A 55,887-nucleotide genomic window follows, 5' to 3' on the forward strand; every position below is an offset into this window, starting at 1 on the left:
TCCACCGACCCGGGCCCGGCCGGGTCCACCGGCTCCACCGGCGCGACGTCCCCGGGCACCGCGGGATCGGCGGCCTCGACCGGCGTGATCCGCTCGACCAGCCACGGTGCGCCGGCGCCCTCGCGCACGAGGAGGACGGCGTACTGGCCCGCGTCGGTCGGCACGCGCACGGTCGCGAGGTAGGGGCTGACCGCCGGCGTCGGCAGCGGGGCCCCGGTCACCGCGGACACCGGGACCAGCGCGGGGTCGGTGCCCTCGTAGGCGACCGTGGCCGACGGGCTCAGGAACGGGGAGAACTCCGTCCACCAGGTGCCGGCGTCGAGGTCGGGCCGGGCGAAGGCGGTCATCGCGGCCGTGGCCGCGTCGAGGGCGGACTGCTGGGAGTCGGCGTCGTCGGTGGGGGAGGGCAGCGCGGCCGGGAGGGCGGCGTCGGCGTCACCGGGCCCGTCCTCCGCCGCGGCGGTGGGCTCGGGGCGCGGCTCGGGTCGATCCGGGGCGCCGCCGCAGCCGCCGAGCAGGAGCGCCACGACCAGTGCGGCGGTTCCCGCGAGCCACCGTCGCGAGCTGGACATGCCCGAGCCCTCCTGTCAACCCCGGCGGGACCCCCGCCACACCGGTGCAGCAAGGAGTAGAGCCGGTCGGAGGACCCCGACGGCACCCCCAATGTCGGGCATTGCCGCTGGTGCGGCCCGCACTGCACCGTGGTCATGCCACTCACGACATCCAGGGACGGAACCGATGAGCTCGCTCGCACCTCTCGCGCAGGCCGTGGTCGACCCCGGCCAGGGCATCGCCCCGCCCGGGTCGGAGGGCATCGTCACCATCGTCCAGTGGGTCGCGTGGACCGTGCTGGCCGTCTGCGTCGTCGGCGTCCTGATGGTCGGGGCGCGGATGGCGCTTGCCCACCGGCGCGGTGAGGGCGCCGAGCACGCGGTGAGCCTGGCCTACGTCCTGGGTGGAGCGGTCCTCGTCGGTTCGGCCTCCGGGCTGATCGCGGCCCTGGTCTGACGGGCGCTCGGGGGCGAGGTCAGGCATGGCAGCGGAGACGACGACGGCGGAGGCGACGGCCACCTCGGCCGCGCCCACGTCTGCGTCGACGTCCGTGCCCGAGCCGTCCCCGGAACCCGCGGTGACCGCCACCGCAGCCCCCTCGCCGGAGCCGGAGCCGCCGGCCCCGGCTCCCGAGCCGAGCCCTGAGCCGACCACCCCGGCTCCCGAGCCGAGCCCTGAGCCGACCACCCCGGCTCCCGAGCCGAGCCCCGAGCCGACGACGCCGGCTCCCGAGCCGACGACGGACCCGGCGACGCCGACCACGGACCCGACGACGGACCCGGCGACGGCGACCACGGACCCGACGACCGACCCGGCCACCCCGACGACGGACCCGGCGACGCCGACCACGGACCCGACGACCGACCCGGCCACCCCGACCACGGACCCGACGACCGACCCGGCCACCCCGACCACGGACCCGACGACGCCGACCACGGACCCGGCGCCGCCCACGCCGGAGGAGACCGCGGTCGAGACCGACCGCATCCCGGCCGGCGTGGTGGACAACGCCCCACCCCCGCCGGCGCCGCCCACGCCGCAGGAGACCGCGGTCGAGACCGACCGCATCCCCGCCGCGATCGTGCCGCCGGCCGCGGACCCGGGCGACGGCCGCTCCGGCGGCGGCGACTTCGGTGGCGGCGGGTCGGGCGGCTCGGGGCTCGACGGTCCCGACGGCGCCGGCCTCGACGGAACGGGCCTCGACGGCTCGGGGCTCGACGGCTCCGGCCTCGACGCCCTCGGCATCGGCGACACGCTCTCCGGCAGTGCCGACATCAGCAGCACCGACCCCACCGCCGCCGACTTCGGCGAGGCGTTCCTCGACCCGGCCATCCCGGCCGCGGGCGTCGGCGTGGTGGACCAGACTGGAGGAAGTGACCCCTTGGGCGACTTGGCGCGGGAGATCGTCGAGGCGGCCGGCGACGCGCTGGCCGCCGTGGCGCGACTGTGGGCGGACCCGCCGTCCCCCGGCATCGGCACCATCGGCGCCGACGGCATCGCGACGCCGTCCGAGGCGACCGGGCTGCTGACCGGGTCGCTGGCCTGGTACACCGGCGCGATCGCCGTCCTGGCCGTGCTGGTCGCGGCCGGCCGGATGGTCTGGATGCGCCGCACCCAGCCGCTGGCCGAGCTGCTGCGCGGCCTCGGCACGCTGGTGCTGGTCTCCGGCGCCGGCCTGACCGGCGTGATCCTGCTGGTGAGCGCGTCCGACGCGTTCTCCGGCTGGATCCTCGAACAGGCCACCGGCGACGTGGAGGCCGGACTGACCGACCTGCTCGCGCTCCAGCGCACCGAGGAGCTCTCCGTCGTCCTCAGCGTGCTCGTCGGCACGGCCACGCTCCTGGCCGCCGTCGTGCAGGTCGTGCTGCTGGTCGCGCGGGGCGTGGTGCTGGTGGTCCTCGCCGGCGTGCTGCCGCTCACCGCGTCGGCGACCAACACCGACACCGGGCGCGCCGTCTTCGTCCGGACCCTCACCTGGACCGTCGCGTTCGCGCTCTACCAGCCGGCCGCCGCGCTCGTGTACGCCGCCGCCTTCCTCACCCCGCTGCCCGAGGACTCGCCCCTGGTCGCCGCGCTGACCGGGACCACGTTCCTCCTGCTGGCCATCGCCGCCCTGCCGGTGATGCTCCGGGTGCTGCGGCCGATGGTGCGGACCGTCGCCGCCAGCAGCCGGGTCCGCGCCGCCGGCGCACACGGGCTGCCGACCGGTGCCCGTGCGGTCGCCCCCGTCACCGTGGCCACCGGCGCCGGCGGCGGTGCCGCGTCGGTGCGGGTGCCCTCGGCCCGCGGCGCTGCCCCGCGCCACGCGGCCGGCACCCTGCCCCGGGACGCCCGCGTCGGCGCCGCCCGGCTGGGCGTGGCCGGCCCGGTCGTCGACGCCTTCCCCGGGCTGGGCCGCAAGCCCGAGCGTGAGGCCATCCGTGCCCGGGTCGCCAGGGCCGGCGCCGCCACCGAGATCGCCCCGATCCCCACCCAGCGCCCGGATCGAGAGGACTCCGACTCGTGACCGCGCCGTCCGACTCCCCCCGCACCTACGGGAACTGGCGCCGGCCGGGCAGCGCCGGCCTGGGCAGCCTGGGCGCCCTCGGGACGGCGCTCCTGCTGCTCGGTCTGATCGGCGTCATCGCCGCCCTGATGCTCGCCGGTCTGCTGTGGGCGATCGCCGTCGCCGTGGTCCTCGGCCTGCTGCTGACCCTGCTGGTGGTCCGTGACCGGCACCACCGGTCGGGGGTGCAGCGGCTGTCGACCCGGCTCGGCTGGGCGCGGGCCCGGCGCAGCGGGGCGAACGTGTACCGCTCGGGCCCCCTCGGCCGCGTCCCGACCGGGACGAACCAGCTGCCCGGGCTGGCCGCGGCGTCCGAGCTGTCGGAGTGGCAGGACTCGCACGGCCGCCCGTTCGCGATGGTCACCGTCCCGGCCACCCGGCACGCCACGGTGGTCCTGGTCACCGAGCCCGACGGCGCCTCGCTGGTCGACGAGGAGCAGATCGACACCTGGGTGGCGCACTGGGGTGCCTGGCTGAGCGCGCTCGGCAACGAGCCGGGTCTGGTGGCCGCGTCGGTCACGGTGGAGACCGCGCCGGACTCCGGCACCCGGCTGCGCCGCGAGGTCGACACCCACCTCGACCCCCGCGGCCCCTCGGTCGCCCTCGAGATGCTGCGCGAGGTGGTCGACACCTACCCGGCCGGCTCGGCGACGGTCACCGCGTACGTCTCCCTCACCTTCACCGCCGCGGGCCGCGCCGGCGGCCGCAAGCGGGAGCCCGCCGACGTCGCCCGCGACATCGGCACCCGGCTGCCCGGCCTCACCGCCGGCCTCAGCGCCACCGGCGCGGGCGTCGTCCGCCCGGCGACCGCGCAGGAGCTGTGCGAGGTGGTCCGGGTGGCCTACGACCCGTCCGCCGCGCGGGTGCTCGACGAGGCGCACGCCACCGGGGCCGCTCCCGAGCTGCAGTGGTCCGACGTCGGCCCGACCGCCGCCCAGGCCGCCTGGGGTCACTACCGCCACGACGGGGCGCTGTCGGTCACCTGGTCCATGACGGAGGCGCCGCGCGGCGAGGTGTACTCCTCCGTGCTGGCCGACCTCATCGCCCCGCACCCCGACATCGACCGCAAGCGGGTCACCCTGCTCTACCGGCCGCTGGACGCCGGCCGCGCCGCCCGCGCCGTCGAGCAGGACCGGCGCACCGCCGACTTCCGCGCCTCGTCCTCCTCGCGGCCCACCGCCCGGACGCTGCAGGAGCAGCGCGCCGCGGCGCTCACCGCGGAGGAGGAGGCCCGGGGCGCCGGCCTGATCGACTTCGGCATGCTCGTGACGGCGACCGTCACCGACGCCGACCTGCTCGACGACCCGCACGCCGCGCTCGACGTCGTCCGCGCCGCCGTCGACAGCCTGTCCGCGACCGCCCGGATCCAGCTGCGCCCGGTCTACGGGTCGCAGGACTCGGCCTTCGCCGCCGCGCTGCCCCTGGGTATCGTGCCCTCGGCCCACCTGAACGTCCCGAGCGAGCTCCGGGAGGCGCTGTGACGCGCAAGCGGGCGAGCCGGCCGGCCCCGGGGCCCGGGTCCCGCGGCTGGCCCGGCCGCGGCGGGGGAGCGGCGACGTACGTGCAGGCCCCCGACGAGTGGCGGGCCACCACGGTGCAGGCGTGCGGCCTGTGGCCGTTCGCCGCCGGCGCGGGGACGCCGATGACCGGCGTGCCGCTGGGCCGCAACCTGCTCTCCGGCGCGACCCTGTGCTGCGACCCGATCAGCTGGTTCCAGCGGGCCAACCTCATCAGCAACCCGTCGGCCTTCGTGCTGGGCAAACCCGGCCTCGGCAAGTCGACGGTCGTCCGCCGGATGGCCCTCGGCCTGGCCGGCTACGGCGTGCTGCCGATGGTCCTCGGCGACCTCAAGCCCGACTACGTCGACCTGGTGGAGGCCATCGGCGGCCAGGTCATCCGCCTGGGCCGCGGCCGCGGTCACCTCAACGTGCTCGACCCGGGCGAGGCGCTCGCCGCCGCCCGGCGGCTGACCGGCGACGCCCGCACCCAGGTGCTGGCCGACGCCCACGGACGCCGGCACGCCATCGTCTCCGCGCTCATCACCGTCATGCGCGGTACCCCGCCCACCGACCGCGAGGAGACGGTGCTCGACCGGGCGCTGCGCGTGCTCGACGACACCCACGACGCCGAGCGGCTGGGAGCGCCGACGCTGCACCACCTGCTCGAGGTGCTGCGGGCCGCGCCCGAGGACGTCCGCGCCGCGGCGCTGGACCGCGGGGACCGTGCCCGCTACGACGACGTGACCGAGGAGCTCGAGGCGACCCTGATCGGCCTCACCGGCGGTGGGCGGCTGGGCCGCATCTTCGCCGAGCCGACGACGACGCCGATCCGCCGCGACCGCCCGGTCGTCTTCGACGTGTCCAGCGTCGACGACGCCCAGAACGACCTGCAGGCCGCGGTGCTGCTCGCCTGCTGGTCGGCCGGCTTCGGCTCGATCAGCGTCGCGCACGCCCTGGCCGACGCCGGCCTGGAGCCGCGCCGGCACCACTTCGTCGTCCTCGACGAGCTGTGGCGGGCGCTGCGCGCCGGCCGCGGCATGGTCGACCGGGTCGACGCGCTCACCCGGCTCAACCGGCAGCGCGGCGTCGGCATGGCGATGGTCAGCCACACGATGAGCGACCTCCTGGCCCTCCCCACCGAGGAGGACCGGATGAAGGCCCGTGGCTTCGTGGAGCGCTCCGGCATGGTGATCTGCGGCGGGCTGCCGTCGGCCGAGATGCCGATGCTGACCTCCGCCGTCCCGCTCACCCAGGCCGAGCAGGACCTGCTGGTCGGCTGGCAGGACCCGCCGGCCTGGAACCCGGGCACCGGCGCGGAGGCCGAGCCCCCCGGCCGCGGACACTTCCTCGTCAAGGTCGGCGGCCGCCCCGGCATCCCGGTGCACGTGGCGCTCACCGCCGTCGAGCGCGAGCTCAACGACACCAACAAGCTCTGGCACGAGCTGTCGCGGTCCGCCGACGACCTCGCGTTCCCCTCGGCCGGTTCGCCGGCCACCGACGGCCCCGTCCGCGGCTGAGCCGTCCCGGTCGCCGCTGAGTGGCGACCGGGACTCCTCCTCCCGAGGCATCCCGCACCGCAGCGAGCTCCGGTGGCCGGACCGGCCACCGGAGCTCGCGGGCGTGCGGGGAGGGCCTCAGCAGCCCGCGTACGGGTCGGGGAGGGTGCCCGGGGACGGCCAGAGCCGCAGGGACACCGTGCCCACCATCGAGCTGGTCGGCACCGGGCCGAACGTGCGGGAGTCGATCGAGCGGTCGCGGTTGTCGCTCAGCAGGAAGAGCGTGCCCTCGGGGACGTCCACCGGCCCGTGGAAGACGCCGTCCAGCCGGGACCGGTCGATGGCCGGCTCGCAGACCTCCACGCCGTTGACCAGCAGGACCCCGTCCTCGATGGCGACCACGTCGCCGCCGACGCCGACCACCCGCTTGACCAGCATCCCCTCGGCGTCCTGGGGGTCCTCGACGGCGACGACGGTGCCGTGCTCGACCGGGCCCGAGCCACGGTCGACGACGAGGAGGTCCCCGATGTCGATCGTCGGCTGCATGCTGTCCGAGTCGACCCGCATGACCTGCCAGGGCAGGAGCCCGGACATCGACGCGATGAGCACCAGCACCGTGCCGATCGCGAGCCAGGGGCCGAGCTGCAGCAGCCGGCGCCACAGGGCACCGCCGCGGACGCCGGTGCGGGGGTCACCGGCGTCCGCGGCGGTCGTCCGGGGGGAGGTGCCGCCGTGGTCACCGGTGCGGGGGTCACCGGTGACCACGGCGGCAGACCGGGCGGCCGTCCCCGGGCGGGGACGACGGTGCCGGCCACCGCCACGGTCACCGGTGCGGGGGTCACCGGTGACCGTGACGGTTGATCGGGGGGCGGTCCTCATCCGAGGACGCCGGCGAACCAGAGGATCCAGGCCAGCCCGCCGAGGGCGAACAGGCCGTTCACCGCGGTCCGTCGCCAGGACGACGGCAGGAGCGCGGTGAGCCCCAGGACGGTGAGCAGCTCGACCGCGACCGTCGCCGTGCCGACCGCCTCGGGCCCGTGCCGGGTGGCGACCGGGTCGCCGGCCATGGCGACGGGACCGTCGGCCTGGGACATGCCCGCGAAGTAGTCGACGCCGGTCACCGGGTCGTAGCGCAGCATGCGCTCCATGTTGTCGCTGTGCGCGTGGGCGCCGGTGGCGTGGTCGGCCACCGCGAACGCGTCGAGCAGGTTCGTCGCGTGGGCCACCAGGTACAGCGCCAGCAGGCCGACCGTGCCCAGCAGGGCCAGCGCCACCAGGCGACGGTCCGGCGTCGACCTCGTCATGCTGGTGAGGAGCAGCCAGCCGGCGAAGCCGACCTGGACGAGCGCGGTGAGCAGGAAGAACCCGACCGCGAGCTCACCGGCACCCAGGTGGTCGACCGCGGCGGCCACGTGCAGCGCGCCCGCCGCGGCCGCGCCGAGGGCCGTGATCCGCAGCCACCAGGCGGACCGGTCGCGGCGTCCGTCGGTGGGTGCCGCGACCGGCTCGGCGACGGCGGTGCTCACTGCCCGCCGCCCTCGGTCGTCGTGGTGCCGGTCGTCGTGGTGCCGGTCGTCGTGCTGCCGGTGGCCGGGGTGGTGGACCCGGTCGAGGTGGTCTCCGACGAGCCGGACGTGCTCGACGTGCTCGACGTGCTGGAGGTGCTGGACGAGTCACCCGAGGACGAGTCGTCGACCGGCTCGGCCGGGGCCGCGGCCGCCGGCGGCTGCGCGGGAACCAGGTCGGGTGCCGGCAGCGGCTTGGGCGGGCAGGAGTTGATCGCGTCGCAGTCGATGTCGTGGTGCCCCACCTGGTACTGGAGCATCATGTCGTGGTCCTCGTGCGACAGGTTGTGGCAGTGGATCATGTACCGCCCGTCCTCGTGCTCGAACTTCATGAGCAGTCGCACGGTCTCGCCCTCGGCGATGTAGACGACGTCCTTCGGGCCACGTTCCTCGGGCGCCGGCGGCAGGCCGTTCCGGGTGAGGACCTTGAAGTCGATCAGGTGGATGTGCAGCGGGTGGAACCAGCCGCCGCCGTTGTTCGTGACCTCCCAGATCTCGATGTCGTCACGCTGGGGGTTGGCGAACAGGCGGGTGTAGTTGGACCGCACGACGTCGTCCCACGTCTGGTCGTTGATCTTCCACAGGCCGTTGCTGCGGTGCAGCTCCATCGTCCGGACGGTCTTCCGGTCGGCGGCCTTCAGCGCCATCGCCGGGTGCGGCGCGCCCAGCTGGCCGGGGGCCTTGTTGTTCGCGGTGCTGGTCACCTTGGTGCCGACCTCGAACTGCATGATCTTGCCGGTGTTGTCGTAGTCGATCGCGTTGGCCACGCCGTCGTTGAGCAGCTGGACCTTCTGCCCCTTGAGGTCCTTGAAGTCGAGGATGAACTCGTAGCGCTCGGCCATGCCGATCCGGAACGTGGTCACGTCCTGGGCGAACTGCATGAACCCGCCGTCGGTGGCGATCAGCTTGAACGACATGCCGTTGCTCATCCGGAGCTGGTAGCCGCGGGCGAGGGAGCCGTTGAGCATGCGGAACCGGTACTTGCGCGGCTCGACCTTCATGTTCGGCCACGGCACGCCGTTGACCAGGATGATGTCGCCGTAGAGGCCGTCGTCGCCGGAGTCGTCGAACACCAGCTGACCGTCGGCGCTGAGGATGACGTCGCTGAGGATCAGCGGCGCCTCGTACTGGCCGGGGGCGACCGGCGGCAGGTTCGGGTCGTACTGCGGGATCTCGAGCGCCTGCTCCAGCTCCCGGTCGACCAGGTGGTACTGGGCGGCCAGGCCCATGTAGACGTTCTCGGCGGTGTGGTGCACGCCGTGGTCGTGGTACCAGAGCGTCCGGGGGGTGCAGCTGTTCGGGTACTCGTAGTTCTTCCACTCGCCCGGGTTCGTCAGGTCGCCGGCGTAGCCGTCGAACTGCGGCTTGGAGGGGGACCCGTGCAGGTGCAGGGAGGTCCACGGCACGTAGCCGGCGGTGGGGTGCTTGACCGGCAGGTCGTTGATGACCTGCATGACGGTGCGGCGGGGGGCCTTGTTGCCGTTCGCGTCCCTGCCGATGTAGGACCGGATGGTCGGGCCCGGCACCGAGCGGATCGTCGAGCCGTCCTTCGCCTTGCCGGAGTAGCACCAGAACTTCGTCCACATGCCGGGCGCGATCTGCGCCTGGACGTTGGTCTCGGTGATCCGGTAGTAGTCCGTTCCGGCGTAGGCGCTGCCCGTGATCGGCTGGCCGGGGAAGTGCGAGTTGCCCGGGACCGGGACGTAGTCGTCCGGGACCTTGCCGTAGCTGTTGCCGGGGACGTCGTCCCGGGCGACCGGCTCGAGCACCGCCGGTGCCTTGAAGGCCGCGAGGAAGGGCTTCGGCATCTTGGTCTCGGCGAGGGTCGACGCCGTCGCCGCCTTCAGGACAGCCTGGAAGGGCAGGGCCGCTGCGGCGGTGCCGGCGAGCGAGACCTTGAGAACGTCGCGTCGGTTCAGGCTGGGCGTGTCCATCGGGGAAGCTCCTTCTACTGCCGCCTCGTGCGGTAGTGGAACTCTCCCGTTCGGGACCCTCTCGTCACAGCCGTCACAGGGGGTGGACGGCATCCCGTATTTGGGGGGTCTGTGCAGGTCAGACGCCGTATTGGGTCACTGACCGTCACTCAGTGGTACCACTGTGGTCAGCATCGCCCCTCCACCGGGCCGCTCACTGAGCGTCACGGTGCCACCGAGGTCGACCACGCGGTCCCGGAGGAGTGACATGCCCAGGTGGCCCTCCTGCCGGCGGTCGGTCCCCGTCGCCGGGAAACCCACCCCGTCGTCGGCGATCTCCAGGCGCACCGCGGGACAGTCGGCCACCTCGGTCTCCTCCAGGGTCACCCACGCGTGCTGGGCCTGGGCGTGCTTGGCCACGTTGGCCAGAGCCTCCTTGGCGGTGCGGTAGAGCACCGCCGCGGCGTCCGGCGTCATCTCCGGCAGCGGGCCGGCGTCCACGAGGACCTCGACCCCCTCGGCCCGCAACGGTTCGGCCATGTCCTTGATCGCCTCGCCCAGACCCGGGCCGCTGAGGTCGGGCGGGTAGATGTCGACCATGAGCCGGCGCAGCGACTGGACGGCGTGCCGCACGGCACCCACCAGCCGGTCGACCGTCGGTTGGCGCTCCGGTGGCAGGCTGCCGCGCAGCGCGGAGAGGGCGTAGCTCACCCCGGCGAGGTCCTGGACCGGCCCGTCGTGCACGTCGGCAGCGATGGCGCGGCGCTCGCGGTCGGAGGCGTCCATGGTGCGCTGCATGAGGGCGGTGCGCTCGGCCTCCTGCCGGCTCACCCGGCGGGCCAGGGACGTGGCGATGGGGATCTGCACCAGCTGCAGGAGCACCAGCGCGCCGATGGCCATGGGGATGATCTGCCCGCGCAGCCGTGCGGCCTGCCGGTCGATGGTCTCGTAGGAGAAGTACGCCTCGAAGGCGAAGTCCTCGCCGGCCGCGGAGAGCGGGGCGTAGACCTCGAGCAGCGCCTCGGCGCCGTTCGTGGAGGTCTCGGGCGACTCGTCGACGTCGGAGACGGTCTCGCCCCCGACGGCCCGCAGCATCTCCTCCGAGGGCTCCAGCGTGCGGCCCATGAGGTTGGGGTCGCTGGAGTAGACGATCTCGCCGGTGGCGCGCCAGACCACCATCTTGGTGACCGAACCGTCGCTCATCCGGTTCTGGACGGCACGGTCGAGCACCTCCCGCCGGCCGGGCAGCCCCAGCAGCAGCTCCTCGAGGTCCGGTGCGACGAGGAGCGCACCCAGACGCTCGGCGGAGCGCTCGGCCTCGGCGAGGGCGTTGGCGCGAGCGATCCGCTCGCTGATCCACACCGTCCCCGCCGACACGACCAGCAGGACCAGCAGGGCGGTCAGGCAGAAGGCCAGCAGCTCGCGACGTGGGCCGCCGCCCCGGGCGGGACGGCGGCCCTTCGTGGACCTGGTGATGACGGAGGGGATTGGCGCAGGGGCCTCAGTGCTCATCAACCGAGCTGATCAGGCCCAGCTGCTGGGCCTTGACGACCGCCTCCAGCTGCGAGCGGACGCCGAGCTTCGCGTGCAGCGACTTCACGTAGCCGCGGCAGGTCTCCAGGGTGATGCCGAGGACCCGCGCGATCGCCTTGACCTGCATGCCGCGGCCGAGGCAGTCGAGGACCTCCTGCTCGCGGCGGGTCAGCTGGGGCACCGTGCCCCGGTCGCCGGTCGACGCCGGCGCGCAGGTGGGGCCGCCGGCGAAGGTCGAGGGCGCGACGAGCATCTGGCCGGGCTGCACCCGGGAGAGCACGTCGATCATCTCGGCGAGGGAACCGTCCTTGGGGATGAAGGCCGAGGCGCCGGCCTGCGCCGCGCGGACCACCCAGTCGGGGTCGCGGTGCGCGGTCACGACGGCGACGACGGCCTGCGGCGCGACCTCGCGGATGCGGCGGGTCGCGGCCAGCCCGTCCTGGCGCGGCATCTCGATGTCCATGACGACGATGTCGGGCTGCAGGTCCTGGGCCATGGCGATCGCCTGGGCGGCCGAGTTCGCGGTCCCCACGGCGTCCATGCCCGCGAACGCCAGCGCTCCCGACAGCAGCTCGGCGAACGTGCGGTGGTCGTCGACGACCAGCACACGCGTCGTGGCTGTGTCTGCCGGCCGGTCCATCTGTGCAAGCGCCATGGGATCCCCCCCGTTGGTCAGCGAGTGCTCCCGCCCGACTCAGCGGGGGGAGCGCGCTTATGTGACCTGAGCGGGGCTCTTCTCACCAAGGGCTTCGCGCCCATTCGGGTCGAAGGTCCCTGCCGTCACCCACATCACATCAGCGAGTCGACACGCAGCGTAAGTGAGACGGTGGGGTTCCGTGCCCTGACCCGAGGGGACCCGTCACCCGTTCGGGGCACCTGCCGATGCGGCCGCATCACTCCACGCCGTCCGTCCGGCCGCCACCGCACGGACGTGGCCCGGGAGCGCGCCGGGGTCGTCGTCCTTGAGCAGGTAGCCGGCGACGCCGATCTCCTGCGCCTCCTTCACCAGCGCGGGGGTGAGCTGGCCGGTGAGCAGCACGATCTTCGCGTCGGGGTGTGCCGACAGCAGCTGTCGGGCCGCCTCCAGCCCCGTGACGCGGGGCATCCCGACGTCGAGCAGCACGACGTCGGGCTGGGTGCGCTGCGCGGCGTCGAGCACCTGTGCGCCGTCCTCGCAGGCGGCGACGACCTCGACGTCGCCGCTGGAACCGAGAAGCTCGACCAGGGAGTCCCGGACGAACGCGTGGTCGTCGGCGAGCAGCACCCTGATCACGCGTCACCTCCTCCTTCGGCACCTGCGCCCCACCCCGGTGGGCGGAGCGCACCGTACCCACGGTCCGTCACGACGATGCGAGGGACCTTGGTCGGCAGGGACGAGTCTCGCAACCGGTGGACCCCCCGGCGACAGCCGAACGGCGGGGGTGTCCGACCCCCAATCGAAGGGATGGCGCGCAGCCGACCCGTGACCCACGGTGAACGCGGCGAGCTCAAACGGGTGGCCGCTCCGCCGGGTCGTCGACGTCCGCGCGGAGGTGGGCCGGGTCCACCCGGCCGTGCACCACGTCCTCGGCCAGCTCGTCGACCGACCGGTCCGACGACCAGGCCGCGGCGCGGAGCAGGTCGAGCGCCGTCGGGGCGTCGACGTCGCGCGCCATGCTCGTGTGGCCCATCGCCTCCCAGACCAGCGCCCGGCGCTGCGCGGTCGGCCCGTGCAGCCACGCCGGCCCGCCCTGGGGCGACCAGGACGACCACACGGCGGCGTCCCCGAGCGCGGCGGTGACGAGGTCGCCGACCACCATCGCCTCGAAGACGTCGAGGTCGGTCACCGTCGCCTCGTCGGTGAAGAACAGGTCGAGGGCGCCCTTCCCGGCCAGGGTCTCGCCGAGGGGGAGGGCGACGACCGCGCGGTACCCGGTCCGCTCGACCAGCAGCTCGGCGAAGGTGGGCCACCGGCGGCGGAGGTCGGACAGGGCGGCGAAGACCGGCTCCCGGTGCTCCTGCGCGGTCTCGCACGGCCCGCTGCCGGCGGTGAACTGCAGGCGCTCGGCGACGGCGGCCTCGGCCGAGCTGGCCCCCAGTGGGATCCGTCGTCCAGCGGCGTCGTGCACGCTCAGACCGGCCCCGTCGACGCCGAGCATCCGGGCGCAGGCCCGGGACAACCGCACCGGCAGTAGTTCGGGAGCGGCGAGGTCGGGGTCGTCCTCGAGGTCCAGCGCGGCCGTGAAGCGCGCGGCGATAGACACACCTCATGATGCGGCACGCCGACGTTCCGCACCGGGTGAATCGGGACGTCAGCGGGCCGGGTGCCGGGACCCCGGCGACGACTCACGCCCCGTCGTCCCCCGGGGCGCGGAGCGGGAGGACGGCGGGGCCGAACGGGCCGGGGACGACCTCGGCGCGGGCTCCGTAGTGCCGCTGCAGCGCCTCGGCGGTCAGGACCTCGGCCGGCCGGCCCTCGGCCACCACCCGTCCCTCCGACAGCAGGGCCAGCCGGTCGGCGTACTGCCCGGCGAGGCTGAGGTCGTGCAGCGTGCTCAGCACGGTGAGCCCGTCCTGCCGGCGGAGCCGGTCGACCAGGTCCAGCACCTGCTGGGCGTGGCCGAGGTCGAGCGCGGCGGTCGGCTCGTCGAGCAGCAGGACCCGCGGCTGCTGCGCCAGCGCCCGGGCCAGCACGGCGCGCTGCTGCTCGCCTCCGGAGAGGGTGGACAGCAGCCGGTCGGCCAACCCGGAGAGCTCCAGCCGCTCCATCACGTCGGCGACGACCTGCCGGTCCACGTGGCGGGGCGCCGCCAGCAGCGCGCGGTGGGGGGTGCGGCCCAGGGTCACGTAGTCCCCGGTCGTGACGCCCTCCGGGACGATCGGGCGCTGGGGGGCGTAGGCCAGCTGCCGGGCGCGCTCCCGGCGGGGCATCCCGCCCGTGGGGACGCCGTCGACCCGCACCATCCCCTCGTGCGGGTGGAAGCGGAGCACCGCGCGCAGCAGGGTGGACTTGCCCGAGCCGTTGGGGCCGATGACCGCCGTCCACCCGCCGGGCTCCACCGCGAGCCGGACGTCGGACAGCACGCGCGTGCGCCCATAGGCCGCCGACAGCCCGACGACCTCGACGCTGGCCCCGCCGCGGGGCGTCACCGGTGCCGCGCCCCGACCCAGAGCAGCCCGGCGAAGAAGGGCGCCCCGACGAAGGCGGTCACCACGCCGATGGGCAGTTCGGCCGGGGCCAGGGCCACCCGCGCGACCAGGTCGGCCAGCACGAGGAAGGCCCCGCCGGTGAGCAGCGCCGTGGGCAGCACCCGCGCGTTGGACCCGCCGACCAGGCGGCGGGCGATGTGCGGGACGACCAGCCCGACGAACCCGATCAGCCCGCTCACCGCCACGGCCGAGGCGGTGGCCAGCGACGCGGCGACGATGACCAGCAGCCGCAGCCGCCCGGGGTGGACGCCGAGGGACCGCGCCTCGTCGTCGCCGACGGCGAGCACGTCGAGGGCCCGCCCGCACAGCAGCAGCACGAGGCAGGCCGCGCCCAGGTAGGGCAGGACGAGCACGACGTCGGTCCACTGCGCCCGGCCCAGCTGGCCGAGCAGCCAGCCGTAGACCTCCCGCAGGTCGTCGGTGTTCTGCTGCTGCACCAGCGTCTGCGCCGCGGCGAGGAAGGAGGCGACCGCGATCCCCGCGAGCAGCAGGGTGGCGCTGTGCGACCCGCCGGCCGCCGTGCCGAGCACCAACGCGGCCCCGACGCCGACCAGCGCCCCCGCGAAGGCGGCCAGCGGGACCACGCCGAACGGCCCCAGGGACGTGCCGGGCGCGTACGCGATCACCAGGGTCGCGCCCAGCCCGGCCCCGGCGGCCGCGCCGAGCAGGTACGGGTCGGCCAGCGGGTTGCGGAAGACGCCCTGGTAGGCCGCACCCGACACGGCCAGCCCCGCGCCGACGAGCGCGGCCAGCACGACGCGGGGCAGCCGGAGCTGCAGCAGCACCGCCGCGCCGGTGCCCTCGAGGCCGCCGGGCACCTCCACGCCCAGCGGCGCGAGGGCGCGGTCGGCGAGGGTGGCGACGACCGCGCCGGGAGGGAGCGGCAGCGCCCCCACCCAGACGCCGGCCAGCATGGCCAGCACGAGCGCCGCAGCCGAGCCCCACAGCACCAGTGCGGCCCGGTGCCGGCGGCGGGCGGGCGCGGGTGCTGCGGGGCTGCGGGTGCCGCCCGTGGTGGCCGTCATCGCCGTGCCGGTCAGCCCTGCAGGACCCCGGCGACGTCCTCGGCGAAGTCCGCGACCCGCGGCCCCCACCGGGAGGCGATGTCGTCGTCGGCCTCGAGCACCCGGCCCTCCTGCACCGCGGGCACCGTGTCGAACGCGGGGCGCTGGGCGAGCGCGGCCGCGTCCTGCGCGCAGCACACCGTGTCGGCGAGCACGACGACGTCGGGCGCCTGGCCGACGACGTACTCGGCGGACAGCTGCGGGTACCCGCCGGCGGTGTCGGCGGCGCCGTCGGCGATGTTCTCCAGGCCGAAGAGCGAGTAGATCCCGCCGATGAACGTCTCGCTGGTCGCGGAGAAGAAACTCGGGTCGAGCTCGTGGTAGACCCGCATGCCCTGCGCCTCGGCCGGGACCGAGGCGACGGCGGCCTGGATCCGCTCCTGCACGTCGGCGACGACCTCGGTGGCCTCGTCGGCGTGGCCGGTCGCGTCGCCGAGGGTCTGCAGCTGGGCGTAGCTGTCGTCGAGGCTGCCGGCGGCGCCCAGGAGGAGGGTGGGCACCTCGAGGGCGTCGAGGGCGGCGACGATGCCGTTGAGGTCGTCGCTGAGCACGACCAGGTCGGGGGAGTACGCGGCGATCGCCTCGGCGTTGGGCGTGAAGCTCGACAGGTCGGTCACCGGCGCCTCGGCCGGGAAGTTCGACGTGCTGTCCACGGCCTCCACCTGCTCGCCGGCGCCCACGGCGAAGAGCATCTCGGTCGCGGTGGCCGACATCGACACGATGTTCTCCGGCCGCTGGTCCAGGGTGAGCTCGCCGTCGTCGCCGGTCACGGTGACCGGGAAGTCCTCGGCGGCACTCGGGGAGGCGCCGGCGGTGTCGCCAGCGGCGTCGTCGCCGGCGCACGCCGACGTGACGAGGAGCAGGGGGAGCAGCAGCGCGGCGGGGGCGAGCCGGCGGGAGACGGTGCTGGGCAACGGAGGCCTCTCGGGAGGCGGCAGGCGCCGCCCACAGGGCGCCCGACGCCCGATGCGCGACCCTTGCCGCGAGGGTCGGAACAGGGCGCACGGCAGGCGATCTGGCTCAGGTCGACGGGCGACCATCACAGTTGCGGGACAGCACCGGGTTCGCACCGGACTTCGCTGATCGTGCGCCGCCGGCTCGGTGGCCGGCGGGGGAACGGTACCAGCGGCGCGGCGGATCAGCCGCGCGTGGACAGCACGGCGGAGTAGACCCCCACGGTCTGCTGCGCGATCGCCGGCCAGCCGAACTCCGCGAGCACCCGCTCCCGCCCCGCGGCGCCCATGGTCGCGGCCCGGGCCGGGTCGGCCAGCAGCTCGGCGATCCGGGCGGCCAGACCCGCTTCGAACGTCGCCTCGTCCTCGGGGGTGTAGGGCACCAGCAGCCCGGTGCGGCCGTCGTCGACCACCTCCGGGATGCCGCCGACCGCGCTGGCGACGACGGCGGTGCCGCAGGCGGCGGCCTCGAGGTTGACGATGCCCAGCGGCTCGTACACCGACGGGACGACGAAGACGGTCGCCGCGGTGATCAGCGGGACGAGCTGCTCGCGCGGCAGCATCGCCTCGATCCACACGACGCCGTCCCGCCGGGCCTGCAGCGCGGCCACCGCGTCGGCGACCTGCTGCCGCTCGGCGGGGGTGTCGGCCGCGCCGGCGCAGAGCACCAGGCCGGCGCCGGCCGGCAGCTGCTCGGCGGCGGCGAGCAGGTGCATCACCCCCTTCTGCCGGGTGATCCGCCCGACGAACAGCGCGTAGGGGCGGTCGGGGTCCACGCCCAGGGACCGGACGACGCCGGGGTCCTGCACCGGCCGGTAGGCGTCGGCGTCCACGCCGTTGCCGACGACGTGCACCCGCTCGGGGTCGAGGTCGGGATAGGCGTCGAGCACGTCGGCCCGCATGCCGTTGCTGACGGCGACCACCGCGTCGGCGGCCAGGTAGGCCGTGCGCTCCACCCACGAGGAGAGCCGGTACCCGCCGCCGAGCTGGTCGGCCTTCCACGGCCGGCGCGGCTCCAGGGAGTGGGCGGTCACCACGTGCGGCACGCCGTGCACCAGGCCGGCGAACAGCCCGGCGGCGTTGGCGTACCAGGTGTGGCTGTGCACGAGGTCGACCCCGGCCAGGGCGCCGGCGATCTCGACGTCCACCCCGAGCGCCTGCAGCGCGCCGTTGGCCGCCTGCAGCCCCGCCGGGACGGCGTGACCGGTCGCGTCCGCGCGCGGATCGCCGAAACAGTGGACGTCGAGTTCGGGGCCGGCAGGGAGCGCCCGGAGCGCCGCCACGAGGTGCTCGACGTGCACCCCCGCCCCTCCGTAGACGTCCGGCGGCCACTCGCGGGTCACGATCCCGATGCGCACCGGCTCACCCTAGGGGGCACCGCCGCGCACCGTGGTGCGGCGACGACCCCGTTCAGCAGCTACGTTGCGTCACATGCGTGGCGGTCCTCGGGTTCTCGGCATCGTCCTGGCCGGCGGTGAGGGCAAGCGGTTGGCCCCGCTCACCGCGGACCGGGCCAAACCGGCGGTGCCCTTCGGTGGCAACTACCGGCTCATCGACTTCGTGCTGTCGAACCTCGTCAACGCCGAGGTCCGGCAGATCGCGGTCCTCACCCAGTACAAGAGCCACAGCCTCGACCGGCACATCACCACGACGTGGCGGCTGTCGCAGATGCTGGGCAACTACATCACCCCCGTGCCGGCGCAGCAGCGGCTCGGACCGCGCTGGTACACCGGCAGCGCCGACGCGATCTTCCAGAGCCTCAACCTGATCTACGACGCCCGGCCGGACATCGTCATGGTCTTCGGGGCCGACCACGTGTACCGGATGGACCCGGCGCAGATGATCGACCAGCACCTGCAGACCGGCGCCGGCGTGACGATCGCCGGGCTGCGGGTGCCGCGCGCCGAGGCCACCGAGTTCGGGGTGATCGACGCCGACGCCGACGGCCGGGTGCGCGGCTTCCTCGAGAAGCCGGCCGACCCGCCGGGGCTGCCGGACTCTCCCGAGGAGAGCTTCGCCTCGATGGGCAACTACGTGTTCAGCACCGACGCCCTGCTCGAGGCCCTGCGCGCCGACGCCGAGGACGAGAACTCCGTCCACGACATGGGCGGCTCGATCATGCCGATGCTGTCGGACGCCGGGGACGCGTGGGTCTACGACTTCTCCACCAACATCGTCCCCGGCACCACCGAGCGCGACCACGGCTACTGGCGGGACGTCGGGACGATCGACTCCTACTTCGACGCCCACATGGACCTCGTGTCGGTCACCCCGGTGTTCAACCTCTACAACGACCGGTGGCCGATCCTCACCTCGCCCCCGCAGCTGCCGCCGGCGAAGTTCGTCCTCGGCGGGCGGGCGGAGGAGTCGATGGTCAGCGCGGGCGCGATCATCGGCGGCGGCTCGGTGCACAACTCGGTCATCGCGCCGGGCGTGCGGGTCGAGCGCGGCGCCCGCGTGGAGGACAGCGTGCTCATGGACGGCGTCTACGTCGGTGAGGGCGCCTACGTCCGGAAGGCCATCCTCGACAAGAACGTCGTCGTCCCGCCGTGGGCGCGGGTCGGCGTCGACCTGGTCGGGGACGCCGAGCGCTACCACGTCAGCGCGGGCGGGGTGACCGTCCTCGGCAAGGGGTCCCGCGCGTTCGTCTGAGGCGGCCCCCCCCGCTCCCACCACTGGTGTCCCTGCACCGGCCCCGACCAGGGCACCGCCCCGAGGGTGCGCGGGGCGGGGAGGGCGGGGTCCGTTCCTAGCGGCGCCTGGTGGCGACCAGCAGTCCGGCGCCGATCGGCAGGACGGCGGACGTGAGGTCCTCGTGCTCCCGGACGGCGCGGGCGAGCTCCCGCCAGGTCACCGTCTGCGCGTCGCGCGCGGCCCGGTCGGCGATCCGGTTGCCCTCGAGCAGGCCGTGGCAGGCCAGCGTGCCGCCGATCCGCACCAGCTCGAGCAGGGCGTCCAGGTGCGCGGCGTACTCGGTCGGCGCGCCGGCGCAGACCACCATGTCGTAGGCGCCCGGCGAGAGCCGGGGCAGCACCTCGCCGGGTGTCCCGAAGATCATCCGGGTGCGGCCGGCCGGGAAGCCCGCCTCGGTGAACGCCCGGCGGGCGGCGCGCAGCTGCTCGGGGTCGCCGTCCAGCGCCGTGAGGACGCCGTCGGTCCGCATCCCCCGCAGCAGCCAGAGCCCGGCGACGCCCCCGCCGCTGCCGATGGAGACGACCGAGCGGGCGCCGCCACCGGCGGCCAGGACGGCGAGCGTGGCGCCCACCGCGGGCTCGACGGGCGCCGGGCCGCCGAGCTGCGCGGCGCGGGACCGGGCGGCCACCAGTTCGGGGGTCTCGGTCGCGAAGCGGTCGGCGTACGCGGCGCCGTCGCCGCCCGGTCGCGGCCGCTCCGCTCCTCGATCACCGGCGCTCATCACCGGGCGAGGGTAGTGGCCCTCCCGGCCGCGACGGCCCGCGACCGGCGCAGCTGTGAGTGTCCTGTGAACGGGAACACCACCCCGTCGCCGGCCCGTTGGTCCTGACGTGCGCCCTGAGCGAGGAGTCAGACCCCGAACCGCCGACGGCGGGGAGTCGCCGACGACGTCCGTCTGCGATCCTGGTGGGGTGTCCGACCCCGCTTCCCCCGTCCAGCCGGCCGCCGCGCCCGACGAGCCCGGCCCGGCGGCGGACGTCTGGGTCGCGCCGACGTGGGAGCAGGTCGTCCGCGACCACTCCGCGCGGGTCTACCGGCTGGCCTACCGGCTCTCGGGCAACCCGCAGGACGCCGAGGACCTGACCCAGGAGACGTTCGTCCGGGTCTTCCGCTCGCTCGCCGACTTCTCGCCCGGCACCTTCGAGGGCTGGCTGCACCGCATCACGACCAACCTGTTCCTCGACATGGTCCGCCGCCGGCAGCGGATCCGGTTCGACGCGCTGCCCGAGGACACCGAGCGGCTGCCCGGCACCTCGCCCAGCCCGGAGCAGGTCTACACCGACACCCACCTCGATCCCCAGGTGCAGGCGGCGCTGGACGCGCTCTCCCCGGAGTTCCGCGTCGCCGTCGTCCTCTGCGACATCGAGGGTCTGACCTACGAGGAGATCGCGGCGACCCTGGGGATCAAGCTCGGCACGGTGCGCAGCCGCATCCACCGCGGCCGCGTGCAGCTGCGCGAGGCCCTCGCGCACCTCGCCCCGCGCCGCCCGGGTGCCGCCGTGGGCGTCGTCGAGGGGGGCGCCGGGTGAACATCCCCGAGAGCCACCTCGCGCAGGAGGCGATCGCGGCCCTGGTCGACGGCGAGCTGGCCGGCGGTCCGGCGGCGCGCGCGGCCCGGCACCTCACCGGGTGCGCGCAGTGCCGGATGGCCGTCCAGGCCCAGCGCGAGGCCAAGGAGGCGCTGCACACCTGCTCCGAGGTCGCGGTGCCCGGTGACCTCCTGTCCCGGTTGCGGGCCATCCCCTTCACCACCGACGTCCCCGGCACCGGCGGGGGACTCGGTGCGCTCAGCGCGGGCCCCGGGCAGCTGACCGTCAGCGGCGCGTCCGGCTCCTGGTCGGTGCCGCTGGACCCGCCCGCCCCGGCTCCCGCACGGCCGCACCAGGCACGGTGGCTGCGCCGCGGCATGGGCGGCGCGCTGGCCGGGCTGGGGCTCGGTGTCGCCGTCCTCGCCCTCAACCTGCCCGCCGCCGGTGCCGACCGCGACCGCTCCGTGCCGGCCTCGGTCGCCGACTCCCCGGCGGAGGTGCGCACCGAGATCGTGCCGCCGGTGGTGCGCGCGATGACCGTCGGCGCCGGCGGGTCACCCGCACCCGGCACGCCGGGCGGGACGCCCTGACCAGCCGCACCGACCCCCCGGCCGGGGAGGACCCGCTGCCCGAGACCCCGCAGACCCCGGAGGAGCCGCGGCCGGCGCCCGCCGACCCGGTTCCCGACGAGGTCTTCGCCCGCCCGCGGGACGGCGTCGGCGGCTTCGACCCGCCACCGGCCCACCCCCGGCCGGCGGGGGCCTCCGTCCCGCCGCCGAGCCCGGCCCAGCAGGCCGCCTTCGGCCGCCCGGCCGCGATCTCCGGCAGCTTCGCCGGCGACCGTCCCCTGCCGCCGGCCCGTCCGGTCCCGCCACCGCCGCCGGAGGCGGTGCTGCGTGCCTTCGCGCCCGCCGGACCGGGACAGCGCGGCCTGCAGGAGCCGCCCGGTGGGCGGCCCGGACGGCGGCGCACCGCCACCGGCCCGTGGTGGAAACCCGACGCCCGCAACGACCCCTGGCGGGACCCGCACGCGCCGGCCGGGCTCACCGGCCCGGCGGTGTTCGAGGAGCCCGAGGAGCAGGAAGGCCCGGTCGTCGTCGACGCGAAGGGTCGCAAGCGGCTGCGGCTGCGCGACCTGACGGTCCGGCTGTCGGTGCTCGTGCTGCTCGCCGTCCTGCTCGTGGGCGCCGCGGGCGGGGCGGCCGGCTACCTGCTGACCCGCACCGCCACCGAGGAGCCGCTGCTGGCCCCGGACACCCAGCTCAACCAGACCGACGAGGGGATCGCCCGCGAGCCGGGTTCGGTCTCCGACATCGCCGAGCGGGTGACCCCCACGGTGGTCTCCGTCGAGGTGCGGCTCGGCCAGGCCGGCGCCACCGGGTCCGGCGTCGTCATCGACGGCGCCAACGGCTACATCGTCACCAACAACCACGTCATCTCCGGCGCCGACGGCGTCGAGGGCGCCGAGATCCGCGCGGTGTTCTCCGACGGCAGCGGCTCGGCGGCCCGCATCGTCGGCCGCGACCCGGCCAGCGACGTCGCCGTCCTCAAGGTGGAGAAGCCCGGGCTGCTGACCGCCGCGCTCGGCAGCTCGGACGCCGTCGTGGTCGGCGACCCGGTCGTGGCCGTCGGCTCCCCGCTGGGTCTGGCCGGCACTGTGACCAGCGGGATCGTGAGCGCCCTGGACCGGCCGGTGCGGCTTTCGGGGGAGGGCAGCGACACGAACGCCGTCATCAGCGCCGTGCAGACCGACGCCCCGATCAACCCCGGCAACTCCGGCGGCGCGCTGGTCAACGCCTCCGGCGAGCTCATCGGCATCAACACTGCCATCGCCTCGCTCGGCGGGGGCAGCGTGGGCCTCGGGTTCGCCATCCCGATCGACGCCGTCCGCGACATCGCCCAGCAGCTGATCACCACCGGTCAGGCCGTGCACGCCGCGCTCGGGGTGAACGCGCGCTCGGTGACCGACGGCACCCGCGACGGCGCCCTGGTCGTCAACGTCGAGCCCGGCAGCGGCGCGGCCGAGGCCGGGATCCAGGAGCAGGACGTCATCATCGCGGTGGACGACGACGCGGTCGGCAGCTCCGAGGAGCTGGTCGTCGCCATCGACGCGCACGACCCCGGGGAGACGGTCACCCTCGAGCTGATCCGCAACGGGTCCTCGACCACGGTCCAGGCCACGCTCGACCAGGCCTGAGACACCCCCCGGACTGGGCACTGACCGGGCGGCCCCGTCCGCCTAGTCTTGAGGCCTCGGCGGTCAGGGGGTCCGCAGGAGGAGGGAGGCGCGCGTGTTCGACTCGATCGGCTGGGGCGAGATCATCGTCCTCGCCCTGGCTGCGCTCTTCATCTTCGGGCCCGAGCGGCTGCCGGACCTCGCGAAGGACGCCGCCGCCGGCCTCAAGAAGGCCCGCTCGGCGATCACCGGCGTCCGGGCCCAGGTCGACGAGTCACTGGGTGACGACCTCGCGAAGCTGCGCGACCTCGACCTACGGCAGTACCACCCGCGGACGTTCATCAAGAACCAGTTGCTGGGCGACGACGACGAGCCACCACTCCGGCGGGGCAGCGTCAGCGGGACGGTGGGCCTCACCAAGGGGGGCGCCGGAGCCGCGGTGGCCGCGCGCGACGCGGTCCGCACCCGGGACGCCAACACGCCGCCCCCGTTCGACCCCGACGCGACGTGATCAGCGGCCCGGTCCCCTCCGATGAGGGGACCGGGCCGCTGTCGCGTCCGGCTAGCGGCGGACGGGCGTGAGCCCCAGCGACATCCCGGACAGCCCGCGCTGACGGCTGGCGAGGCCTTCGGCGATCGCGGCCAGCGCCATGGCGGCCGGCGACTCCGGCTCGGCGAGCACGACCGGCGCACCGGCGTCGCCCGCCTCGCGGACCCGCGTGTCCAGGGGGATCTGGCCGAGCAGCGGCACGCGTGCACCGAGGGTGCGGGTCAGCGCGTCGGAGACCGTCTGGCCGCCACCGGAGCCGAAGACCTCCATGCGGGAGCCGTCGGGCAGCTCCAGCCACGACATGTTCTCGATGACGCCGACGACCTGCTGGTGGGTCTGGGTGGCGATCGCGCCGGCCCGCTCGGCCACCTCGGCGGCGGCCAGCTGCGGCGTCGTCACGACGAGGATCTCGGCGTTGGGCAGCAGCTGGGCGATGGAGATGGCGACGTCGCCGGTGCCGGGCGGCAGGTCGAGCAGGAGGACGTCGAGGTCGCCCCACCACACGTCGGCGAGGAACTGCTGCAGCGCGCGGTGCAGCATCGGCCCGCGCCACACCACGGGGGTGTTGCCCGGGGTGAACATGCCGATCGAGATGACCTTCACGCCGTAGGCCTGCGGCGGCATGATCATGTTGTCGACCTGGGTGGGCTTGTCGTCGACCCCGAGCATCCGCGGCACCGAGTGGCCGTAGATGTCGGCGTCCACGACGCCGACCGACAGGCCGCGCCGGGACAGCGCGGCGGCCAGGTTGACCGTGACCGACGACTTGCCGACGCCGCCCTTGCCGGAGGCGACGGCGTACACGCGGGTCAGCGAGCCGGGCTGGGCGAACGGGATGACCGGGTCGGCGGCGTCGGTGCCGCGGACGGTGCGGCGCAGCTCGGCGCGCTGCTCGTCGTTCATCACGTCGAGGCCGACCTGGACCGAGGTGACGCCGGCGACGGCCGACACCGCCTGGGTGACCCGGTTGGTGATCGTCTCGCGCATGGGGCAGCCCGAGACGGTCAGGTACACCTCGACCCGGACGGCGCCGTCGGCGCCGATCTGCACGTCCTTGACCATGCCCAGCTCGGTGAGCGGGCGGTTGATCTCCGGGTCCTGCACGGTGGCCAGGGCGGCGTTGACGGCGTCGAGCGCCGGCGCGCCGGTCAGCGGGGCGGACATCGTTGCGGCTGTCTCCTTCGGCGGGGGACCCGGTCCGGCCCGCCGAGAGGCGACGGCGACCTGCGCACACGGGTCTCCTGCCACTGTACGGCGGCCAGGATCCGGAACCGCCCGCCGGAGCGTGATCCGTCCCGCAGCCCGCACCGGTCTCGGCGCCGTGCCCCGCCCCCCGAGCCGCCGCCGTGTCGGACCGGGTCGTTAGCCTCGGTCACCGTGTCCGCAGATCGTTCCGCCACCCTGCGCGACGCGGTCGGGCTGGGGCTCGCGGTGGGTCTCTACGGCGCGGCCTTCGGTGCCGCGGCCGACGCGGCCGGGCTGGATCTGTGGCAGGCCATGACGATGTCGCTGCTGATGTTCACCGGCGCCTCGCAGTTCGCCCTGGTCGGCGTGCTGGGCGCGGGTGGCAGCGGGCTCGCCGCGGTCGGCAGCGCGCTGCTGCTGGGTACCCGCAACACCGTCTACGGCGTCCGGATGCTGCCGCTGCTGCGGCCGCGCGGCGTGCTCCGCCGGGTCGGAGCGGCGCACTGGGTCATCGACGAGACGACGGCGCTGGCGATCGCCGCCCCCGACCGGGCGCTTGCCCGGCTGGCCTTCCTGTCCGGCGGCGGCACGATCTTCCTGGTCTGGAACGCCACGACCGTGGTCGGCTCGCTCGGGGCCGCGGCGCTGTCCGGGGCCGCCCTGGCCGCCCTGGACGCCGTCGTCCCGGCCGCCTTCCTGGCGCTGCTGTGGCCGCGGCTGCAGTGGTCGTTCCCCGAGGCGGCCGTGCAGCGGCGGGTGGCGGTGGGCGGCGCGGTGGTCGCGCTCGCGCTGACCCCCGTCGTGCCCGCGGGCGTGCAGGTGATCGCCGCGGTGGTCGCGGTGGCGCTGGCCGGGCGGCCGCGGGTGGCGTCGGAGGAGGCCCGATGACCGGCACCGCGCTGTGGGTGACCGTCGTGGCGGCGTCGCTCGGCTGCTACCTGCTCAAGCTCGCCGGGCTCTCGGTGCCCGCCGCCTGGGTGGAGCGGCCGTGGGTGACCCGCGTCGTCGACTTCGTGCCCGCTGCGCTGCTCGCTGCACTGGTCGCGGTGCAGGCCGCCACCACCGACGGCGCGCTGGTCGTCGACGGTCGGCTGGCCGGGCTCGCGGCCGCAGCGCTGGCGCTGGCGCTGCGGTCGCCGTTCATCGTCGTCCTGGTGGTCGCCGGGGCGACCGGCGCCCTGGTCCACGTCGTCGCCGGCGGCTGAGCCGGCCGCCGTCCTCAGCCGACCGCGTCGCGCTTCTTCCGCGCCTTCTTCTCGCGCCGGTCGGCGTCGTCGGCGGCGTCCTCGGCCATGCGGTTGAGCTCGCCGCGGATGAAGTCGCGGGTGGCCAGCTCGCCGATCGCCACCCGCAGCGCGGCCAGCTCGCGGGCCAGGTACTCGGTGTCGGCGCGGGTGGTCGAGGCCCGGGCGCGGTCCTCCTCCAGGGCCACGCGGTCGCGGTCGGCCTGCCGGTTCTGCGCCAGCAGGATCAGCGGGGCGGCGTAGGCGGCCTGGGTGGAGAACGCCAGGTTGAGCAGGATGAACGGATACGGGTCCCACTGCAGCTGGACGGCGAAGACGTTGAGCCCGATCCAGACGATCACGAGCACCGTCTGGACGGCGAGGAACCGGCCGGTGCCCAGGAAGCGGGCGATGGCCTCGGCGAACTGGCCGACCGCGTCCGGGTTGAACCGCACGAAGCTGCTCAGCCGGCGGGTCCGGCCGCGGGGGACGTCGAGCCGCTGGCTCTCAGCCACGTCGGGCCCGTTCGCGCCAGTCGTCGGGCAGCAGGTGGTCGAGGACGTCGTCCACGCTGACCGCGCCCACGAGGTGCCCCTGCCCGTCGACGACCGGGGCGGCCACCAGGTTGTAGGTGGCGAAGTAGCGGGTCACCTCCGCCAGCGGCGCCTCCGGCGTGAGCGGTTCCATGTCGTCGAGCACGCCGCTGACCAGCGTGGACGGCGGCTCGCGCAGCAGCCGCTGGATGTGTGCCAGCCCGAGGTAGCGCCCGGTCGGGGTGGCCGACGGCGGCCGGCAGACGTAGACCTGGCTGGCCAGGGCCGGGCTGAGCTCGGGCTCGCGCACCCGCGCCAGGGCCTCGGCGATCGTGGCGTCGGGGGTCAGGATCACCGGCTCGCTGGTCATGATCCCGCCGGCGGTGTCCTCGGAGTACTTGAGCAGCTGGCGCACCGGCTCGGCCTCGTCGGGCTCCATGAGCTCGAGCAGCCGGTTGCGGTCGACGTTCGACAGCTCGGCCAGCAGGTCGGCGGCGTCGTCGGGGTCCATCACCTCGAGGACGTCGGCCGCGCGGCTCTCGTCCAGCGTGCCGAGGATGGTGATCTGGTCGGCCTCGGGCAGCTCGCCCAGCACGTCGGCCAGCCGCTCGTCGTCCAGCGCCTCGGCGACCTCGTGCCGGCGCTTGATCGGCAGCTCCTGCAGCGCGTGGGCCAGGTCGGCGGCGTTGAGCTCGCGGTAGGTCGCGATGAGCGTCTCGGCACCCTGTCCGGTCTGCGGCAGGCTCAGCCCGCGGACCTCGTCCCAGTTCAGCTGGTGCAGCTGGCCGCGGCGGCCCAGCCGGCCGGGTTCCTGGACGGCGAGCTTGGAGAGCACCCAGTCGCCGGTGCGGGTCTGCTCCATCCCGGCGTCGACGACCACGGCGGGACGACCGGACTCGGCGAGGTGGACCGAGCGGTCGAGCAGCTCGCCGAGGACGAGGGTCTCGCCCCGCCGCTGCTCGAAGCGCTTGAGGTTGAGCGTGCCCGAGCCGAGGACCACCGCGCCGGGGTCGACCGAGGTCACCCGGCCCATCGGCACGAAGATCCGGCGACGGGCGACCACCTCGACGACCAGGCCGAGGACGCGGGGCGGCGCCGTGCCGACGCGCAATGCGACGACGGCGTCGCGGACCTTGCCCACCCGGTCGCCGTTGGGGTCGAAGACGGTCAGCCCGGCCAGCCGGGAGACATACGCCCTCGTCACCGTCGTCACGGGACGTGAGGCTACCGTCGGCGGCGTGTCGTCCCCCGCAGCCGAGCTCGAGTACGAGGTCGTCGACGTCTTCGCGCCGCGCGCCTTCGCCGGCAACCCGCTCGCCGTCGTGTTCGACGCCGACGCGCTGACCACCGAGCAGTGCCAGGCGCTGGCCCTCGAGTTCCACCTCTCGGAGACCTCGTTCCTGTGCGCGCCGACCGCCGGCTCGGGCGCCACCTACCGGGTGCGCATCTTCACGCCCTACGCCGAGCTGCCCTTCGCCGGGCACCCGAGCGTCGGCGCGGCGCACACGCTGGTGCGGGCCGGCCGGGCGGCCACGGGCACGCTGCGGCAGGAGTGCGGCGCCGGCGTGCTCGACGTCGTGGTCGACGAGCAGGGCGCGACGCTCACCGGCGGCCGCCCCACGCTCGAGGACGGCCCGGACCTCGCCGCGCTGGCCGAGGCGATGGGCCTGTCGGCGGCCGACGTGGTCGGCGTCCCGGCGCACGTGGCCGGCTGCGGCCTGCCGTTCACGTTCCTCGCGGTGCGCCCCGAGGTGGTCGACCAGGCGGCGCCCGTTCCGGCACTGCTGGGCCGGCTCGGGGTGGGGGAGGGCGTCTCGGTCCTCGCCTGGGACGGCGCGGCCTCCACCGCGTACGCCCGGGTGTTCGCCGCCGACATCGCCTGGGGCGAGGACCCGGCGACCGGATCGGCGGCCCTGGGCGCCGGCGTCTGGCTGGTGGCCGCGGGGCTGGTGGCCGGCGACGGGACGTCGTCCTACGTGGTCCGGCAGGGCGAGGCGATGGGCCGCCCCTCGGTCCTGACCTGCACCGTCACCGCGTCCGGTGGTGCGGCCGTCTCGGCCACCACGCACGGGGCCGTCGTGCCGGTCGCGCGCGGCCGGATCCGGGTCCCGAGCTGAGAGAGGACCCCGTCCCGCTCACCCCTGGCTCCGCTCGGCGCGAGCCTCTGGACGGGGCCGGCTCCGCGTGGGCGGTGCACCGTCCCGGCGGCCGGGACGTCGGGTTGATGGCCGCCGCCGTCGTCGGCATCTCGCTGTCCGCGCCGCTGACCACGCTGCTGGCGGCGCCGATGCTGGCGCTGGCGTTCTGGCGCAACGTGGGCGGCGCCGCGGTGCTGCTGCCGGTGCTGCTCCTGCGGGAGCGTCCGGTGCTGGCCGGGCTCCGGTTCCGCCACCTCGGCAGCTCCGTGCTGGCCGGGCTGTTCCTCGCCGCGCACTTCGCCGCCTGGCTGCCCAGCCTGTCGATGACCACGGTCGCCGCGTCGACCGCGCTGGTCACGACGACGCCGATCTGGACGGCGCTGGTCGCCCGGATCAGCGGGGTGCGGCTGCCCGCGGCGATCTGGTGGGGGCTGGTGCTGGCCGTGCTGGGGGTCGCCCTCATCGCCGGGGTCGACGTCACGGTCAGCGTGCGGGCGCTGGTCGGCGACGGGCTGGCGCTGCTCGGGGCGGTCTGCGCCGGCGGGTACGTCCTGGCCGGGGCGCGGGCCCGGCAGCGGCTGTCCACCGCCGCCTACGCGATCGTCTGCTACTCGGTCTGCGCGCTGACGATCGCGGTCGCGGCGGTCGTCGTCGGCGCCCCGCTCGGCGGGTTCAGCGGCCGGGACTGGCTGCTGATCGCGGCGATCACCGTGTGCGCCCAGGTGCTCGGCCACACCCTGCTCAACCTGGTGCTCTCCTCGGTCGGACCGACGGTGGTCAGCCTGGTGGTGCTGCTCGAGGTGCCCGGGGCGCTGCTGTTCGCGCTGGTCCTGCTCGGGCAGGTGCCGCCACTGCTCGCCCTGCCCGGCGTGCTGCTCGTCGTCCTCGGGGTGGCGCTGGTGGTGCGCGCCAGCCGGCCGGTGACCCTCGTCGAGCCCGCGACCTGAGGGGCAGAAATGGCCATTTCTGCCCCTGACTACCCTCCGGTAGCGACCTGACCCCGACCAGCTGTGTCGTCCGCCCACCCCACCACCCCGGAGGACCCGTGGCCGAGCTCCGATCCCGCCGTTCCAACCTGGCCGTGCCGGGCAGCAACCCCCGGTTCCTGGAGAAGGCCAAGGGCCTGCCCGCCGACCAGGTGTTCCTCGACCTGGAGGACGCCTGCGCCCCGCTGGCCAAGCCCGGCGCCCGGAAGAACATCGTCGCCGCGCTCAACGAGGGCGGGTGGGGGGAGAAGATCCGCACCGTCCGGGTCAACGACTGGACGACGGAGTGGACCTATCACGACGTGATCGAGGTCGTCGGGGGCGCCGGGGCGAACCTGGACTGCATCATGCTGCCCAAGGTGGTCGACGCCGCCCAGGTGCAGGCGCTGGACCTGCTGCTCACCCAGGTCGAGAAGTCCACCGGCCTGCCGGTGGGGCGGATCGGCATCGAGGCGCAGATCGAGAACGCCCAGGGGCTGATCAACGTCAACGCGATCGCGTTCGCCAGCCCGCGGATCGAGACGATCATCTTCGGCCCGGCCGACTTCATGGCCTCGATCAACATGAAGTCCCTCGTGGTGGGGGCGCTGCACCCGGACTACGCCGGCGATCCGTTCCACTACATCCTCATGCAGATCCTGATGGCCGCCCGGGCCCGCGGCGTGCAGGCGATCGACGGCCCGTTCCTGCAGGTCCGCGACGTCGACGCGTTCCGCGAGGTGGCCAAGCGGTCGGCGGTGCTGGGGTTCGACGGCAAGTGGGTGCTGCACCCGGGGCAGATCGACGCGGCCAACGAGATCTACGCGCCGTCGCAGGAGGACTACGACCACGCCGAGCTGATCCTCGACGCCTACGAGTGGTCCACGTCGGAGGCCGGCGGCGCGAAGGGCTCGGCGATGCTCGGCGACGAGATGATCGACGAGGCCAGCCGCAAGATGGCGCTGGTCATCGCCGGCAAGGGCCGCGCCGCCGGCATGGCCCGCACCTCGACGTTCAGCCCGCCGGAGAGCTGACTGCCCGCTGAACGAGGCATAGGAAGCTCTCCCCCCGTCCAGCACCCGTCGACGTGGGTAGAGCTTCCTATGCCCGAGGCGTCAGGGGCCGAAGGAGACGCCGGCCAGCGCGGCGACGGCCACGAACCACAGCACGATCGCCAGGACGACGAGCGCGCAGAACACCGCGCCGACGATGATGCCGGCCAGGGCCAGGCCCTCGCCGTCCTCGCCGGTCCGCCTGATCTGCCGGCGTGCGACGACGCCGAGCACCACGCCGGCCGGTGCGAAGACGAACGCCATGACCAGGGCGAGGACCGCCAGGGTGTTGGTCGGCCGCGGGTACGGCGCGGGTGGCGCGTACGGGAGGCCGTAGCCGGGAGGCGGTCCGTAGCCGGGGGGCGGTCCGTAGCCGGGGTCGGCGTACGGCGGCGGGGGCGGCACGGTGGCGGGGGAGTCGCCCCGGTACCGGCCGTCGTCGTGCGTGCTCATCGGGTCCTTCCGTCGGGGGCGCCGGGTCACCGTCCGACGGCGGCGCCGGGCAGCGCGGCCATCCGGGTCGCGATGCCCCGGGCGGCGGTGGCGCCTGCGGCAGGATCCTCCGCGATGAGCACCGACACCACCGCGCCACGCCCTTGGGCGAGCACGTCCTGCGTGGTCCCGTCCGCCAGCCGGTAGCGCACCGCGACAACGGTCCCGGCCAGTCCCTCGACGACCGGCGGCTCGACGAGCGTGCGGTCGCCGGCCGGGCAGGACTCGAAGGCGTCCCGCAGCTCGGTCAGCGCCAGCTCACCGGACTCGGCCGAGTCGTAGGCGATCGCCTCGGAGACGACGGTGGCGGCGCCGGCCGGGTCGAGGCCGACGACGGGGTGCTTGGCGACCCGGTGCTCCTCGGAGGCGAAGGCGACGCCGCAGATGCCGTCGAGGCTCGGGTCGCCGGCCAGGTCGCCGTCCGGCACGGGGTTGGCCTGCACCGACCAGCCGGCCGGGAGGTCCGTCGCCCGCAGCGCGACCGCGAGGGCCGCCTCCTCGGGCGTGGTCGCGGCCGCGGGGTCGGCGGTCGCGGCTGCCGACTGCTCGGCCTGGGCCGGCGCGGGCTCCTCCCGCGGGGCGTCGTCCGCCGGCGGGCTCCCGCAGCCGGCGGCCAGCAGGACGGCGGCGAGCGCGACGACCAGGGACCTCACCCCGGCGACGCTAGCCCGGCGGGCGGGTGTGACGAGGGCGGGTGGGCGGTGGCCCATACTCACCGGTAACTACGGACACCGGAGTCCCCGGAGGAGCGACCGCCATGACCCGTCTGGCCCAGACCGCCGACCTGACCGACGTCCAGCAGGAGATCCTGGCGACGGTCCGCAGCTTCGTGGACAAGGAGATCATCCCGCACGCCCAGCAGCTCGAGCACGCCGACGCCTACCCGACCGAGATCGTCGAGGGCTTGAAGGAGATGGGGATCTTCGGGCTGATGATCCCCGAGGAGTTCGGCGGGCTGGGCGAGTCGCTGCTGACCTACGCGCTGGTGGTCGAGGAGATCGCCCGCGGCTGGATGAGCGTGTCGGGGGTGATCAACACCCACTTCATCGTGGCCTACATGGTGCTGCAGCACGGCACGCCCGAGCAGCGCGAGCGGCTGCTGCCGCGGATGGCGACCGGCGAGGTGCGCGGCGCGTTCTCGATGTCCGAGCCGGGGCTGGGCTCCGACGTCGCCGGGATCCGCACCAAGGCCGTGAAGCAGGTCGAGGGCGACTACGTGATCGACGGGCAGAAGATGTGGCTGACCAACGGCGGGTCCTCCACGCTGGTCGCGGCGCTGGCGCGCACCGAGGAGGGTGCGGCGAAGGCGCACCAGAACCTGACCTGCTTCCTGGTGGAGAAGCCGGCCGGGTTCGGTGAGGTGCTGCCCGGGCTGAGCATCCCCGGGAAGATCGACAAGATGGGTTACAAGGGCGTGGACACCACCGAGCTGGTGTTCGACGGCTTCCGGATCGGCGCCGAGCAGGTCCTGGGTGGGACGCCGGGGCGGGGGTTCGCGCAGATGATGGACGGCGTCGAGGTCGGCCGGGTGAACGTCGCGGCCCGCGCCTGCGGCATCTCGATCCGCGCGTTCGAGCTGGCCATCGCCTACGCCCAGCAGCGGGAGACGTTCGGCCGGCCGATCGCGCAGCACCAGGCGATCGCCTTCCAGCTGGCCGAGATGGCCACCAAGGTCGAGGCCGCGCACGCGCTGATGGTGAAGGCCGCCCGGTTGAAGGACGCCGGCTCGCGCAACGACGTCGAGGCGGGCATGGCCAAGCTGCTGGCCAGCGAGTACTGCGCCGAGGTCACCACGACCTCGTTCCGCATCCACGGCGGGTACGGCTACTCCAAGGAGTACGAGATCGAGCGGCTGATGCGCGAGGCGCCGTTCCTGCTCATCGGCGAGGGCACCAGCGAGATCCAGAAGACCATCATCAGCCGCGGCCTGCTCAAGGAGTACGCCCTCAAGCGCTGAGGGAGGACCCCCCCGATCAGCCGGCCGAGTCGGCCGGCTGCTCGAAGGTGACCTCGACCCGGTCGACGCCGAGCGAGCGGGCCAGCCCGGTCAGCATGTCCCGCGTGTTGTCCTCGGCCCGCTCGCGCAGGTCGCTCTCCGCGGCCGCGGCGGCCAGCCGGTCCTCCGCCAGCGCGTAGAGCTCGGTGTCGTCGACCGGGTTGTCGCCGAAGGCGTCGCCGACCCGCTCGAACAGCCCGCGGTCGCGGTCGAGGACCCGGCTCTCCGCCGGGTCGATGCGCACCTCGCCGACGCGCGGCGAGGGCAGGTCGATGGTGGCCGACGTGCCGTCGGCGGAGAGGGCGACCCGGCCGGAGTCCAGCCCCTCGAAGTCGACGTAGGCGTCCGCGGTGCCGGTGGCCAGGAAGCTGACCCGCTCGCCGCTGATCACCGACGGCACGTACCGGGTGTCCTTCTCCTGGTCGACGACGACCTGGAAGGTGCCGGTGGCCGCGTGGTACTCGTGCAGGTCGTCGAGGGCCAGCAGCAGCGGCGTCGTGCTGCGGTCGACGACGTCCTGCTCGAACGGGTTGCCGGGCAGCCAGTCCCACACCTGGCCCGACACGGGCACGAGCACGGCCAGCCCGATCGCGGCGGCGACCAGGCGGCGGGGCACCCGGCGCCGGCGGCGCGGCGTCCGCTCGGCGGTGCTGTCGGTGGACCGGTCCAGCAGGAGTGCGGGCATGCGCGACCTCTTCCGAACGGGCGGGGGACTGCCCTGTTCAGCGACGGGCAGCCGCCCGTCATTCCCGCGATCGGGGACGGCGGTGCGTCAGCGGGCCGGCCGCCGGTCGTACGCGGCCCGCGCCCACAGGTACCCGGCCCAGCGCGATCGCCGCGCACCAGCCGACCGACAGCAGGCCGTTGATGCCGCCCGGTGACGGAGATGGCGGGGGTCATGGTCGTCACGCCCGTCGGACGACGATGTCGCCGAAGCCGGTGCGGGCGCGCAGCCGCACGGTCTCCTGCTCACGGTGGCCCGGACGGCGCCGAGCGGCCCGGAGCAGTCGACGTCGCCGGTCCCGCAGTCGACGGCGAGCACCGAGCGCTCCGGCAGGAGGACGTCGACCTCGACCGATGGCAGGCCGCCGAAGAACAGCAGGCGGGGCCGGCGGGGCGAGCTGACCAGCAGCGTCCCGCCGTTGTACTCGACCCGGGTCTGCTCGGCGGCCTGGATGCGCGCGGCAACGGGGCCGGGGGTGGCGAAGGTGGGCACGGTGGACCTCCGGACGGGTGGGTGTCGGGGCAGCGGGCGGGCGGCGGTCAGCTGACCCAGCCCGAGTAGGTCTGGCCGGACCAGCGGCCGCGGCGGCGTCCCGGCGCGTCCGGGCCGCCGTCCTGCAGGGCGCGCGTGACGGCTCGGACCAGCCAGCTGTTGGTCGAGGAGCCCTGCCGCTCGGCGGCCTCCTCGACCCCGGGCCTTGAGCGCGTCGGGCAGGCGCAGGGTGATCCGCGCCGTGCCGCCGTCGTCCGCGTCGCCCGGCGCCGGCTGCGCGGAACCCCGGGTCGGCCTCCGGAGCGCCCTCCTCGTGCGGCGGCACCGGGTGCGTCACGACCAGGCCGATGTCGCTGCCGCGCAGCCGCACGTCGACGGCTCCGGGCGCCAGCTGGCCGGTGAGCTCCTCCGCGGCCGCGGAGAGGGGCCTGAGCAGGGCGAGCCGCAGCGAGGAGTCCAGCGGCGCGGTGAGCCGTTCGGCGAGTGCGCGCCGGCGTCACGGTCCGGGGTTCCACGTCACGGAAGGGCGGGGAACACGTCGCGCGGGCCGGGGCTTGGCTCGGGACATGAGAGCTGTCGGAGTGACCGAGTTCGGTGGGCCGGAGGCCCTGCACCTCATCGACGTCCCGGCCGAGCCGCTGGGGCCGGGGCAGGTCCGGCTGCGGGTGACCGCGGCGACGGTGAACCCGACCGACACCCACGCCCGCAACGGCACGTACGCCCAGCGGGACCCGGTCAAGGAGTTCCCCTACGTGCCCGGGATGGACGCCGCCGGCGAGCTGCTCGAGATCGGCCCCGACGTCGAGACCGACCTGCAGGTGGGCGAGCGGGTGATGGCGATCGTGCTGCCGTCGGGGGCGCACGGCGGCTACCGGGAGGATCTCGTCGTCCCGGCCGGGTCGGTGGCCCGCTCGCCGAAGGGCGCCACGGACGCCGAGGCCGCGACTCTGCCCATGAACGGCCTCACTGCTCGGCTGGCGCTCGACCTGATGGCGCTCGAGCCCGGCCAGGTGCTCGCGGTGACCGGCTCCGCGGGTGCGTTCTGCGGCTACGTGATCCAGCTGGCCAAGCGGGAGGGGCTGACCGTCGTCGCCGACGCCTCGGAGGCCGACGAGCAGCTGGTCCGCGACCTCGGCGCCGACGTCGTCGTCCGGCGCGGCGACGACGTCGCCGACCGGGTCCGCGAGCTCTACCCCGAGGGTGTCGACGGGCTGGCCGACGGCTCCGTGCAGGACGAGCTCGTGCTCCCGGCCGTGAAGGACGGCGGCACCGTCGCGACCGTGCGCGGCTACCGGGGCGACGGGCAGCGCGGGCTGCGCGTCCACCCGGTCGCCGTCCGGAACTACGTCGAGGAGCAGGAGCGGCTGGACGGCCTGCGGCAGCTGGTGGAGGACGGCGTGGTGACCCTGCGCGTGGCGCGGACGATCCCCGCCGAGGAGGCCGCCGAGGCGCACCGGCTGCTCGAGCGCGGCGGCGTCCGCGGGCGCCTGGTCCTCACCTTCTGAGGTCGCGGGAGTGGCCCCCGACCTGCCAGGGTGGGGCCACTCCCGGGCACCGGTGCCCGGCCGACGTGGAGGTGCGCAGATGGTGCACAGGCTCGTGGTCAACTATGGGCAGCCCGATGACCCGGGCGCGTTCGACGACTACTACCGCGACACGCACATGCCCCTGGCCATGGAGATGCCCGGGCTCATCCGGTTCACCGCCGGCCACGCCAAGTCGATGGACCCCTCCCAGCAGGCGCCCTACTTCGTCGCCGAGCTCGACTTCGAGTCCGAGGAGTCGATGATGACGGCCTTCGCCTCGCCGGAGGGCCGGTCGGCGGGGGAGGACGTCGCCAACTTCGCCACCGGTGGCGCGACGATGGCGCACTTCGACGTCCGCGAGATCAAGATCGGCATGCCGTACGTGCCGTGACGGCCTGTTGCGGTCGGCCGGGGCGCGGCCGGTGAACGGGGCGCAGGCGCTCATCCGCACCCTCGTCGCGGCCGGGGTCGACGTCTGCTTCGCCAACCCCGGCACGTCGGAGATGCACTTCGTCGCGGCCCTGGACGACGTGCCGGAGATGCGCGCCGTGCTGACCCTGTTCGAGGGGGTCGCGACCGGCGCCGCCGACGGCTACGCGCGCATGGCCGGCCGCCCCGCCGCGACCCTGCTGCACCTCGGCCCGGGGTTGGCCAACGGCCTGGCCAACCTGCACAACGCCCGCCGGGGCGGCGCCCCGCTGGTGAACGTCGTCGGCGACCACGCGCGGTCGCACAAGCGGCTGGACGCCCCGCTGGAGTCCGACGTCGACGCCCTCGCCGGCGCGGTGTCGGGCTGGGTGCGCCGGTCGCTGTCGCCGGCCGACGTCGCAGCCGACGCCGCCGAGGCGGTGGCGCAGGCGGCGCGGGGAGCGGTGGCGACCCTCGTGCTGCCCGCCGACGTCTCCTGGGAGGACGGCGCCGCGCCGGCCGAGCCGGTGCCGGTGCGGCCCGCCCCCCGGGTGCCCGACGCGGTGGTCGAGGACGTGGCCGCCGCGCTCGCGTCGGGGGAGCCGGCCGTGCTGTTCCTCGGCGGCGACGTCGTGGCGTGCGAGGAGGGACTGCTCGCCGCCGGCCGGGTCGCCGCCGGCACCGGCGCGCGGCTGCTGACCGAGACGTTCCCCGCGCGGACGGTGCGCGGCGCCGGCCTGCCCGACGTCGACAAGCTGCCCTACCCGCCGGAGATGGCGATGGCCGCCCTCGAGGGGACGGCGCACCTGGTCCTGACCGGGGCGACCGGGCCGGTGCACTTCTTCGCCTATCCGGACGTGCCGGGGACGCCGGTGCCCGAGGGCTGCACGGTGCACGTGCTCTCCGCCCCGGGGGAGGACGGCGTGGCCGCGGTGCGGGCGCTGGCCGACCGCGTCGCGCCCGGCACCGAGCCGGAGCCGGTCGAGGCCGCCCGCCCCGAGCTGCCCACCGGCCTGCTGGACCCGCGGTCGATGGCAGCGGTGGTCGGCGCGCTGCTGCCCGAGCGGGCGATCGTCGTCGACGAGGCGCTCACCTCGGGGGTGGGCCTGGCCGAGCTGACCGCGGGCGCGCCGCGGCACGACTGGCTGGCGCTGACCGGCGGCGCGATCGGCGACGGGCTGCCGATGGCGGTCGGCGCCGCGGTGGCCTGCCCCGACCGGCCGGTGCTGTGCATCCAGGCCGACGGCAGCGCGATGTACACCATCCAGGCGCTGTGGACCCAGGCCCGCGAGCAGCTCGACGTCACGACGATCGTCTGCGACAACGGCTCCTACGCGATCCTCGAGCACGAGCTGTCCCGCGTGGGTGCCGACGGCGACGGCGAGCGGGCCGGGCAGCTGCTGCACCTGGGCGGTCCCGGGCTGGACTTCGTCGCGCTCGCGACCGGTATGGGCGTGCCGGCGACCCGCGCGACGACGGCCGAGGAGCTGGCCGACCAGCTCCGGCGGGCGCTGGCCGAGCCGGGCCCGCACCTGATCGACGCGGTGCTCCCCGGCCGGCACTGAGCGTGCGGTGGCGCGGCGGGCCGCTCGCGTCGCCGTGGCCGTCGTCCTGGTGCTCGCCGTGCTGACCGGGCTGCTCTGGGCCCTGCAGCGGCGGCTGGTCTACCTGCCCGACGACGGCCCGGTGCCGGCCGCGGCCGACGTCCTCCCCGGCGGGCGGGACGTCGTCCTGCGGACCTCCGACGGGCTGGCGCTGGGGGCCTGGTTCGTGTCCGGCCGCGCCCCGGACGCCGCCGCGGTGCTGGTGGCCAACGGCAACGGCGGGCACCGCGGACTGCGGGCGCCGCTGGCCCGCGCGCTGGCCGGTCGCGGGCTGGCTGTGCTGCTCTTCGACTACCGGGGCTACGGCGGCAACCCGGGCAGCCCGAGCGAGGCGGGGCTGGCCCGCGACGTGCGCGCGGCCCGCACCTTCCTGGTGGCGGAGGCCGGCGTGCCGCCCGGCCGGCTCGTCTACTACGGCGAGAGCCTGGGCGCGGCGGTGGTCGCCGAGCTGTCCGGCGAGCACCCGCCCGCGGGACTGCTCCTGCGTTCGCCGTTCACCGACCTCGCCGCCGTGGGCAGCGAGCACTACCCGTTCCTCCCGGTGCGGGCGCTGCTGCGCGACCGCTACCCGGTGGCCGAGCGCATCGCCTCGGTGCGCGCGCCGACGACGGTGGTGCTGGGCGACGCCGACTCCATCGTGCCGCCGGCGCAGAGCCGTGCGGTCGCGGACGCCGCGGCGCGGCTGCACCGGCTGGTCGAGGTCCCCGGGGCCGACCACAACGACCGGGTGCTGCTGGACGGCGACGCGCTGGTCGACGCGGTCGTGGAGCTGGCCGGCGTCAGGTAGCCGCGTCGAGGTACGCGCGGGCCAGCCGCTTCGGAGCGCGGGCCAGCCACGCCTCGGTGACCAGCTCGGGGAGCTCCTCGACCGCCATCTCGTCGAGCCGCACCAGCACGACCGGGTAGCCGGTGAAGTGCGGCGTCGTGAAGTAGACGGCCGGGTCGTCGGCGAGCAGCTCCTCCTTGGCGCCGAGGTCGGGCACCCAGGCGGCGAGCACCGGCCCGTCGGGAGCCTGGTCGCCGAGCGCCTCGAGGTCGGCGCGGCGCAGCGGCCGCTCCCAGACGAAGCCCTTGTCCCGCACCCGCCACTCGTGGCGGCCGCGCGCGTCGCTCTCGGTGACCTCGGGCAGGGTCAGTGCCACCTGCCGGACGTCGGTCCAGGTCGCCACGGGCGGCAGGGTAGTGCTCTCGGCTGCCCTGACGGGGCCCGGCCGCTGCGCCACCGAGCCGTCCGACCCCTGGCCCGCGTGGCCAAGGGCACTGGTGGTGCCGGGCGTCCCGCGCCACCGTCCGAGGCGGCGGTGGGGGAAGCGGGGCGGCAGCGTCCCGGCGCCGCCGGTGGAGCTGATCGACATGTCGTATCGGACCGGCGGTCGGCCGCTCGCGGCACTGCTTCTCGCACTGGTGACCGGAGCCCTCTGTCTGGTCGCCGTCCCGGCGGCGGCGCAGCCGTGCACCCAGGCGGACCCGATCGAGCGCCACCACTGCGAACTGGGGGGAACGGCGTCCTTCCTCGGCCCACCGCTGGGTCCCCAGTACCCCGTGGGTGCCGGCCGCGGACAGGACTATGCCGGTGGGGCGATCTACTGGTCGCCGGGCACGGGGGCGCACGAGGTGCACGGCTGGGTCCGCGACCGGTACCTGGCGCGTGGCGGGCCGACGGCTTTCCTGGGGTTCCCGGTGACCGACGAGACGCCGGTGGGCGACGGGGTGGGGGTGTTCAGCCACTTCCAGGGCGGGTCGGTCTACTCGACGCCGGGCACCGGGGCGCACGAGGTGCACGGCTGGGTGCGGGACCGGTGGAACGGATCGGGTGGAGCGCGGGGGTTCCTGGGTTATCCGGTGACCGACGAGACGCCGGTGGGCGACGGGGTGGGGGTGTTCAGCCACTTCCAGGGCGGGTCGGTCTACTCGACGCCGGGCACCGGGGCGCACGAGGTGCACGGCTGGGTGCGGGACCGGTGGAACGGATCGGGTGGAGCGCGGGGGTTCCTGGGTTATCCGGTGACCGATGAGACGCCGGTGGGCGACGGGGTGGGGGTGTTCAGTCACTTCCAGGGCGGGTCGGTCTACTCGACGCCGGCCACCGGGGCGCACGAGATCCACGGCTCCATCCGGGGGAGGTACGACTCGCTGGGTGGGCCGCGCAGCGTGCTCGGCTACCCCATCACCAGCGAGTACGACGTCGTCGCGGGACGGCAGAGCGACACCCAGGGCGGGTTCCTCCGGTGGACCGCGGCCACCGGTGCAGTGCGGGTGGCCGTCCTGGACCCCTACGAGCACGCCGGCACCTGGATCACCCGGTTCCGGTTCAGCCGCGAGTACGGCGGCCCGAACCCCGTCATCCGCCCCGAGCACGTCGACGCCATGGCGGACGCCGGTGTGCACACGATCTACCTCCAGGCCGCGGCACCGGATCCGCGCTACCCCGGCCTGATCAGCCCGGACCTGCAGGCGGCGTTCCTCACCAGGGCGCACGCGCGCGGGATGCGCGTGGTCGCCTGGTACCTGCCGACCTTCACCGACGTGGACGCCGACCTGCGACGGCTGATGGCGATGGTCGACTTCCGGGCGTCCGGGCAGGCGTTCGACGGGATCGGCGTCGACATCGAGGACCGCACGGTCACCGACGTGGCCACGCGCAACGCCCGGCTGGTCGACCTGTCCACGAGGCTGCACGCTGCCGCCCCCGGCGTGACCCTGAGCGCCATCGTGCTCCCGCCGGTGGTTCTCGACGTCATCAACCGCAACTACTGGCCGAGCTTCCCGTGGCGGCAACTCGCCCCGCTGTACCAGGTCTGGCAGCCGATGGCGTACTGGAGCAACCGCACCGACCCGGTCTACAGCGACGCGTACCGGTACACGGCGGAGAACACCACGCGGCTGCGCGGCAACCTCGGGGAGGCCTGCGCGGCGGTGTCGACGATCGGCGGCTTCGGTGCGACGGAGACGGCCGCCGACTACGCGGGCATGGCCCGCGCGGCCCGGGAGCAGGGTGCGATCGGGGTCTCGGTCTTCGACTGGACGACGACGCCGGCGGGTGCGTGGCCGGAGCTGCGCGGCTACGACGTCCGCGGTTGCTGATCCCGGTCTCTCGCGCGGGTCGACCGCCGCCGCCGTCTCAGCGGGTGGCGCGGTAGGAGCTGAACCGGCCGAACGGCCGGCGGGTCTCGGAGCCGGTCCGGGTCACCTCCGCGAAGCCGGCCCGGCGCAGCAGCGCGGGGACGTCGGCGACGGCGTGGTCGTGGATGGGTCCGCGGTGGTGCACGTGCCCGTGGCCGTGTGCGGCTGTGGGGTCCGGGGCGTCGGCGTCCACGAGGTGCAGGGTGCCGCCGGGGCGCAGCACGCGGAGCACCTCCCGCATGGCCGTCTCCTGCTCCTCGCCGGGCAGGTGGTGCAGCATGAACGAGGAGAGGACGACGTCGATGCTCGCGTCGGCGTAGGGCAGCGCGTCGGCGTACCCGCGGTCCAGCTGGACGGCGACCCGGCGGCGCTTGGCCTTGCGGTGGGCGCGGGCCAGCGCGGCGAGGTCGGGGTCCAGTCCGACGGCGGTCGCCTCCGGCTGGGCGCGCTTGGCCGCCAGCAGCAGGTTGCCCGTGCCGCAGCCGATCTCCAGGACCGTCTGGCCGGGGCGGAGGGCCGCCTGGTCCACCAGGCGCTGGTGGATCACGCCGACGTGGAGGAGCCGGGTCAGCGGGTCGTAGAGGGGGAGCAGCCACGCGTGGGACAACCCGGGGAGGAAGGCGCGCTGCCCGCCGTCCACCGGGGTCCGCGGGCCGGTGCTGCTGGTGGTGTCGGTCATGTCTCCGCTTTCTCCCGGTCCCGGGCGGGACCATCTTCGGTTCTGCTGCCACTACTCTCGGCCGCGTCATGAGCGGGGACAATGGCGGGAGCTCGGGCGGACCGGGACCATCTTCCGGTGCGCCGCCGGTCGGCCGGCTGGTCACGGGTCGCCGCGTCGACGGTGCGCCGGTGTACGGGTACGCGCGGACGGCCGGCGTCCCCCCGGTGGCGGTCGCCCGGTTCGAGGGTGGCCACCCCGGCCACTCCGAGGGCTGGCCGCACCAGGCCCATGCGCACGACTTCATCGTGCTCGGCTACGTCGAGCGGGGATCCGGCCGGCTCCGGCTGGACGGTCGCTGGTGGGCGGTGTCGGAGGGGGACCTGGTCGTCGTCGCGCCGGGGGAGGTGGTCGCGCCGGAGTGGGACGCCGACACCGCGGAGGTCGCGGTGTGGACGGCGTTCTTCCCGCCGGACGCGGTCGAGCGGCAGAGCCCCGGCACCTTCGGGTCGTGGCGGGCGCACCCGCTGCTGTTCCCCTTCGTCGGGCGGCGGGCCGGCGGCGTGCAGCGGCTCACCGTGCCGGAGGACGAGCGAGGGGCCTGGGCGCGGCACTTCGCCGACCTGGACCGTGAGCTGCGGGAGCGCCGGGAGGGCTCGGCCGAGGCGGCTCTGGCGCACCTGACCCTGCTGCTCGTCGACCTCGCCCGGCTGGCGACCGACGTCCCCGGGCACCTGCGGCTCCGGGACGAGCCGTTGCTGGCCGCGGTCTTCGACCTCATCGAGCGGCGCTTCGCCGAGCCCATCTCGCTCCGGGAGGTCGCTGACGCGGTCGGGCTGACCGCCGGGCACCTGACCACCGTGGTCGGCCGGCGCACCGGCCGGACCGTGCAGCAGTGGATCACCGAGCGACGCCTGGCCGAGGCGCGCCGCCTGCTCTCCGAGACGGAGCTGACCGTGCAGGCGGTCGCCGGGCGGGTCGGGTACGCCGACGCGGGCTACCTGACCCGGCGCTTCCGCGCCGCGCACGGCGTTCCGCCGCAGGAGTGGCGCCGGGCGGCCCGGGCCGGGTGACCCGGTGCGTTCACTCCGGCCGTCGCGGGTATGGCCGCCTTCGGCGGCTCGGACTCTGTGTGTGAGGGGGACGCAGAGCACGAGCCGCCGGCGTTTGTCCGCGCCGCCGGACCACCTGGTCTGCGGATGCTCGTGCTCTGCCCACCATGCTGGGCAGAGCACGAGCTCCCGCCACCAGACCTCGACCCCGAGCGGCTCGTTCAGCCGTCGATGCCGCCCGACCGAGCGGCGCGCGCTACGCCGCGTTGTGGAAGACGAGGCCGAGGGTGTGCCGGACGCCGGTGCGCACCGTGCTGACCCCGTGCCGCATCGGCGCGGCCGACCAGCCGCGCGCCGAGCGCACCGGCCGCTCGCGGGTGGGAAAGATTATCCCGCAGCCCTGCCGCAGCGTGGCGGCGTAGCCGCGGGACTGCGCCCGCGGCCGCTGCTCCACGGTGAGGAACTCGCCGCCGGTGTGGTCGACCCCCGGCTCGTCGAGGCCGACGACCACCTGCAGCGGGAAGACGAGGTCGCCGTAGAGGTCGCGGTGCAGCGCGTTCCAGTCGCCGGTGCCGTACCGCAGCAGGATCGGCGTCGGCCTCGCCTGCCCGGCGTCGTGGCACTGCGCCAGCCACTCGTCGAGCGTGTCCGGCCAGGGCGCCGGCCGGCCCAGCCGCGTCGCCCACTCCCGCGCGATCGGCACCAGGTGCGGGTAGAACGCCGCGCGCAGGCCGGCGACGACGTCGGGCAGCGGGTGGTCGAAGTAGCGGTACTGCCCGCTGCCGAACCGGTAGCGCGCCATGTCGATCGTCGAGCGGAACCGGTCGGCGTCGTCGTACAGCGCGGTGATCTCGCGGCACTCGTCCGGCGTGAGCAGCGGCGCGGTCTGCGCGCTGCCGGCCTCGTCGACCTCCGCGGTCAGCGTGCCCCAGTCGAGGGCGTCCACGCGGTCCCTCATGCCGCCGCCTCCAGGGTGAGCAGCGTCCGCTTGGCCTCGGCGCCGCCGACGTAACCGCCGAGGGCGCCGTCGCTGCGCACCACCCGGTGGCAGGGGACGACGACCGGCAGCGGGTTGGTCGCGCACGCCGAGCCCACCGCCCGGACGGCGCGGGGGCTGCCGGCGGCGGCGGCGAGCGTCGCGTAGCTGGCCGTCGTGCCGTAGGCGACGTCGCGAAGCCGGTCGAGGACGTCGCGGCGGAAGCCGGACGACAGCCGCAGGTCCAGCGGCAGGTCGAAGGACGTCCGGTGCCCGGCGAAGTACTCCTCGAGCTGCCGGGCGGCGGGGGCGAGCCGGGCGGGGGCGTGCAGCACCCGCGGGCTGATCCGGTCGGCGAGGGACTGCAGGACGGTGTCGTGGTCCTCGGCCGCGTAGGCGAGGCGGACCAGCCCCTGCTCGGTGGCGGCCAGCAGCAGCGGGCCGACCGGGGAGGCGACGGTGGTGAAGGCGACGTCGAGCAGGCCCGCCTCGTCGGCGGCCAGGGCCAGCCGCGCGGCCAGCCGGTTGAGGTCAGGAGTCATCGGTCGGCTCTCGGTAGGTGCGGCGCAGCGCCGCGATGCCGTCGGCGGCCGCGCGGCGCGCAGCCTCGGGGGTGCCGCCGACGAGGGCGGCGATCTCGGCGTAGGGCAGGCCGGCCAGGTGGTGGTAGGCGACGGTCTGCCGCTGCTTCTCCGGCAGCGCGGCGAGCGCCGCCCACAGCTCGCCGTCCGCGGCGCCGGGGAGCCCCAGCGCGCTCGGCACCTCGGGCAGGTCGGCGACGGGGACGGCGCGGCGCGCGGCGGCCCGCAGCTGGTCGACGGCCTTGCGGCGGGCGATGGTCATCAGCCAGGCCTCGACGTTGCTGCCCGGCGGCAGCTCCGGATAGGCGCGCAGCGCGGCGAGGAACGTCTCCGACCAGGCGTCGTCGGCGGCGTCCGGGCCGACGACGGCGCGGCAGATCCGCAGCACCGCCGGCCCGTGCCGCCGCACGACCGTGTCGAACGGTTCCAGCCGCACGTCAGAACAGCCGGCTGTCGCGCTGCTCCAGGTCGAGCAGGAACCGCTTGCGCGGCAGCCCGCCGCCGAAGCCGACCAGGGTGCCGTCGGCGCCGATCACCCGGTGGCAGGGGACGACGATCGCCAGCGGGTTGCGGCCGTTGGCGGCGCCGACCGCCTGCGCGCCGCCCGGCTCGCCGACAGCCTTCGCCACGAACCCGTAGGAGCGGGTCTCGCCGTAGGGGATGCGGGTCAGCTGCTCCCACACGGCCAGCTCGAACGGGCTGCCGAGCGGCCGCAGCGGCAGGTCGAACGCCGTCCGCCCGCCGGCGAAGTACTCGCCCAACTGCCGGACGACGTCGGCGAACCCCTCGTCGGTGCGCTCGCCCAGCTCGGCGTCCACGAAGAGCCCGGGCGGCGACATGGCCAGCCGGACCAGGTCCCCGCCCTCCCGGACCACCGTCAGCGGACCGATCGGCGAGGGCACGACAGTGTGCGTCCTGCTCATCGTCAACGTCTCCATACCGGGTAGACGCCCTGGACCTCGCGATTGTGAGGTCGGGGGACGACATCTCCTGCCACGGTGGGCGCATGTGCGCGGCCGCTCAGCGGGCAGCATCCGGACCGGCGGACCCACCACGGACGGCGAGGGGCGCTGGGCGGTGGACGGCCCGTCCGCGCACACACTCCGTGACCGCCGGGTGGCCGAGCCCGACGGTGCCTGTCGCCCGACCGGGTGGCGTTCGCGTGGCGTCGTCCACAGACCTCCGATCGGCGCCCCGCGGACGCTCCAGTTCTCTTACAGTCCGTCGTCCTGACCAGGTGAGACGACGGGGGTGCCGTGCCGGCTGCGACCAGTGCGCTGGAGGTCGTCGACGGCGAGGTGCGGGAGCTGATCCGCCGTCGTGGGCTGGACCCGTTCAGCGACCCCGCGCCCGTGCGGCTGCTGGTGCGCGACGTTGTCGCGGACTACTCGGAGCGGTCGCTGTCCTCGGCGCTGCCGCCGATCGGGGACGCGGAGTCGGTGGTCCGGGACGTGCTGGACCGGGTGGCCGGGTTCGGTCCGTTGCAGCGCTACCTCGACGACCCCGAGGTCGAGGAGATATGGGTCAACGAGCTAACCTCCCTAAACCCGCAGGTCGGAGGCCTAATGCTGGTCATCGGTCCGCACTGAGTCCGCAGCATCGCCGAGAACCAGCTCCGTCAGGCCGGCCGCGCCCGCCCGGGTCCGGTCCTCCGCGGACGGCCACAGGTGGGAGTAGGTGTCCAGAGTCGTCGACGGTGACCGGTGACCCAGCGCCCGCTGCACGGTCACCACGTCGCAGCCGGCGGCGATCAGGCCGGAGGCGTAGAAGTGCCGCAGCCCGTGCAGGTGCAGGCCCGGCGTGCCGGCAGCCCGGACGGTGGACTGCCACCACGAGTTGACGGTGCTGGGCGGAAGGGGACGTCCGTCGGCGGTGTGGAAGAGCCAGCCCTCCGTCGCGGTCCCGATGCGCTCGACATGTCGGGCGAGCATCTCGACCAGCCGGTCGGGCAGATAGATCATCCGCTCCGATCCGTACTTGGGCTGTCGCAGTTCGGCGGGGCCACCCCGCCGACGCTGCACCTGCCGGCGCACGTGCAGCCGCCTCCGGAGGAAGTCGACGTCCTCCCGATTGAGCCCGGAGGCCTCGCCCAAGCGCAGGCCGGCGAAGGCGCACACGCCCAGGTAGGCCTGCATGTTGGGACGCGAGCGGTCGACCAGTGCTCGTATCTGGTCCGGTGTCGGGACCTCCATCGCGTGCTTTGCCCGTCGTCGAGCAGGCAGCCGGAGGCCGGCGGAGGGGTCAACGGCGATGACCCGATCCCGCACGGCGGACTTGAGGACCGCCCGGACGGCGTTCACCCGGGTGGCCACGGTGTTGGGCGCGTAGCCGGCGGCCACCATCGCTTTCACCCAAGTCTCGAGGTGCGAGGCCCGCAGCGACGCGATAGGGATCGACCCGAAGGTGACCTTGCGCCGAGCCAGGTCCATCGACACCTCGGTCATGGGCGCCCACACCTGCCGCTCCGCCCAGGCTCGGAAGTACGCGTCGAACGTCGTCCGGCCGGCTTGCGGATCCACGTAGCTGCCGGTGACCACCGAGGCCGTCACTTCGTCGAGCCACCGCTGGGCGTCGGCCTTTCGCTTGAAGTGGCGAGCGTGCTCCTTGCCGTTTTCGTCCCGGTACCGAGGCCGATACGTTCCATCAGGCCTCTTCGCGATCGACGCCACCGCGCATCGCCTCCCTCCGTCATCAGCTCCGGGGCCCGGCCGCTGCAGTGTGCGAGTCTCCACCGACTGAAAGGCCATCAGCCCAACTGGTTGCCCTCTGTTGAGCACAGACCGGCTGATCAGGGGTGGCCTCGGCTGACGTGGTTTGCGTGTGCGTCGATCCAGGCTCGTAGGTCGGCGCGGCGGTAGAGGACGCGCCGACCGAGTCGGAAGCTGTTCCGGCCGGTTCCGAGGTGTCGCCAGTACCGGAGGGTGGCGACGGGCGCGCGGAGCACGTCCGCGGCCTCGGTGATGGTGAGCGACTCGGGCTCGTGGTCGGCGGTGGGGTCGGGCATGGCTGGCTCCCGGGGGTCGTCGGCGATGGGCGGTGCCTTCACCACAGAAGGCGCTATTTCCGGCCCGGTGGTGACACTTCGCAGCCAGCCTTATCCGACTGACCCGGGTCATCCCCGCGGCTAGAATTCCCGAGCGCGATCCGTGCCGGTCGGGCCCCCGATCGGCCCCTGCCTCGGGAGATCCCATGCGCCACCGCACCCATCACCACCGGACCGTGGCCGCCGCAGCGGCCCTCGTGCTGTTGGGCACCGGCGCCGGGAGCGCCGAAGACGTGCCCGCCGCTGCGAAGCCGACCGCGCCGGAGTGGTCGCTGTGACCGCGGCGGACGTGCCTCCCGGGAAGGTGCTGGAGCACCTCCAGGTGTTCCAGGCCATCGCCAACGCCAACAACGGCAACCGGGCCTCGGGCACGTCCGGCTACCGGGGCAGCGTCGACTACGTGGTCGGCAGGCTGAGGGCCGCCGGCTACGCCCCGCGGGTCCAGAAATTCTCCTTCCCATTCTTCCAGGAGGTCAGCCCGGCCACGGTCAGCGCGGGCGGCAGGCCGCTAGCCGCCGAGGACGTCGCGGTCATGACCTATTCCGGCTCCGGGACCGTGACGGCACCGGTGCAGGCGGTGGGAACGACCGGCGAGAAGGCCGCGAGCACCAGCGGGTGCGAGGCCGGGGACTTCGCCGACTTCGTGCCGGGGAACATCGCACTGCTCCAGCGGGGCACGTGCGCCTTCAGGGTGAAGGCCGCCAACGCGGCGGCCGCCGGGGCGTCCGCGGTGCTGATCTTCAACACGGGACTGCCCGGGGCGGAGGGGGCGGTCGCCGGCACCCTGGGCGAACCGGGGGTGACGACCGTCCCCGTGGTCGGCCTGAGCTACGCCGCCGGGGTCGCCCTGCTGGGCGGGGGCGAGGTGACGGTCAGCACGCAGACCGTCTCCGAGAGCCGGGAGACCTTCAACGTCCTCGCCGAGACCCGCTCGGGTGACCCGGCGCGCACGGTCATGGTCGGCGCGCACCTGGACAGCGTCCCGCAGGGCCCAGGGATCAACGACAACGCCTCCGGCTCCGCGGGGATCCTAGCCATCGCCGAGGTGCTCGCGGGCACGGAGACCGCCAACGCCGTGCGCTTCGCCTGGTGGGGCGCGGAGGAGTTCGGCCTGCTCGGGTCCCGCCACTACGTCGCCGACCTCAAGACCAACGATCCCGCGACGCTCGCGAACGTCGCGCTGTACCTGAACTTCGACATGATCGGCTCCCCGAACCACGGCCGCTTCGTCTACGACGGCGACGCCTCGGCGTTCGGCCCGGACGACGGCTCGGTGCCCGCCCCGGCCGGCTCGGCCGTGATAGAGGCGGCCTTCCACGAGCACTTCGGCTCCCTGGGCCTGGCCTCGGGCGAGACCGAGTTCAGCGGCCGCAGCGACTACGGGCCGTTCATCGCCGAGGGCATTGCCTCCGGCGGGCTCTTCACCGGCGCCGAGGGGATCAAGACCGTGGAACAGGCCGCGCTGTTCGGCGGCCGGGCCGGCATCGGCTACGACTTCTGCTACCACGCGTCGTGCGACGACCTCAGCAACATCGACCACCGGACGCTGGACGAGATGACCGGCGCGGCCTCCGCCGTGACCCTGCGCTTCGCCAACTCCCCCCTGGACCTCGAGGAGGAGGGCCGGCGGCTACTCGCCGACGTGGCGCCCGTACCCGCCGCGACTGCCGACCAGGGACACGGCCCGAGCAACGCCGCCGAGACGAGACAGCCGCGCTGAGGCGGCCACGCTGAGGCCGATGCGCCGGCCCCACCGCGGGGCCGAGGCCCGCAGAAGGATCCAACGGTTACGAGCAGGGCGGGCGGGACCGCGTCTGCCTCAGGGGGTTACCCGCAGACCCCGCAACCTCCACGGTGAGGTCTCTGTAGGTGACAAGATCGGACACGCCTACGACCCTGGGTGGAGAAGACGATCTGTGAGAGGACTTCCCTCCTAACAAGGTCCTGCGCCGTCTCCTGTCATCTGACCGCCGTCGGCGTGTCCCAGACCTGCCAGTCTCCGGCTACTGGGTATGGCTCACTGTCTCCTGTCGTTCTCCTGTAGTGGCGCCCCAGGGGCGTCACCTGGCAGCGATGGAGCCTCTTCGTCTCCCGACGCCCGGGGCGGCGCCCCCACTGGCGAGGGACGGCCCGAGGCGCTCGGTGTCGGGGCGTGCAACGGCCGGGACCGGGCCGGTTGGCCACGGACTCGTCGATGCCCGCTGGTCGGCGTCGATCGGGCGCCGCGTGCGCCAGGCCTCACGTTCCTGGCTGAGCCGGTCGGGCGGCTGGGCGAGGAGGGCCGGCTCGGCGGTGAGGGTCGTGATGCGCGCCCGGGCGTCGGTCAGCTCCTGGCGGGTGGTGGCGATGTCGCGCTGGAGGTCGGCGAGTCGGCCGGCCGGATCGGGGATCCAGGCCACGGGCCCGAACGTGTCGAGCCGCTCATCGCGGCGGCGGCCGGCCTCGGCCAGGGCGCGTCGGGCCTGCTCTGCCGCGTCTTGGGCGGCGTCGGCGGCCGCGCACAGAGCGACGTGTTCGGGGTGAGCGTGGTCGCCGGCCTGGCGTGCGGAGCTGTTGAGCGACCTCCACAGGGCGGGGCGGTCGTCGAACCAGTCGGCAACCTGCGCGAGGTCCTTCGGGTCGGTGGGCAGGGAGGGCAGGTGCGGGCGCCAGCGGTCGGCCCAGTCGGTGAGCTGCTCGCCGGCGCGCGCCACCGCGCCGCGCCGGAGCCCGAGTCGGCCCGGGCCGTCGCGCACCACCCGCGCGGCCTGGCGGGCGGCGTCGCGTTCGCCGTCCCAGAGGGCGAGCAGCGTGTCGCGGATGCGGTCGGGTACTGGATCATCTTGGCCAGGAGTGCTACGCATTCGGCGATGTCACGATTAGAGCGGGCCAGCGATTGTTTTTACACACCGGGGGAGATCCACGCGCGAACACGCGCCGCGATGTCTATTGGGGGCGATCAGGGGCAGTTTGGAAGGTTGCCGGGGATTCGGTGCACGTCGTAAACGACAGGGGAGTGCTGCAGGCCCGTTACGCCTATGAGAATCCCCAATAGGAGAAGCCGATGCGAGCTGATCAACAGCCACTGGTGGCGAGTCTCAGGTGGCTGCAGAGCGTCGTAAATGGTGTGTCCCCGGTCAATCAGCGGCGGGCGGCACATCTAATCGTTTACGACTTTCCGGTGCTCGGCGCCGAGCTCGATGACGATCATCGAGAGCGCGTCAGGCAGCTCGTCGAGGATTACTTGCTCGACCCGCAACTCGACGGCCTGGTCTTGGATATCGTGGGAAGGGCGAGCCAAACCGGAGGAGAGGCGCTCAATGAATCCTTGGGGTATGTGCGTGCACAGTCCGTCCGAGCTCAGCTGGTGGACTTAGGTGTGTCTTCGCTTCGCCTTCCCGATGGGCGCTCTGAGGGCGATCGCTTACCCCTTCAGCCTGCGCCGGGGCAAGAAGAGCCGCTGAATCGGAGTGTTGAGATTGTCTTCGATTGGAAACAGCCATTGGCGGAGCCTCCGCGTATATCCACCGGCCCTCAAGTGACGGCGGCTTGGAAGATCGACCTAGTAGCGAGCGCAGGCGGCGGGGGGGGATGTCTTCAAAATCCCAATTGGAGCGCAGGTTCAGGCAGGAACCCTCACGAAACGCACAACCGGTCAGCGTCGGTCCATTCAGCTTTACATCGCCGGGGTGGACCTGGGCGTTAGTATCCCCTTCTCTACTACTGGAAGTGTGGGTATGGAGCTCTTTGATGACGGCGAATTCGATCTACCCTCATGGTTGACTTCGACTGGTTCTCCGGCGCGCCAGTTACCCTTACGACAGGAACGATTGCCTCCCCTGTGGGAGGTTTCGACGCCTCTGCTCTAACGCTGTACTGGATGTGGGGATTTGTACGCACCCGCATGGCCAGCATCCCCTTCGGCGGTGCCGCCGTTGGTGGGAGCATGATGGCTGGCCTTATGGTTGTCGGTCCACCATGACCGTTGCGGACCTTGACGATCATCGACATTCACTCGTCAGTGATGCTATTGGCCGACGCCTGCCGCATTAAGTCGCTAACGGCGAACGATTTGGGCCGATTCCGGTCCGCCGCGTTCATGTGAGCCCTCAGGCTGCCCGCCGCCCCCGCTGGGTGGTTCCGGTTGACGCGATGCTCACCCTGTCCGCCGACGGAGCTCACGATCCGGGTCCGCCGTCCCCAGCGGCGCCGACGACCACCACCCTTGCCACTCCGTCACCCGTAGTGCTCCCGTTCAGGCACCAATCGGGTGATCACCGACCCGGCCCGCCCGGGTGCACGCGCGTCCGCGCGCCATGACAGCAGGCGGAGGGACCGAGGGCTCTGGGCCGGCTCCGGCCGGCTGCCTACTGTCCGCCCCAGCGGAGCCGCCAGGGGGACCGGAGGTGGGGGCCCGTGGTGATGACGACGACGGCGCGACTCGTCCCGCTGGACGCCGCCGGCCGGCCCATGGGCGGGGTGGCGGTCGGCTCCGACCGGGTCCTCGTGGGCCGGGACCCGCACTGCGACCTCGTGCTCCACGACCGCGACGTGAGCCGCCGACACGCCCAGGTGGTCAGGTCCGGTCGCGGGTGGACGGTGCACGACCTGGACTCCACGAACGGCACCGTGCTGCGCGGCGTCCGGCTGTCCGCGCCTGCCGATCTCCACGACGGCGACGTCATGACCTTCGGGTCCACCAACGTCCGCTGGGAGGACCCGTCGCCCGGCCGGCCTACGGAGGGGACCGGCCCACTGGCAGGAGGAGCACCCATGGCAGGACCACACCTGGCCCCACCGAACCTGGTCATCGGGACCATCAGGGGCCACGACGTGAACGTTGTGGAGGGCGTGCAGTACATCCAGCACGTCCAGCAGGTGCTCGACCAGCGACGAAGTTTCCTGCGTGACGTCGCGGCAACGCGGACGTGGGCCCGCTGGCTCGCGTGGCCGGGCCTGCTCCTCTTCGTGTCGGGCTTCACGGCGGTGTTCACCAGCGGCCTGCGGTTTCTCGAGGCCGTATTCAGCGCCGTGTCGTCGGGCGGCCGGCCGGACCCCGCCGCGGTCGACGTCTTCAGCCGCGAGGTGGCCGGCGTGCCCGTCCTCGTCCTCGGTTTCGGCAGTGTCTTCGTCGGGATCCTGCTGCTCCTCCTGGGCCTGGTCCTGCACGTGGTGGCGACCGCCCGGCTGTCCCGAATCGAGCAGCGACTGCCCGTGCCACGCATCGGCGCGGGGAACTACTGATGAGGAGGGCCTGTGGTCACGATCCACAACCTGCACGGTGTCAATGTCACCGTCGTCGAGGGCGTCCAGTACATCGGGCCGCAGGTGCACCAGCACGTCCACGTCCCGGCGCTCCGCCAGGCCGCGCACGACCTCGAACTCGCGCTCGGGCGAACCTCCCTGCCGCCATCTACGAGGGCGGCGGTCGACGAGGTCGTACAGGACATCGGCACGGAGGTGCAGCGCGCCGACCCCGACCGGCCCCGAGTCGCCGGCAAGGTGCAGCGACTCACCGAACTGCTGACGTCCGCGGGCGCGCTGACGACAGCAGCGGGCGGTCTCGTGCAGCCCTTGCAGACCTTCGCGACCTGGCTCGGGCAGACCGTCGGCCCGCTGCTCTGAGAGTGGCTCAGAAGGCGTAGCGGATGCGCAGCCACTGGGCGTGGTGGGCGATGAGCTCCTGCAGCCGCTCGACGCCGGCCCGCTTGACGTCGTTGCGGTACCGCACGTTCCACTGGCCGTTCTGGCTGCGCTTGGGCTGCTGCAGGTCCGGCCGCCAGAGCAGGTCCTCGGCCTTGGGGTGCCAGCCGAGGTTGACCTCGTGGGAGACGCCCTGGCCGTGGTTCCGGTCCGCAGCTGGTCCGCAATAGGTCCGATAGGTCCCCTTCAGTATCAATGACCATCGACGCCGTCTTCGCAGGTCAGTGGCACGAATCGATGAGAACCAGCGGCGGTCGACAACCAAAAAGTAGATCTGGCTCATCGCCATGCCACCTCAACCGTCTCCGGTCGAAAGGTGCGAGCCCCCCTGCCAGGAGGGTGCAGCGTGATGCCCATCAGCGCATCGATCACGGCACGCCTGCGGTCGAGGTCGAGGCCGTCCCAGACGCTCTGAACATCGCCGGCTGTGACGAGGTCACCGAGAGCGGACACCCGGCCGGCGTCCGCCAACTGTTCCTCGACCGCCAGCAGCGCCTTGCGGGCCCGGTCAGTGCCCCTGGCCAACTGGACACCTGTGATGACCCCATCGGCGAAGAGGTCGGCCAACTCGCCCAGCCTTGCTCGCAGCGCCGCTGCCTCCTCGCGCAGGGCTCCCAGGTCAGGACCGTCGTCAACGAGCAGCAGGTCGGCCGCGTCAGGCTGAGATAGCCGGGAGATCACCAGCGCTGCCACGAAGTCGTCGATAGGTTGTGCCGCCCGGGACAGTTGTCCGCGGTTCTGCCCGCAGCGGTATGTCCGCTGACCGTGCTGCGTGCGTCAGGTGATGACCGGGGCGCCGCAGGAGCAAAGCGCCAGACCCGCGAGGAGGTAGCGACGGGCGTTGGTCCGGGTCGTCCGCCGTGACGGATCGTTGAGCAGGGCCACGGCGGCCCGGTAGGTGTGCTCCGGGACGATGGCCGGCCACGTGCCGGCGGCTACCTCCTCCCCGAGATGGACGACGAGGCCGGCGTAGCGGGGGTTGCGGAGGACATAGCGCACCGCGTCAGGCCGCCAGGGCTGCCCTAGCGCGGTGGTGAAGCCCGCGCCGTTCCACTGTCCGGCGATTCCCCGGAGGCTCGCCCCGCCGAGCAGCATGGCGTAGCCGTCGCGAATGAACCGCGCCTCTGCCTGGCGTACCTCCATGCCGGATCGCTCGTAGCCGACCGCTCGACGCCCGCCGGCTCGAGGTCGGCCCAGCTGGGCGCGCTGCAGGTTGGCCCGCTTCTGCCGAGCCGACTTTCGCTCGATCTCCCCGCGGGCGACAACACCCTTGATGCGAGCGAACAGCCGACCGTTGTCGGTGGACAGGTCCGCGTCTCCCCCGACTGTAGCGAGCGCGATTCGGTGCCGGTCGGCAAGGTCAATGAAGTGCTCAAGTTCGACGGGCCGCCGGTGCAGTCGGTCGAGGTCCCAGGCGACGACAGCCTGGATGTGGCCGGCGGCGACGTCGGCGAGCAGCCGGGCGTAGGCGGGTCGCGTTCTGCCGCTTGCCGCCGAGGTGTCATTGTCGACGTACTCGACAGGCTTCCAGCCGCGGTTAGCGCAAAGCATCAGGCAGTCCTCGCGCTGGCGCGCCACGGCGAGGCCCGACCCGTCGCGGTCGAGCGACTGGCGGAGATAAACCGCAGCCTGCACATGTGCAACAGTAACGCTTATGGGAGCAGAAGGCACCTCTAGTACACAGGTCGCGGCTGACCGATCAGTATTCGGCTCAGAAAGGTCCCTGCCATGCCGATGCTCTCCTAGAGAACCGCAGGAGCGAGTACCCCCGGGAGAACCAGTTGCGCCGCAGCGTCCTGTCCACATCCGTCGCTTGCCTACTTGCCCTCACCGCGTGTGACGAGGGGCATGAAGCAGCGCCCGGTTCCCAAGGTCCCGTAGCCGACGGCGCACCGCCCACGGCACTGAGCGCCGAGAGCACCTACTCCACCGTGGAGGACCTCGCGGCGGCCCTCACCGGAGTCGGCGTCCCTTGCAATATGAACACCAACAGCCCGCCCGTTGGCGGGTGCGACGTCAAGGGTGGTCACCTCACCTTCTACGTCGAGTCGCGGGCCGCCTCCAAGCGGCGCCTTGCTGTTCACCGCAGCAATCCGGTTGGCTGTGGCTCCGCGACTGTCCCTGGACTCTCCGCCGACGGTCGAGTGCTGTCGGGAATCGGTTGGATGTTGATGGACACCCAAGGCTCCGCGGCGATAGCGGCGGTCGAGTCGGCGACGGGCCGGCCATCGGAAGCCATCTGCCCCTGAGGTCCCAGCCGCGGTTCCCTGACTCCCTGGATGGCTGTCCTGCGGGTAGGTGCAGGTCAGATGGAAGACTGCGGCTACTACACAGATCGTCGCTTCGGCCCCGCCGCCGCCCCTGGACTGGGCCGTCAGTCCGACAGGATCCGGGTCGCCTTTTCGACCGCCTGGCTGGTGAGGTCGTCGAAGTGCTCCCGCTGCCGGTCAAGCTCCGGATCGCCCTCGGCCAGGTCGGGCCCATCGGTCAGCACCAATGCGTCCCCGATCCGGACGGTACGCACGTCCCGCAGAATTGTCGGCCCCTCGTCCTGGTCGAACTGGAGCACATGGGCGATCCCCTCGTCCCCCAGCGGCGGTGCGTCCCGCTCGGTGATGGTGACCGTGGCCGTGCTCCCGTCAAGCATCTCCTGCTCGAAGGAGCCGCACTCCGAGGGAATCGAAGCCAACATCGCCAGCCGTTCGCGCGCCACGTCCGGTGACTCCCAGAGGGAGACGGACACGCCGAATCTCGGAACGGGCGGATCCCCCTCGGCGTAGTGGCTCTGCGCCTCGCCGAGCCGGGCAGGGTCCTCCCCGCCGGTGACGACCCCCGTTTGAGGACAACCCTCGAAGTGCCGCTCGTCGAGCGGCACCACGCCGAGGTCGACCCACCCCTCCCCCAGGTCATCGGTGGTCAGGAGGGCCTCCTCCACCTCCGCCGGCGTGCCGGGCAGCGCGTCGGGGAGGGAGGAGTTCGGGACGCCAGCAGGCACCGGGTCCCCACCACAGGCGACCAGGAGGGCAGCGATGCCCATGGGAAACAGCAACCGGCCGAACCACCGCGGCTGCCGACGGCGGGTGATCCGTCCCCGATCTGCCACATCCCCTCCTTGTTCAATGCACGCTGCCCGGTGCGCGGCGTGGTGTCCATGCATCAGGGCGCGGAACTCTCAC

Annotated in this window: 59 protein-coding genes (1 of these 59 cut by a window edge); 26 read left to right on the forward strand and 33 right to left on the reverse strand. The window is 74.0% G+C overall.

Annotation, left to right across the window (positions count from 1 at the left end; all coding sequences use genetic code 11):
* Window positions 1-572, reverse strand: partial view of a hypothetical protein gene (locus tag MY520_RS02870; protein WP_436689888.1) — the 5' portion only. Its footprint begins 130 nt before the window's first position; 572 of the gene's 702 nt are visible here — the first part of the coding sequence; it begins with the start codon at window positions 570-572; the stop codon falls past the left edge of the window.
* A gap of 166 nt (window positions 573-738) precedes the next feature.
* Between MY520_RS02870 and MY520_RS02875 the strand changes: the two genes are divergently transcribed.
* From MY520_RS02875 to MY520_RS02890, 4 genes are all read left to right on the forward strand, one after another.
* Complete coding sequence (locus MY520_RS02875) at window positions 739-1,008, forward strand: hypothetical protein (protein ID WP_436689890.1); 270 nt, start codon at window positions 739-741, stop codon at window positions 1,006-1,008.
* A gap of 121 nt (window positions 1,009-1,129) precedes the next feature.
* On the forward strand, window positions 1,130-3,058 hold the full coding sequence (locus tag MY520_RS02880) for a hypothetical protein (protein ID WP_436689892.1): 1,929 nt from the start codon (window positions 1,130-1,132) through the stop codon (window positions 3,056-3,058).
* Window positions 3,055-4,578 (forward strand): SCO6880 family protein, encoded by a 1,524-nt coding sequence (locus tag MY520_RS02885; protein WP_436689894.1) that lies wholly within the window; start codon window positions 3,055-3,057, stop codon window positions 4,576-4,578. Before MY520_RS02880 ends, MY520_RS02885 begins: the two co-directional genes overlap by 4 nt.
* Window positions 4,575-6,113, forward strand: a complete 1,539-nt coding sequence (locus tag MY520_RS02890; RefSeq protein WP_436689896.1) for a hypothetical protein — start codon at window positions 4,575-4,577, stop codon at window positions 6,111-6,113. The genes MY520_RS02885 and MY520_RS02890 overlap by 4 nt, the downstream gene beginning before the upstream one ends.
* Window positions 6,114-6,230: 117 nt before the next feature.
* On the opposite strand, the gene lepB is transcribed toward MY520_RS02890, so the two are convergent.
* From lepB to glgA, 11 genes are all read right to left on the reverse strand, one after another.
* On the reverse strand, window positions 6,231-6,857 hold the full coding sequence (lepB, locus tag MY520_RS02895; RefSeq protein ID WP_436689898.1) for a signal peptidase I: 627 nt from the start codon (window positions 6,855-6,857) through the stop codon (window positions 6,231-6,233).
* Between the two features lie 110 nt (window positions 6,858-6,967).
* Window positions 6,968-7,618, reverse strand: a complete 651-nt coding sequence (locus tag MY520_RS02900; RefSeq protein ID WP_436689900.1) for a hypothetical protein — start codon at window positions 7,616-7,618, stop codon at window positions 6,968-6,970.
* Entirely contained in the window at window positions 7,615-9,591 is a 1,977-nt protein-coding gene (locus MY520_RS02905; protein ID WP_436689902.1) for a multicopper oxidase domain-containing protein, read from the reverse strand. Before MY520_RS02905 ends, MY520_RS02900 begins: the two co-directional genes overlap by 4 nt.
* A 135-nt stretch (window positions 9,592-9,726) precedes the next feature.
* Entirely contained in the window at window positions 9,727-11,082 is a 1,356-nt protein-coding gene (locus MY520_RS02910) for a sensor histidine kinase (protein ID WP_436689904.1), read from the reverse strand.
* The gene (locus tag MY520_RS02915) at window positions 11,072-11,758 is read right to left on the reverse strand and encodes a response regulator transcription factor (RefSeq protein ID WP_436689906.1); all 687 of its coding nucleotides are present in this window, start codon (window positions 11,756-11,758) and stop codon (window positions 11,072-11,074) included. The genes MY520_RS02910 and MY520_RS02915 overlap by 11 nt, the downstream gene beginning before the upstream one ends.
* A gap of 204 nt (window positions 11,759-11,962) precedes the next feature.
* Window positions 11,963-12,376 carry a response regulator gene (locus MY520_RS02920; RefSeq protein WP_436689907.1) on the reverse strand — a complete coding sequence of 138 codons (414 nt, stop codon included), beginning with the start codon at window positions 12,374-12,376 and terminating at the stop codon, window positions 11,963-11,965.
* A gap of 214 nt (window positions 12,377-12,590) precedes the next feature.
* Window positions 12,591-13,346 carry a GAF domain-containing protein gene (locus tag MY520_RS02925; protein WP_436689909.1) on the reverse strand — a complete coding sequence of 252 codons (756 nt, stop codon included), beginning with the start codon at window positions 13,344-13,346 and terminating at the stop codon, window positions 12,591-12,593.
* Window positions 13,347-13,428: 82 nt separating this feature from the next.
* Complete coding sequence (locus MY520_RS02930) at window positions 13,429-14,232, reverse strand: ABC transporter ATP-binding protein (RefSeq protein WP_436689911.1); 804 nt, start codon at window positions 14,230-14,232, stop codon at window positions 13,429-13,431.
* A complete protein-coding gene (locus MY520_RS02935) occupies window positions 14,229-15,317 on the reverse strand; it encodes a FecCD family ABC transporter permease (protein ID WP_436689913.1) in 1,089 nt (362 codons plus the stop codon). The genes MY520_RS02930 and MY520_RS02935 overlap by 4 nt, the downstream gene beginning before the upstream one ends.
* Window positions 15,318-15,328: 11 nt before the next feature.
* Window positions 15,329-16,270, reverse strand: a complete 942-nt coding sequence (locus tag MY520_RS02940) for an ABC transporter substrate-binding protein (protein ID WP_436689915.1) — start codon at window positions 16,268-16,270, stop codon at window positions 15,329-15,331.
* A 224-nt stretch (window positions 16,271-16,494) separates the two neighbouring features.
* A complete protein-coding gene (gene glgA, locus MY520_RS02945) occupies window positions 16,495-17,667 on the reverse strand; it encodes a glycogen synthase (RefSeq protein WP_436689917.1) in 1,173 nt (390 codons plus the stop codon).
* 73 nt (window positions 17,668-17,740) lie between these two features.
* Here glgA and glgC point away from each other — a divergent pair, with 73 nt between their 5' ends.
* A complete protein-coding gene (gene glgC, locus MY520_RS02950) occupies window positions 17,741-18,961 on the forward strand; it encodes a glucose-1-phosphate adenylyltransferase (protein WP_436689919.1) in 1,221 nt (406 codons plus the stop codon).
* 97 nt (window positions 18,962-19,058) lie between these two features.
* Here the strand turns inward: glgC and MY520_RS02955 are convergent, their stop codons facing one another.
* Window positions 19,059-19,724 carry an O-methyltransferase gene (locus MY520_RS02955; RefSeq protein ID WP_436689921.1) on the reverse strand — a complete coding sequence of 222 codons (666 nt, stop codon included), beginning with the start codon at window positions 19,722-19,724 and terminating at the stop codon, window positions 19,059-19,061.
* 190 nt (window positions 19,725-19,914) lie between these two features.
* On the opposite strand from MY520_RS02955, the gene sigE reads away from it, so the two are divergent.
* The 4 genes from sigE (at window position 19,915) to MY520_RS02975 (ending at window position 23,219) form a co-directional block, all read left to right on the forward strand.
* On the forward strand, window positions 19,915-20,532 hold the full coding sequence (sigE, locus tag MY520_RS02960) for an RNA polymerase sigma factor SigE (protein WP_436689923.1): 618 nt from the start codon (window positions 19,915-19,917) through the stop codon (window positions 20,530-20,532).
* Complete coding sequence (locus MY520_RS02965; RefSeq protein ID WP_436689925.1) at window positions 20,529-21,122, forward strand: zf-HC2 domain-containing protein; 594 nt, start codon at window positions 20,529-20,531, stop codon at window positions 21,120-21,122. The genes sigE and MY520_RS02965 overlap by 4 nt, the downstream gene beginning before the upstream one ends.
* A 299-nt stretch (window positions 21,123-21,421) precedes the next feature.
* On the forward strand, window positions 21,422-22,729 hold the full coding sequence (locus MY520_RS02970) for a S1C family serine protease (protein WP_436689927.1): 1,308 nt from the start codon (window positions 21,422-21,424) through the stop codon (window positions 22,727-22,729).
* Between the two features lie 94 nt (window positions 22,730-22,823).
* Window positions 22,824-23,219 carry a twin-arginine translocase TatA/TatE family subunit gene (locus MY520_RS02975; RefSeq protein WP_436689930.1) on the forward strand — a complete coding sequence of 132 codons (396 nt, stop codon included), beginning with the start codon at window positions 22,824-22,826 and terminating at the stop codon, window positions 23,217-23,219.
* Window positions 23,220-23,270: 51 nt separating this feature from the next.
* Here MY520_RS02975 and MY520_RS02980 read toward each other — a convergent pair whose 3' ends face one another.
* Window positions 23,271-24,422, reverse strand: a complete 1,152-nt coding sequence (locus MY520_RS02980) for an Mrp/NBP35 family ATP-binding protein (protein ID WP_436689932.1) — start codon at window positions 24,420-24,422, stop codon at window positions 23,271-23,273.
* A gap of 213 nt (window positions 24,423-24,635) precedes the next feature.
* Here MY520_RS02980 and MY520_RS02985 point away from each other — a divergent pair, with 213 nt between their 5' ends.
* Window positions 24,636-25,331 (forward strand): AzlC family ABC transporter permease, encoded by a 696-nt coding sequence (locus tag MY520_RS02985; protein ID WP_436689934.1) that lies wholly within the window; start codon window positions 24,636-24,638, stop codon window positions 25,329-25,331.
* Window positions 25,328-25,648 (forward strand): AzlD domain-containing protein, encoded by a 321-nt coding sequence (locus MY520_RS02990; protein WP_436689936.1) that lies wholly within the window; start codon window positions 25,328-25,330, stop codon window positions 25,646-25,648. The genes MY520_RS02985 and MY520_RS02990 overlap by 4 nt, the downstream gene beginning before the upstream one ends.
* A gap of 14 nt (window positions 25,649-25,662) precedes the next feature.
* Here MY520_RS02990 and MY520_RS02995 read toward each other — a convergent pair whose 3' ends face one another.
* Both MY520_RS02995 and MY520_RS03000 read right to left on the reverse strand, forming a co-directional pair.
* On the reverse strand, window positions 25,663-26,181 hold the full coding sequence (locus MY520_RS02995) for a DUF1003 domain-containing protein (RefSeq protein WP_436689938.1): 519 nt from the start codon (window positions 26,179-26,181) through the stop codon (window positions 25,663-25,665).
* Window positions 26,174-27,403 carry a magnesium transporter MgtE N-terminal domain-containing protein gene (locus MY520_RS03000; protein WP_436689940.1) on the reverse strand — a complete coding sequence of 410 codons (1,230 nt, stop codon included), beginning with the start codon at window positions 27,401-27,403 and terminating at the stop codon, window positions 26,174-26,176. The genes MY520_RS02995 and MY520_RS03000 overlap by 8 nt, the downstream gene beginning before the upstream one ends.
* A gap of 34 nt (window positions 27,404-27,437) precedes the next feature.
* On the opposite strand from MY520_RS03000, the gene MY520_RS03005 reads away from it, so the two are divergent.
* The 3 genes from MY520_RS03005 to MY520_RS03015 all read left to right on the forward strand — a co-directional run bounded on the left by MY520_RS03005 (window position 27,438) and on the right by MY520_RS03015 (window position 30,336).
* Complete coding sequence (locus MY520_RS03005) at window positions 27,438-28,316, forward strand: PhzF family phenazine biosynthesis protein (protein WP_436689942.1); 879 nt, start codon at window positions 27,438-27,440, stop codon at window positions 28,314-28,316.
* Window positions 28,317-28,390: 74 nt separating this feature from the next.
* Window positions 28,391-29,284: a DMT family transporter gene (locus MY520_RS03010; protein ID WP_436689944.1), complete on the forward strand. Its 894-nt coding sequence runs from the start codon at window positions 28,391-28,393 to the stop codon at window positions 29,282-29,284.
* 98 nt (window positions 29,285-29,382) lie between these two features.
* Window positions 29,383-30,336 carry an HpcH/HpaI aldolase/citrate lyase family protein gene (locus MY520_RS03015; RefSeq protein ID WP_436689946.1) on the forward strand — a complete coding sequence of 318 codons (954 nt, stop codon included), beginning with the start codon at window positions 29,383-29,385 and terminating at the stop codon, window positions 30,334-30,336.
* Window positions 30,337-30,417: 81 nt separating this feature from the next.
* Here the strand turns inward: MY520_RS03015 and MY520_RS03020 are convergent, their stop codons facing one another.
* Both MY520_RS03020 and MY520_RS03025 read right to left on the reverse strand, forming a co-directional pair.
* Window positions 30,418-30,807 carry a DUF4190 domain-containing protein gene (locus MY520_RS03020; protein ID WP_436689948.1) on the reverse strand — a complete coding sequence of 130 codons (390 nt, stop codon included), beginning with the start codon at window positions 30,805-30,807 and terminating at the stop codon, window positions 30,418-30,420.
* Window positions 30,808-30,833: 26 nt separating this feature from the next.
* A complete protein-coding gene (locus MY520_RS03025; RefSeq protein ID WP_436689950.1) occupies window positions 30,834-31,499 on the reverse strand; it encodes a hypothetical protein in 666 nt (221 codons plus the stop codon).
* Between the two features lie 104 nt (window positions 31,500-31,603).
* On the opposite strand from MY520_RS03025, the gene MY520_RS03030 reads away from it, so the two are divergent.
* Complete coding sequence (locus MY520_RS03030; protein WP_436689952.1) at window positions 31,604-32,803, forward strand: acyl-CoA dehydrogenase family protein; 1,200 nt, start codon at window positions 31,604-31,606, stop codon at window positions 32,801-32,803.
* A 16-nt stretch (window positions 32,804-32,819) separates the two neighbouring features.
* Here MY520_RS03030 and MY520_RS03035 read toward each other — a convergent pair whose 3' ends face one another.
* Both MY520_RS03035 and MY520_RS03040 read right to left on the reverse strand, forming a co-directional pair.
* The gene (locus tag MY520_RS03035; protein WP_436689954.1) at window positions 32,820-33,527 is read right to left on the reverse strand and encodes a DUF4230 domain-containing protein; all 708 of its coding nucleotides are present in this window, start codon (window positions 33,525-33,527) and stop codon (window positions 32,820-32,822) included.
* Between the two features lie 87 nt (window positions 33,528-33,614).
* Window positions 33,615-34,058: a hypothetical protein gene (locus MY520_RS03040; protein WP_436689956.1), complete on the reverse strand. Its 444-nt coding sequence runs from the start codon at window positions 34,056-34,058 to the stop codon at window positions 33,615-33,617.
* Between the two features lie 566 nt (window positions 34,059-34,624).
* Between MY520_RS03040 and MY520_RS03045 the strand changes: the two genes are divergently transcribed.
* The 4 genes from MY520_RS03045 to MY520_RS03060 all read left to right on the forward strand — a co-directional run bounded on the left by MY520_RS03045 (window position 34,625) and on the right by MY520_RS03060 (window position 38,383).
* A complete protein-coding gene (locus MY520_RS03045) occupies window positions 34,625-35,563 on the forward strand; it encodes a quinone oxidoreductase family protein (protein ID WP_436689958.1) in 939 nt (312 codons plus the stop codon).
* Window positions 35,564-35,642: 79 nt separating this feature from the next.
* Entirely contained in the window at window positions 35,643-35,975 is a 333-nt protein-coding gene (locus tag MY520_RS03050) for an EthD family reductase (RefSeq protein WP_436689960.1), read from the forward strand.
* A gap of 31 nt (window positions 35,976-36,006) precedes the next feature.
* A complete protein-coding gene (locus tag MY520_RS03055) occupies window positions 36,007-37,557 on the forward strand; it encodes an acetolactate synthase large subunit (protein WP_436689962.1) in 1,551 nt (516 codons plus the stop codon).
* 34 nt (window positions 37,558-37,591) lie between these two features.
* Entirely contained in the window at window positions 37,592-38,383 is a 792-nt protein-coding gene (locus MY520_RS03060) for an alpha/beta hydrolase (protein ID WP_436689964.1), read from the forward strand.
* On the opposite strand, the gene MY520_RS03065 is transcribed toward MY520_RS03060, so the two are convergent.
* Entirely contained in the window at window positions 38,376-38,765 is a 390-nt protein-coding gene (locus MY520_RS03065) for an MmcQ/YjbR family DNA-binding protein (protein WP_436689966.1), read from the reverse strand. The genes MY520_RS03060 and MY520_RS03065 overlap by 8 nt on opposite strands.
* A gap of 184 nt (window positions 38,766-38,949) precedes the next feature.
* Between MY520_RS03065 and MY520_RS03070 the strand changes: the two genes are divergently transcribed.
* On the forward strand, window positions 38,950-40,680 hold the full coding sequence (locus MY520_RS03070) for a hypothetical protein (protein ID WP_436689968.1): 1,731 nt from the start codon (window positions 38,950-38,952) through the stop codon (window positions 40,678-40,680).
* Between the two features lie 37 nt (window positions 40,681-40,717).
* Here the strand turns inward: MY520_RS03070 and MY520_RS03075 are convergent, their stop codons facing one another.
* Window positions 40,718-41,398, reverse strand: a complete 681-nt coding sequence (locus tag MY520_RS03075) for a class I SAM-dependent methyltransferase (RefSeq protein WP_436689970.1) — start codon at window positions 41,396-41,398, stop codon at window positions 40,718-40,720.
* Between the two features lie 68 nt (window positions 41,399-41,466).
* Between MY520_RS03075 and MY520_RS03080 the strand changes: the two genes are divergently transcribed.
* Complete coding sequence (locus MY520_RS03080; RefSeq protein ID WP_436689972.1) at window positions 41,467-42,450, forward strand: helix-turn-helix domain-containing protein; 984 nt, start codon at window positions 41,467-41,469, stop codon at window positions 42,448-42,450.
* A 235-nt stretch (window positions 42,451-42,685) separates the two neighbouring features.
* Here the strand turns inward: MY520_RS03080 and MY520_RS03085 are convergent, their stop codons facing one another.
* The 4 genes from MY520_RS03085 to MY520_RS03100 are packed head-to-tail and all read right to left on the reverse strand — an operon-like array spanning window position 42,686 to window position 44,909.
* Window positions 42,686-43,387, reverse strand: a complete 702-nt coding sequence (locus tag MY520_RS03085; protein WP_436689974.1) for a 2OG-Fe(II) oxygenase — start codon at window positions 43,385-43,387, stop codon at window positions 42,686-42,688.
* Window positions 43,384-43,947 carry a methylated-DNA--[protein]-cysteine S-methyltransferase gene (locus MY520_RS03090; protein WP_436689976.1) on the reverse strand — a complete coding sequence of 188 codons (564 nt, stop codon included), beginning with the start codon at window positions 43,945-43,947 and terminating at the stop codon, window positions 43,384-43,386. The genes MY520_RS03085 and MY520_RS03090 overlap by 4 nt, the downstream gene beginning before the upstream one ends.
* Complete coding sequence (locus tag MY520_RS03095) at window positions 43,937-44,422, reverse strand: RNA polymerase sigma factor (RefSeq protein WP_436689978.1); 486 nt, start codon at window positions 44,420-44,422, stop codon at window positions 43,937-43,939. The genes MY520_RS03090 and MY520_RS03095 overlap by 11 nt, the downstream gene beginning before the upstream one ends.
* A gap of 1 nt (window position 44,423) precedes the next feature.
* Window positions 44,424-44,909 (reverse strand): methylated-DNA--[protein]-cysteine S-methyltransferase, encoded by a 486-nt coding sequence (locus MY520_RS03100; protein WP_436689980.1) that lies wholly within the window; start codon window positions 44,907-44,909, stop codon window positions 44,424-44,426.
* Between the two features lie 333 nt (window positions 44,910-45,242).
* Here MY520_RS03100 and MY520_RS03105 point away from each other — a divergent pair, with 333 nt between their 5' ends.
* Complete coding sequence (locus MY520_RS03105) at window positions 45,243-45,575, forward strand: hypothetical protein (protein ID WP_436689982.1); 333 nt, start codon at window positions 45,243-45,245, stop codon at window positions 45,573-45,575.
* Here MY520_RS03105 and MY520_RS03110 read toward each other — a convergent pair.
* A complete protein-coding gene (locus MY520_RS03110; protein ID WP_436689984.1) occupies window positions 45,549-46,655 on the reverse strand; it encodes a tyrosine-type recombinase/integrase in 1,107 nt (368 codons plus the stop codon). The two genes, MY520_RS03105 and MY520_RS03110, sit on opposite strands and share 27 nt — an antisense overlap.
* A gap of 119 nt (window positions 46,656-46,774) precedes the next feature.
* The gene (locus MY520_RS03115) at window positions 46,775-46,990 is read right to left on the reverse strand and encodes a helix-turn-helix domain-containing protein (protein WP_436689986.1); all 216 of its coding nucleotides are present in this window, start codon (window positions 46,988-46,990) and stop codon (window positions 46,775-46,777) included.
* A gap of 185 nt (window positions 46,991-47,175) precedes the next feature.
* On the opposite strand from MY520_RS03115, the gene MY520_RS03120 reads away from it, so the two are divergent.
* Window positions 47,176-47,307: a hypothetical protein gene (locus MY520_RS03120; protein WP_436689988.1), complete on the forward strand. Its 132-nt coding sequence runs from the start codon at window positions 47,176-47,178 to the stop codon at window positions 47,305-47,307.
* 11 nt (window positions 47,308-47,318) lie between these two features.
* Window positions 47,319-48,749 (forward strand): M28 family peptidase, encoded by a 1,431-nt coding sequence (locus MY520_RS03125; protein WP_436689990.1) that lies wholly within the window; start codon window positions 47,319-47,321, stop codon window positions 48,747-48,749.
* A gap of 340 nt (window positions 48,750-49,089) precedes the next feature.
* On the opposite strand, the gene MY520_RS03130 is transcribed toward MY520_RS03125, so the two are convergent.
* Window positions 49,090-49,872, reverse strand: a complete 783-nt coding sequence (locus MY520_RS03130; protein WP_436689992.1) for a hypothetical protein — start codon at window positions 49,870-49,872, stop codon at window positions 49,090-49,092.
* Window positions 49,873-51,430: 1,558 nt separating this feature from the next.
* Between MY520_RS03130 and MY520_RS03135 the strand changes: the two genes are divergently transcribed.
* On the forward strand, window positions 51,431-52,252 hold the full coding sequence (locus MY520_RS03135) for an FHA domain-containing protein (protein ID WP_436690010.1): 822 nt from the start codon (window positions 51,431-51,433) through the stop codon (window positions 52,250-52,252).
* Between the two features lie 12 nt (window positions 52,253-52,264).
* Window positions 52,265-52,633 (forward strand): hypothetical protein, encoded by a 369-nt coding sequence (locus tag MY520_RS03140; protein WP_436689994.1) that lies wholly within the window; start codon window positions 52,265-52,267, stop codon window positions 52,631-52,633.
* A 7-nt stretch (window positions 52,634-52,640) separates the two neighbouring features.
* On the opposite strand, the gene MY520_RS03145 is transcribed toward MY520_RS03140, so the two are convergent.
* The 4 genes from MY520_RS03145 to MY520_RS03160 all read right to left on the reverse strand — a co-directional run bounded on the left by MY520_RS03145 (window position 52,641) and on the right by MY520_RS03160 (window position 55,646).
* Window positions 52,641-52,907: a hypothetical protein gene (locus MY520_RS03145; RefSeq protein ID WP_436689996.1), complete on the reverse strand. Its 267-nt coding sequence runs from the start codon at window positions 52,905-52,907 to the stop codon at window positions 52,641-52,643.
* Between the two features lie 83 nt (window positions 52,908-52,990).
* Window positions 52,991-53,404: a hypothetical protein gene (locus MY520_RS03150; RefSeq protein WP_436689998.1), complete on the reverse strand. Its 414-nt coding sequence runs from the start codon at window positions 53,402-53,404 to the stop codon at window positions 52,991-52,993.
* Window positions 53,405-53,488: 84 nt separating this feature from the next.
* Window positions 53,489-54,346: a recombinase family protein gene (locus MY520_RS03155; RefSeq protein WP_436690000.1), complete on the reverse strand. Its 858-nt coding sequence runs from the start codon at window positions 54,344-54,346 to the stop codon at window positions 53,489-53,491.
* A gap of 739 nt (window positions 54,347-55,085) precedes the next feature.
* Entirely contained in the window at window positions 55,086-55,646 is a 561-nt protein-coding gene (locus tag MY520_RS03160) for a hypothetical protein (protein WP_436690002.1), read from the reverse strand.
* Window positions 55,647-55,887 lie beyond the last annotated feature (241 nt).

Origin of the sequence: Geodermatophilus sp. CPCC 205506, from assembly GCF_051383635.1 — a bacterium.
Classification (GTDB): domain Bacteria; phylum Actinomycetota; class Actinomycetes; order Mycobacteriales; family Geodermatophilaceae; genus Geodermatophilus.

Bases quoted from the DNA above. Each gene is read 5' to 3' on its own strand.
- MY520_RS03115 (WP_436689986.1), bottom strand. From the start codon at position 46,990: ATGCCCGACCCCACCGCCGACCACGAGCCCGAGTCGCTCACCATCACC.
- MY520_RS03080 (WP_436689972.1), top strand. From the start codon at position 41,467: ATGAGCGGGGACAATGGCGGGAGCTCGGGCGGACCGGGACCATCTTCC.
- MY520_RS02990 (WP_436689936.1), top strand. From the start codon at position 25,328: ATGACCGGCACCGCGCTGTGGGTGACCGTCGTGGCGGCGTCGCTCGGC.
- MY520_RS02875 (WP_436689890.1), top strand. From the start codon at position 739: ATGAGCTCGCTCGCACCTCTCGCGCAGGCCGTGGTCGACCCCGGCCAG.
- MY520_RS02980 (WP_436689932.1), bottom strand. From the start codon at position 24,422: ATGTCCGCCCCGCTGACCGGCGCGCCGGCGCTCGACGCCGTCAACGCC.
- MY520_RS03090 (WP_436689976.1), bottom strand. From the start codon at position 43,947: ATGACTCCTGACCTCAACCGGCTGGCCGCGCGGCTGGCCCTGGCCGCC.
- MY520_RS03120 (WP_436689988.1), top strand. From the start codon at position 47,176: ATGCGCCACCGCACCCATCACCACCGGACCGTGGCCGCCGCAGCGGCC.
- MY520_RS03130 (WP_436689992.1), bottom strand. From the start codon at position 49,872: ATGCGTAGCACTCCTGGCCAAGATGATCCAGTACCCGACCGCATCCGC.
- MY520_RS02905 (WP_436689902.1), bottom strand. From the start codon at position 9,591: ATGGACACGCCCAGCCTGAACCGACGCGACGTTCTCAAGGTCTCGCTC.
- MY520_RS03050 (WP_436689960.1), top strand. From the start codon at position 35,643: ATGGTGCACAGGCTCGTGGTCAACTATGGGCAGCCCGATGACCCGGGC.
- MY520_RS03075 (WP_436689970.1), bottom strand. From the start codon at position 41,398: ATGACCGACACCACCAGCAGCACCGGCCCGCGGACCCCGGTGGACGGC.
- MY520_RS03045 (WP_436689958.1), top strand. From the start codon at position 34,625: ATGAGAGCTGTCGGAGTGACCGAGTTCGGTGGGCCGGAGGCCCTGCAC.
- MY520_RS02935 (WP_436689913.1), bottom strand. From the start codon at position 15,317: ATGACGGCCACCACGGGCGGCACCCGCAGCCCCGCAGCACCCGCGCCC.
- MY520_RS02955 (WP_436689921.1), bottom strand. From the start codon at position 19,724: ATGAGCGCCGGTGATCGAGGAGCGGAGCGGCCGCGACCGGGCGGCGAC.
- MY520_RS03035 (WP_436689954.1), bottom strand. From the start codon at position 33,527: ATGCCCGCACTCCTGCTGGACCGGTCCACCGACAGCACCGCCGAGCGG.
- MY520_RS02910 (WP_436689904.1), bottom strand. From the start codon at position 11,082: ATGAGCACTGAGGCCCCTGCGCCAATCCCCTCCGTCATCACCAGGTCC.
- MY520_RS03070 (WP_436689968.1), top strand. From the start codon at position 38,950: ATGTCGTATCGGACCGGCGGTCGGCCGCTCGCGGCACTGCTTCTCGCA.
- MY520_RS03030 (WP_436689952.1), top strand. From the start codon at position 31,604: ATGACCCGTCTGGCCCAGACCGCCGACCTGACCGACGTCCAGCAGGAG.
- MY520_RS03085 (WP_436689974.1), bottom strand. From the start codon at position 43,387: ATGAGGGACCGCGTGGACGCCCTCGACTGGGGCACGCTGACCGCGGAG.
- glgC (WP_436689919.1), top strand. From the start codon at position 17,741: ATGCGTGGCGGTCCTCGGGTTCTCGGCATCGTCCTGGCCGGCGGTGAG.
- MY520_RS02915 (WP_436689906.1), bottom strand. From the start codon at position 11,758: ATGGCGCTTGCACAGATGGACCGGCCGGCAGACACAGCCACGACGCGT.
- MY520_RS03100 (WP_436689980.1), bottom strand. From the start codon at position 44,909: ATGAGCAGGACGCACACTGTCGTGCCCTCGCCGATCGGTCCGCTGACG.
- MY520_RS03020 (WP_436689948.1), bottom strand. From the start codon at position 30,807: ATGAGCACGCACGACGACGGCCGGTACCGGGGCGACTCCCCCGCCACC.
- MY520_RS03135 (WP_436690010.1), top strand. From the start codon at position 51,431: ATGACGACGACGGCGCGACTCGTCCCGCTGGACGCCGCCGGCCGGCCC.